Below are 57,671 nucleotides of genomic sequence, written 5' to 3'. Positions count from 1 at the left end.
AAACCTTGCGACCGCGGGAGGAATGAACCTAGCTGACTCCGCATCATTAATGGCCAACTCGCTAAACGGATTTCGCGAGGACGGGTTAAAAGCCGCGCAAGTTGCCGATATTTTAGCGGGTGCGGCCAACGCGTCGGCAGCGGATATGGTCGACTTGAAATACGGACTTGCGGCGGTCGGACCGGTGTCTGCCGGAATAGGAATGTCGCTTAAGGATACAAGCGCAGCAATTGCGTTGTTTTCTAACCATTCGTTGAGCGGATCTGATGCGGGTACTTCGTTTAAGACGATGTTAATGGGGTTACAACCGCAAACTAAGAAACAAGTGGGGCTAATGCGTGACCTCGGTATAATAACAAAGGACGGAACAAACCGCTTTTTTGATGCACAGGGTAAGGTAAAAGGCCTTGCCGGTGTTGCAGATGTCTTAAGGACATCGTTGGATAAATTAAATCCAAAAGAAAGAGCCGCTGCCTTAAGAGAATTATTCGGTAGTGACGCGATCCGGGCTGGCAATATTCTCTTTAAAGCTGGCGCAAAAGGCGTTAAAGAGATGTACGCCGAGATGGGGAAGGTAACGGTACTCGAAGTCGCCCGAGAAAAAATGAACAACGCAAAGGGTGCGGTTGAACAGTTTAAAGGCGCGTTAGAAACGTTACAAATCGCCGTACTAACGCCACTAATGCCGGTTATTAAAGATGCGGCAAATAGAGTTGCGGATTTTATTGCGAAATTATCTCCAAAAGACATTCAATCGTTTGGTGAAAAGGTTAAAACCGCCTTCCAAACCGCTTTAGATTTAGCTACAGGCGTTTTCAATTTCATAACGCAAAACTGGCCGTTAATTCGTGAAACTATAGTTGGCGTAACTACAGCTGTTGTTGCGTTTAAAGCCGGGATGGCCGCGTTGACTATTGTTCAAACGATTACACAATTAATTAACGGATTCCGTGCAGCTATGGCGGCCGCGGCAGTCGGTCAATGGGCGATGAATACAGCGATGTGGGCGTGTCCTGCGACGTGGATTGTAGCTGCCATTGCGGCAGTAATCGCGATTGGCGTTCTTCTATATCGGAATTGGGACACGGTAAAGAGTAAGGCGGTTGCGCTCTGGAACAAAATGGGCTTCCTTAAATCGATTATTCTCGCATTACTCGGTCCTATTGGAGCGTTGATTAAAGCCGGGGTGTACCTCTATAAAAACTGGGATAAAGTAAAAGCTAAAATGGATTCGGTGTGGGAAGGCATTAAACGGGCAGCGGCAAAAGCCGTTAACTTCATAATTGACGGAATCAACGGAATGATCCGTATGATTAATAAGATTCCCGGTGTTAATATTCCGATCGTGCCGAAAGTCGACTGGGGGCAATCCGGTATTAATCCGCCTAGAATTATTCGAGCGGGTGGCGCATTGGACGCTCCCGACAGAATGTCGCACCACGGCGGTATTTCTCGCGTCCCTTACGATGGTTACTCGGCGAATGTGCATAAAGGTGAACGCGTATTAACGAAAGTGGAAGCTGACGCTTACCAGCGAGGAGGTAACGGCGGGGTTACGTTAAACATCAGCAGCATTAATATTAACGGTGGACCTACTGACCGACATACCGCGAGAAAGTTAATCGAGGTAATAGCGGACGAAATCGAGCAGGCCGGCATGGCTGGCGCTTAAAATAACGGGCAGCTCCTTTACGGGGGCTGCTTTTTTATCATACAATGAAAGTCATTGTTTCTACGTTTCAGCATAGAATGTGTTAAATACTAATGAAAAGGGAAGTATACCCATAAAAAGATTAAGAAATACTTGTAATGAGGTGATTAAATAACTTATAATGAGGAGGATAAGCTATGGAAAATCATTGGGAGGAGGATTTTAACATGGCTATTGCTGAAAAAGTGAAAGAAACAATTAGAGATGCAAAATGCGAAGAGTTACATTCTGTTGTTAGCGAATTAAGAGTCATTGGGGAAGACATAGAATGCGAAAAACCAGGTTTTTTTGAGGATGAAAATCTAGACTTTATCATTAAACACGCTAGGAAAATTTCAAAGCTATTATGATAATTGTTGTTGATACTAGTACAATTATCAAAGGCCTTTTTAAAAGACATACGGAACCAACGTATATTGTTGACAAAATTATTGACGGTACTCTTCAACTTGCTATGTCTGAAGAAATGGCCAGGGAATTAACGGTTACAGGTATTATTGTCGCGGAACAAGCTAACAAAAACCCAAAACCAATCTTACGCAAAATCTCATCTTTCATTTTTCACTCTAATAAGGTTAATCCTCAAGTAAGTTTTCCTTCTTGCTCGGATCCGGATGATAAAATGTTCATTGAATGTGCGATCGAAGCGAAAGTTAAATATGTAATTTCAAGTGATCCAAGTATATTTAATGTGAAAACTTATGTTACTAATGAATCGCACTTAGCTTTAATAGAAGATATAGAGTTTTATCATCCACAAGCTTTTTACCAAGCAATTCAACAGGGCTTAACCATTTAAAAATGCTTATATAATTAACCCGAGCTACCAGCATAAGGTAGTTTTTTTAGTTTTTTATAATTGCGTATAAAGAAAATAATCGGTATAATAACGACAAACGCAATTTCGGACAATCGTACGCAATGAATCGACGCTAGGAACATCGAAAACGAACAAGCGTTGATATCTCGTATCTCCGAACGTATAGTAAACGGTAATCTTTTTCGGCACGATTCAAAATCGTGTTCCTTCGGGAGTGTGGGTTCGACTCCCACCACTGGTACCATTTACATAGGACCAAAGACCTTTGACGAGATCGTTGAGGGTCTTTTTTATTTTACCCATGTTTTGCTTCCTTTAATTTAGGGCATTGAATAGTAAGTGCGGATCTTTTAAAAACAAGCAGGTCTAGTAAAAAAGTTTTTACATAGGGTGGAACAATAGCTTTTTGAATATCGTTCGAAAATTGAAGGAGGCATGTTATGACTGTTACAGGGTATCTTGTCATTAGCGTAATTGTCATTTTAGCTCTCGTTATTTTTATTCCAGCTGGATTTATTTTATGGATGTATTACGTAGATTCAAGACAAGAAGAGCATTCCGTGCTAAGAAATTTTCCTGTTCTCGGGAAGATAAGGTACATTGTTGAGAAAATCGGCCCTGAACTACGACAATATTTATATAACAATGATAACGAAGGAAAACCTTTTTCGCGAAATGACTATCAGCATATCGTAAAGGCTGGAAAATACAATGAACGAATGATTGGCTTTGGGTCAATGAGAGATTTTGAAGAAGAAGGCTATTTTATCCGAAATACGTTATTTCCAAAACAGCGGAAAGAGTTGAAAATCGATAACGGCCAAAAAATAAAAACAAAAGTGTACAAAATTGATAATGAAAATTTATTTAAACGAAAAGAGCACCGGATAGATGTAGAGGTAGACCCCTATTATTTGACGGATGACGAGGCGATCATCATCGGCGAACAGACATGTAAGTATCCCTTTAAGCTGAAAGGGTTAGTTGGTCAATCCGCCATGAGCTTTGGCGCCCTCGGGGACAGGGCGATTACCGCTTTATCGAGGGGACTTGGTTTAGCCGGTGGAACATGGATGAATACAGGCGAAGGCGGTTTATCGAAATACCATTTAAAAGGCGGAGTCGATATTATCATGCAAATTGGGCCAGGGCTTTTTGGTGTTCGGACAAAGGACGGCCAGTTTTCGTGGGAAGAATTTAAGCTTAAAAGTGAAATTGAACAGGTGAAGGCGTTTGAGCTGAAATTAGCTCAAGGGGCAAAAACGAGAGGCGGGCATGTTGATGGTGAAAAAGTAACGCCGGAAATTGCTGAAATGCGGAATATTGAACCGTGGAAAACGGTAGACAGTCCAAACCGCTTTAATGAATTTGATAGTCCTGAAACAATGTTTGACTTCATTGAAAGGCTAAGGGATGTCGGAGGAAAGCCTGTAGGAATTAAAATCGTTGTCGGTGATATTGATTCGTTAGAGAACATGATCGCTATTATGGCCAATAGTGGCAAAGGACCCGACTTCATTACAGTGGATGGCGGTGAAGGAGGAACAGGGGCAACCTATCAAGAACTGGCTGATTCCGCTGGTCTTCCCATTAAATCCGCTTTACTTATTGTCGATGAATTATTGAGGAAATATGAAATCCGTGATCGGGTCAAACTTATTGCGTCTGGTAAACTGGTTACCCCTGACCGGATTGCAGTCGCGCTTGCGATGGGAGCTGATTTAGTAAATGTTGCGAGGGGATTTATGATTTCTGTGGGCTGTATTATGTCGCTTCAATGCCATACGAATAACTGCCCGGTTGGGGTGGCGACAACCCATCCGAAATTGCAAAAGGCATTGAGTATTGAAGAAAAGTTATACCGAACATGCAATTATGTTATATCGCTACGATCAGGGTTATTTAATTTGGCAGCCGCTTGCGGGATCGATTCTCCTACCAAATTTGAAAAAAAGCACATCATTTACAAAGATAAAAAAGGAAAAGTGTACTCGGTTGACGATAGTAATCAATTAAGCAAAACGGTGAAAACATAAATAAAAATAATAGTTATATTTATGAAAAATGGGACTATAATAAAAACAAGGTATTGTAGGTTTTAGTGCAGGGCTTCGTTTGACATGAAGCCCTGCACTTTTTTATTTGACAATATACGATTCAGAATGGCCGCCATGAATTTGAATAAACATTTTTTCGATGGCTTGAACCAATTTTTTCGCTTCATCTTCATTCATCGAAGGGCGAACATAAACAAGATGAACCGCGGACGATGTCAAATCATTGATCATTGTCCGTTTCGAGTCAACTATTGGGCTGCCAAAAGCACCGCAGCTGTCCGAAGAAAGTAGTTTTCCATTCATATTCATTAAACGGCCGTTTAACCCTTCGTATTCATCATTAGCCTTTCCCAACCGTATTTCAATATCGCCGAAAATGTTCCCGGCGTTATATATGCCTAAAGGGATCCCATATTCTAAAGAAAAGAAGTTGTTGATATCGACAGCAGAATTCACAAAGCCGATCCCTTTGCCACCATATGCTCTTCTCAGGAGGGCTTCGGAAGAGGGACGATATCGGGAAGGATCGATGCCTAACGTTTTAAATATGGCTCTCCATTCTCTAACTGAATCATGGTCTTGCACCGATTGGCTTTCTAGTTTTAAAGATTCTAGGAATAATTGGAATCTCCCTTTAAACATTTGCGGGGAGTCTCCAATCACGATATCATTATACTGAATCACTCCCAATTTGAAATCAGGTATACGTGCTTTTATTTCATCAGAAATTACGACCATTACTAATTCACCTCAAATGTGAAATGTTAGTATATATTTTAACATAAATCTATAGTTTATTTACTTTTATATGAAAGGAGGATCTTAAGATGACAGGAGCCCAGTTGAAAGAAGAAATTATTGCATATAGTAAAGAAATTGGCATCGACAAAATTGGTTTTGCTTCTGCCGATGTTTTTCATGAGTTGAAAGAGCGGCTTAAAATTCAGCAAGACCTTGGATACCAATCAGGATTTGAAGAAAGCGATATTGAAAAGCGAACGAATCCACAGCTGCTTTTAGACGGTGCCGCCTCGATTATTTCAATTGCGCTAGCGTACCCTTCAAAAATAAAAAATCCTCCTAAAAGTATAAAAGGTGCGAGAAGAGGAGTCTTTTGCAAGGCTTCCTGGGGAAAGGATTATCATTATATTTTAAGGGAAAAGCTCAGTCTCTTAGAGGCTTTTATCATTCAAAAATACCCGGAAGCGAAAGTGAAATCGATGGTTGATACGGGCGAATTATCTGATCGGGCAGTAGCTGAACGCGCCGGTATTGGATGGAGCGGGAAGAATTGTGCCATTATTACACCTGAGTTTGGTTCCTACGTTTATCTAGGAGAATTGCTCACGAATCTTTCCCTTCCTCCGGATGTTCCTGCCGTTGATCAGTGCGGAACGTGCAATAAATGTGTGGAAGCCTGTCCGACAGGTGCGCTTGTTCAAGGCGGGCAGCTTGACTCGAATAAATGTATTGCATTTTTAACACAAACAAAGGATTTTCTCCCGGATGAATATCGAAACAAAATCGGAAACCGCCTATATGGTTGTGATACATGCCAAACAGTCTGTCCAAAGAATAAAGGCAAGGATTTTCACCTTCACCCGGAAATGGAACCTGATCCTGAATTGGCAAAGCCGCTATTAAAACCTCTTCTTCGGATGAGCAATAAGGAGTTCAAAGAAAAGTTCGGACAGATCTCCGGTTCCTGGCGAGGAAAAAAACCGATTCAGCGTAATGCGATTATTGCTCTGGCACATTTCAAAGAGGGCTCTGCAAATGAAGATCTAATTTACTTGATGAAAGAAGACCCTCGTCCTGTCATCCGGGGAACAGCAGCATGGGCTCTAGGTAAAATTGGGGGGGAAGGAATCAAAGAACAATTAATTGAAGCGAAAAAGAAAGAAATGGACACAAATGTACAGAAAGAAATCGAAAAAGGTTTAATAATGTTGAAAAAAGGCGAAATATAATCATCGCATTGACGGTGTAAGTTCGTTACTATAGAGATTAAGGAAAAAAATTAAAGGTGACTTTAAGCAAAAGAAATTTTAACCTGAGCTAAAGAAGGGATTTTTATGTGTAATATTAAGACATTACTCTATTATGAGGAAATGGAAAGCTTAATTGGTCCTTTAACGATTGTGGCCACGGAAAACGGCGTTTGCTGCATTGAGTTTGGAACATTAGACGAAAACTTGCCTTCGCTTGAATCATGGATGGCTAAACATTATTTAAAAGGAGAACTAATTCATGATGGCAATCGTTTACGCTCCGTCATCGAGCAGATTGAGGGCTATTTTTCAGGAGCATTAGAAACTTTCGATATTCCATTAGATTTGTTTGGAACCCCGTTTCAGTTAAAGGTTTGGGACCAATTAAGGAAAATTCCTTATGGTACAACATGTTCTTATAAAGAAATTGCTCAGGCCATCGGTGCGCCAAAAGCGGTAAGAGCGGTAGGAAGCGCAAATAACCAGAATCCTGTCCCAATTGTCATCCCATGCCATCGCGTTATCGGAAGCAATGGCGCACTCGTTGGGTATGGCGGTGGACTTGATAAAAAAGAAATTTTATTAAATATTGAACGAAAATCAAATCAAAAAACATCGTAAGAGCCGTAATCGACGGTTCTTTTTTTATTGCCCGTTTACATATGTTTGTATTATGACCAATGATAGACGGGGGAATTTACTATGTGGTTTGATGATTTGAAAGAGTACATCCAAAGACAAACGGAATGGATGGTTCATACCGATACACCGCATGAAGGCTATTTACAAGAAGGAGAGCGGGAAAGTTTTTTGCGGAAAAAGCTAATGCTTGAAGAACGGAAAGCGAATATTGTAAACAATAACGTTCAGGCAAGGGTATTAAGGGAACAAACAATCGAAAAAACGAAACAGATCGATTATTTAGTCCATTACAGTTATTTAATTCGGCAAGGTTTTGATTTTTATATTGAAGAGCAATTGCAAGAGAGAAGGGCAACTTTTATAGATGATGTAATGGTGTCAGATGAGATGATAACGCCTGAAGGAAAGCCGTCAGAAACGGTTAAAATTGATCGGGAAATAGATCCTGCCTTTAACCGGAAATTCGAATATAATCGGCTGGAGGCTGTTAAGTATGCTGAGCGATGGTGGAATACATTTAATCCTGCATATAAAGCATTTGATGTCGATTGTACGAATTATATTTCCCAATGCTTGTATGCTGGAGGAATTCCCATGACCGATCATACGATTCGAACAAAAGGATGGTGGTTTCGGCAAAACAACTGGAGTTTTAGCTGGACGGTCGCTAATGCGTTTCGCTGGCATTTAAGCGGATCCAGGTCAGGCTTAAGGGCGCAAGAAGTTTCTTCAGCCCATCAATTAATGCCCGGAGATGTGATTTGTTATGATTTTGAAGGGGATGGCCGCTGGGACCATACGACGATTGTAGTAGGAAAAGACAGTGTCGGTGAGCCGCTTGTCAACGCCCATACGACAAACAGCCGGATGAGATATTGGGGATATGAGGATTCAACGGCTTATACGGAAAATATTAAATATAAGTTTTTCCGCATTGTTTCATCTTCTTAAGAAGACAAACATTCTTCCAGGCTATATCTTTTAAAAAAGTGTTATAATGTTTGGTAAGAAGAGAAATAAGGAAACATTAGAGGTGAGCTTTTTTGGCTTTACATGTTGTACTTTACCAACCACAAATTCCAGCTAATACAGGAAATATTGCGAGAACTTGTGCCGGAACTGGAACATCATTACATTTAATCAGGCCGCTCGGCTTTTCAACGGATGATAAACAATTAAAGCGGGCAGGCTTAGATTATTGGGAGCACGTAGATATCCATTACTATGACTCATTGGAGGACTTTTTCACTGCCTATCCAGAAGGCCAATTTTTTTATATAACAAAATTTGGTACAAACACGTACAGTGATTTTAATTATTCTGATCTTGAGCTTGACTATTTTTTTGTTTTTGGAAAAGAGACGACGGGGTTGCCTGAAGAACTGCGTCTTGCAAATGAAGAGCGATGTTTGCGCATACCAATGAACGAAAATATTCGCTCATTAAATTTATCCAATACGGCTGCGATTTTAATTTATGAAGCACTAAGGCAGCAAAATTTTCCTAAATTAATCTAAAAGTTAAAAACCGAAGTGGATCTTTCGAGATCAACTTCGGTTTTTGTATGTAGCGTGTATTATTTTGTTCCAGGGCGGTCGTTGTACCCCGCGGTAAAAATAGCCGTTAAAAACGCTAACATGACAATTAAAATGAGGATAAAGCTCATCGTTACTCCTCCTTTAAAAATAGTATGGCCATCTCTAGCTTAATTATAGTCGAAAAAAAGGACGCTGTGAATGGAGGATTAACAATTCTCTATTTTTTGAATTTATTCCAAGGAAAAATCGTAAAGACATCGAATGATTAAGGACATCCTCGCATAAAGTAGATTAACACATTGGTGAACCACCAATATTACGCAAGGGGGTACTTATGGATATTTTACGCAAAATCCAAATGCACCGTGAAGAGGAAAGACGTCTTGCCTGGGAAGGTACCTTCGCAGAATACCTTGAGATTTTAAAAGAACGTCCTTATGTTGCCCAATCCGCTCATTCCAGAGTCTATAATATGTTAAAAGATGCCGGAATTGAGGAAGAAAATGGCCAGAAAGTGTATAAATTTTTCAGCAATGAGATTTTTGGGCTAGAGGACGCCATTGAGCGTCTCGTTGAGGAATATTTTCATCCTGCTGCGAAAAGGCTTGATGTCAGGAAACGTATTTTATTGCTAATGGGTCCAGTATCCGGGGGAAAATCAACGATTGTCACGCTTTTGAAAAGAGGGTTGGAACAATATACGAAAACGGAAAAGGGCGCCGTTTATGCCATTAAAGGCTGCCCGATGCATGAAGATCCGCTTCATTTAATTCCTCATCATTTGCGGGAAGATTTTTATAAAGAATACGGAATTCGAATCGAAGGAAGCCTATCGCCATTAAATACAATGCGATTAGAGCAAGAATATGATAATCGGATCGAAGACGTGTTAGTCGAACGAATTTTCTTTTCCGAAGATAAGCGGACAGGGATCGGTACATTTAGCCCATCTGATCCGAAATCGCAAGATATTGCCGATTTAACAGGCAGTATTGACTTTTCGACAATCGCGGAGTACGGGTCAGAATCGGATCCGCGGGCGTATCGGTTTGATGGCGAATTAAACAAGGCGAACCGCGGAATGATGGAATTCCAGGAGATGTTGAAATGCGACGAGAAATTTTTATGGCATTTATTATCCCTTACGCAAGAAGGTAACTTTAAGGCGGGACGTTTTGCGCTCATTAGCGCGGATGAATTAATCGTTGCCCATACCAATGAAGCAGAGTATCGTTCGTTCATTGCTAATAAGAAAAATGAAGCTCTTCATTCAAGAATTATCGTCATGGCCATTCCGTATAATTTACGTGTTTCAGAAGAAGAACGCATTTACGAAAAAATGATTAAAGCCAGTGATATGGCCCACGTTCATATCGCTCCGCATGCTTTAAGAGTGGCGGCTATATTTTCGGTTATGACCCGTTTGAAAGACTCAAAGAAGCAAGGCATGGACCTTGTGAAGAAAATGCGCTTATATGATGGCGAAATTGTTGAAGGATACAATCATGCCGATCTTGAAGAATTAAAGAAAGAATTCCCGGATGAAGGAATGAGCGGAATTGATCCCCGCTACGTCATCAATCGAATTTCGTCCGCTATTATTCGTAAAGAAATACCATCGATCAACGCACTCGATGTTCTTCGCTCATTAAAAGACGGTTTAGACCATCATGCATCGATTACAAAGGAAGATAAAGAACGATATATTAATTTTATTTCTATTGCCCGCAAGGAATACGATGAAATTGCGAAAAAAGAAGTTCAAAAAGCATTTGTGTATTCGTATGAAGAGTCTGCAAAAACATTGATGGATAACTATCTGGACAATGTGGAAGCATATTGCAATAAAAACAAGCTGCGCGACCCGTTAACAGGAGAAGAAATGAGCCCGGATGAAAAACTTATGCGCTCCATAGAAGAGCAAATCGGTATTTCGGAAAATGCGAAAAAAGCGTTCAGGGAAGAAATTCTCATCCGCATTTCCGCCTATGCGAGAAAAGGGAAGAAGTTCGATTATAATTCGCATGAACGGCTCCGCGAAGCAATTCAAAAAAAATTGTTTGCTGATTTAAAAGACGTTGTAAAAATCACAACATCAACGAAAACACCGGATGAAGCCCAATTGAAAAAAGTAAACGAAGTTATCGCGAGGCTTGTGGATGAGCATGGCTACACGACGACCTCAGCTAATGAGCTGTTACGTTATGTAGGAAGCTTGCTTAATCGATAAATTAGAAAAGCGCAACCTTTTAGGTTGCGCTTTTCACATGATAGAGGGATATTTCCAGGTCATGTGATAATGTTAGAAGCCTTTTTGAAAGTGCCCAAACTTGTATTTTTTCTTTAAATAATGGTACAGTGATAGTATATTTGCGTGTTTAAAAATGTATAAAACCTACAATAATGAAAATGAACAAAACAATTGGGTTTCCTGTTTGAAAGGAAAGTGAGCTATGGGAGAGAAGAAAAAAAGCAGCAGTTTATGGGATTGGATCAAAGCGATCGCTGTTGCCCTTGTGATTGCGTTTTTAATTAAAAGTTTTTTATTTCAGCAATATATCGTTTATGGGGAGTCCATGATGCCAACGATTCAGGACGGCAATCGGTTAATTATAAACAAAATCAGTTACGATATTAGTAAGCCTGAACGGTTTGACGTCATCGTTTTCCATGCCACCCCGAAGGAAGATTATATTAAGCGGATCATCGGCCTCCCCGGTGACCATATTGCATATAAAAATGACCAGCTTTATGTAAACGGCAAAAAAATAGCTGAACCTTATCTCGATAAATATAAGAAAGAAGCGGCTCCAGGAAAACTTACTGAAGATTTTACGCTGGAAGAAGTCACAGGACAGAAAGTCGTTCCACAAGGAAAATTGTTCGTAATGGGTGATAATCGCCAAAAAAGTGAAGACAGCCGGATTATCGGTTTTGTCGATATGAAACAAGTTGTTGGAGAAGTTAACTTACGGTTTTGGCCATTTCACGAAATGCAAGTCATGAAATAAGGTTTCAACTCGCCAATTATAGGGTATTCTTTTTTCAAAAGAGGTGATGCTCTTATGGCAAAGAAAGATCAATATGTAGAAAAACCGGAAAACAGTTCTATGACGCCTGATTTTGAAGAGATGAAAGAACATGGAAAAGTGATGGACCATATGTCAACAAATAAAGAACTGGAAAAACAGGGGAAAACACCGGATCCAGTTCAACATGACAAAGAGAAATAAGCGAAATATGAAGAAGCCCTTTTTCTTAAGAAAAAGGGCTTTTTACTTTTAAAATATTACTAAATTTAATTAGCAATTCTCCTCATATCTAGCATAGGATAAAGTAACCAACCCTTTTGCTAAACGGTTAAAGGGGTTGAGAAATGACATAACGAAAAAACTTTCAAATAGAGTAACATACACGACTAAATTAGAGGGGGGAAAACGATGAGTGAGCAAGCAAAAAATAACTTTGTAGTCTCCCAAGAAAACTGGTCCCTCCACCGAAAAGGTTACCAGGATCATCAAAGGCATATGGAAAAAGTACAGGAAGCCATCAAAAATAACTTACCGGATCTTATTAGTGAAGAAAATATTATTTTATCCAATGGACGCGACGTCATTAAAATTCCTATCCGTTCATTAGACGAATACAAAATTCGCTATAACTATGACAAAAACAAACATGTAGGCCAGGGTGATGGTGACAGCCAAGTGGGAGATGTCGTTGCACGTGATTCAAGTTCATCTCAAGCAGGTTCAGGTAAAGGGAAAGGCCAGCCGGGCGATAAACCGGGAACCGATTATACTGAAGCGGAAGTTTCCATTGCGGAGCTGGAGGAATTCCTCTTTAAAGAGCTGGAGTTGCCCAACTTAAAACAAAAAGAACCGGATGATAATTTCATTGAAAAAATTGAATTTAACGATATTCGAAAAACAGGATTAATGGGAAATGTTGATAAAAAGCGTACCATTTTAACTGCGTTCAAACGAAATGCACTTGAAGGAAGGCCAGGAATCAGCCCTATTTATAATGATGACCTTCGCTTTAAAACATGGAATGAAGTGATTAAACCAGAATCCAAAGCTGTTGTGCTTGCGATGATGGATACTTCCGGATCAATGGGCATTTGGGAAAAGTATATGGCCAGAAGCTTCTTTTTCTGGATGACGCGCTTTTTACGATCGAAATATGAAACAGTTGAAATTGAATTTATTGCCCACCATACGGAAGCGAAAGTTGTATCAGAGGAAGACTTCTTTTCAAAAGGGGAAAGTGGGGGAACAATTTGTTCATCCGCATATCGAAAGGCTTTAGAACTGATTGAAACCAAATATAATCCCGTCCGTTATAATATTTATCCTTTCCATTTTTCAGATGGCGATAATTTAACAAGCGATAACGCCAGATGTGTAAAGCTCGTGAAAGAAATAATGGAGTACTCCAATATGTTTGGTTACGGAGAAGTTAATGCCTACAATCGCCATTCCACATTAATGAGCGTTTATAAAAACATCAATGATCCGAAGTTTTATTATTATATTTTAAAAGAAAAAGCCGATGTTTATCATTCCTTGAAAAGCTTTTTTAAAAAAGAAGAAGCGGTTGTCTAGCGTTCATCAAATCCGATATCCAGTACTGGATATCGGATTTAATTTTTGCAAAATGACATACACTAATAGCCTAATCGAAGAGAGGAGTATCGTGTTGAAACGTCCTATCATTTTTTTCATCATTTCATTTTATTTGTTAATCATTTTACCGCAACCGGTTCACGGCGCATGGTTTGAACCGTTGAAAATTCATGTGATCGATGTCGGTCAGGCTGATTGCATTCTTGTCCAAAGCCCAAATGGGAAAACGATGCTCGTTGATTCTGGGGATGAAAAAGATGGGGAGGAAATCATTCGTTATTTGCAAAAAGAAGGGGTAAAAAAAATCGATGTACTTGTCGCCACACATCCCCATCATGATCATATTGGATCGATGGCGGCCGTCATTCGCGCCTTTCCTGTAACCGAAATTTATATGCCAAACCTTCCGTATGATACCGACTATTACCATGAACTTTTTAGAGCGATTAATGAAAAAAACATTCCCGTTGAACGAGCAAAGGCGGGAGTGAATTTTCGATTAGGCTTTTCCGTTAAAGTGGACATGCTCGGGCCAAAATCATCTTATTACCGCTACATTAACGATTATTCGGCCGTCATAAAAATCACTCACGGAAAAAATTCATTTTTATTAATGGCAGATGCGGGAATAGATGCGGAAAAAGAACTCATTCAATCGAAGAAGAAGCTCCGTGCTGATGTAATAAAAATCGGGCATCATGGCGCAAATACGGGAACGACGGAAGCGTTTTTAAAGTCCGTCCATGCCAAAACAGCCATTATTTCAGTTGGCAAAAACAATCCTTATCATTTTCCTTCCAAAAGAGTCCTTCACCGGCTAATGAATCAAGGAATGACGGTCTATCGTACAGATCAGCTGGGTGCCGTAATCGCCATTAGCGACGGAAAAACGATTACGTTTAAAACAAACGGGTTTCGATAAAGGCCTTCGTATCGACAAAGTCACCGCTTGATAATTTCTACTCCTCATTGCAAAATAGAGGAAATGATAAAGGGGTGGAAAAGATGATCAAAGCACTTGTTTTTGATTTTGACGGTTTAATCGTAGATACTGAAACAAAAATTTTTCAAGCCATTGAAGAAATTTTCGAACAGCATAATTGCAAGCTTCCGCTCGAATTGTGGCAAACTTGCATTGGAACGAAAGATTCTTTTGATCCATTTGACTATTTAGAAGGGCAAATCATGCGATCCGTTGATCGGGATGATCTTCGCATAAAGCATCGGACGAGGGCTCTTGAGTTATTGGAAAATGAACAACCTCTTCCAGGGGTTGAGGATTATTTAAAGGCGGCAAAAGAACTTGGGTTAAAAATTGCACTTGCATCAAGCTCTACGAGGAAATGGGTTACCGAACACTTAACGAAGCTAAATTTAATTTCGTATTTCGAGTGTATCAAAACGGCGGATGATGTCGAGAACGTTAAGCCTGATCCGGCCCTTTATCTTGAAGCGGTAAAATGTCTCGGCGTCAAGCCGCAAGAGGCAATTGCCTTTGAAGATTCTGCTAATGGCTCTCTGGCCGCAAAACGTGCAGGGCTTTATTGTGTAGTTATCCCAAATGAAATAACGAAAGGATTAGCATTTGGCGATGTGGATCACCAAATGGAATCGATGGCGGAAATGCAGCTCAATGAGTTGATCGAAAAGTTTTCCTGATGCTTTGCTAACGGTTTAATCCTACTGCTATTAGGGTAAAAAACATTAATCAGTAAAGTAGGAAGTGAAATAAATGAGTGAACTAGACGTATCAAAATTTGAAAAAAAAGTGGAGTTGCGAAACATTAAACGAGAAGACATTGATGAAATATTAGAGCTGCAAAAGCTTTGTTTTCCGAATATGGATCCATGGAAGAGGGAGCAGCTAGAAAGTCATCTCCGCATATTCCCTGAAGGGCAATTTTGCGTCACATTTGAAGGAAAAATCATCGGCAGCTGTTCAAGTTTAATTGTCAATTTTGATGAATATGATGATCAGCATACATGGGATGAAATTACGGATGAAGGCTATATTACGAATCACAATCCTGAAGGGTACAATTTATACGGAATTGAAGTGATGGTCCACCCGGATTTCCGCCGAATGAAAATTGGGAAACGGCTGTATGAAGCACGGAAAGAATTGGCCGAAGAACTTAATTTAAAAAGCATCATTATCGGGGGCCGGATTCCAAATTACCATAAATACGCGAAAGAAATGACACCGAGAGAATATGTAAAAGAAGTGGTCAGGCACAATATTTATGATCCGGTCTTAACGTTTCAATTAATGAATGGCTTTACAGTGATGCGTATCAATCGGCATTACTTACCTGATGACAAACAATCTAATACGTATGCAACCTTGATGGAATGGAACAATATCGATTATCATCCGAGCAACACAAAACGCCATTTTAAAACGAGCGAACCGGTACGAATTACAACTATTCAATACATGATGAAGACGATCGAATCATTTGAAGATTTCGCAACCCAGGTGGAATATTATGCAGACGTCGCCTCCGATCAAGGCTCTGATTTCGCCGTGTTTCCGGAACTATTAACGACCCAGCTAATGTCTTTCGTTGAAGAAAAGAGTCCGAGTCAGGCGATTCGAAAACTGGCGGAATTTACAGAGCAATACATTGAATTGTTTACGACACTTGCGGTCCGTTATAATGTCAATATTATCGGAGGTTCCCATTTCGTTGAAGAAGAAGGCAATATTTACAATGTAGCTTATCTTTTCCGCCGTGACGGTACAATTGAAAAACAATATAAACTTCACATTACACCAAATGAAAGGAAATGGTGGGGGATTACACCTGGAAATGAAGTAAATGTGTTTGACACGGATTGCGGAAAAATCGCCATTCTCATTTGTTATGATATTGAGTTCCCTGAGCTTGCCCGAATTGTCACCAATCAAGGGGCAAATATTATTTTCACTCCGTTCTGTACAGAGGATCGCCAGGGCTATTTACGAGTGAGGTATTGTTCTCAAGCCCGTGCGGTAGAAAATGAGGTTTATACTGTTATTTCAGGTACAGTAGGGAACTTGACCCAGGTAGAAAATATGGATATTCAATATGCTCAATCCGGCATTTTCACGCCATCTGATTTTGCATTTCCGCGCGATGGCATTGTCGGCGAATGCCATCCGAACATCGAAACAGTTGTTGTCGGTGATGTTGATCTCGAAATACTTCGTCGGCAACGAAAAACAGGAAGTGTGAGACCCCTTCGAGATCGCCGAACGGACCTTTATGAAGTTATTCAAAAAAAGAAAAGCATGCCTTAAAGACGACAGGATAAAGGTCCTGTCGTTTTGATTTCGATATTTTCCGGGAAATAGCGACATGGATTGTTACATTTTATTAGTAATTGTCGACTTAATCTTTTCATAAAAAGGGAACATAGGCAGGGAATAATCGCTAACTGACAGAATAAATAAAAATAGGCCATCATGAATTGTGAAAGCGAGGTATGTAAATGGATTGGAAAACAACATATGAAAAATGGATCAATGACCCTCAATTGGAGCCGAAACTACGTTTAGAGTTAGAACAAATAGAAGGAAATTCTGCTATATTAGAAGATTGTTTTTATAAAAATTTAGAATTTGGAACAGGCGGCATGAGAGGGGAAATTGGACCGGGAACAAACCGCATGAATATTTATACGATCCGAAAAGCGTCCGCAGGATTTGCCGAGTACATAAAAGAACAGGGAGAAAAGGCCGCAAATCGAGGGATCGTCATTGCTTATGACTCGCGGCACTATTCACCCGAATTTGCAATGGAGGCAGCGAAAACGCTCGCCTCAAAAGGTGTTCATACATATGTATTTGATGGATTACGTCCCACACCGGAGCTTTCATTTGCGGTCCGGTATTTAAAAGCTTTTGGCGGCATTGTGATTACAGCAAGCCACAACCCTCCGGAATATAATGGTTACAAAGTTTACGGCCCGGATGGGGGACAACTCCCTCCAAAAGAAGCCAATCATGTAATTCAAAAGGTAAATGAAATTGAAAATGAACTGGCGATTGTTGTTCAATCTGAAGAAGAATATAAAAATGCAGGTCTCATTCAAATGGTTGGTGAAGAAATTGACAAAGCTTATATAGACCAGTTAAAGACGATCACTGTAAATCCAAGTGTCATTAACGAGATGAATGATTTGAAAATTGTATTTACGCCATTGCACGGGACGGCTAAAGCGCCAGTAGAGGAAGGATTAAAGGCTATCGGTTTTACGAATGTTACGATAGTTAAAGAACAGGCGGAGCCGGATCCAGATTTCTCAACTGTAAAATATCCAAATCCGGAAGAACACGCTGCATTTGAATGGGCTATTCGTTATGGAAAAAAGGCAGATGCAGACATTCTTCTCGCGACAGACCCCGATGCTGACAGGGTAGGAGTGGCTGTGAAAAATTTGCAAGGAGAATATGTTGTTTTAACTGGAAATCAAACTGGAGCGCTGATGCTGGAGTATCTATTGTCTCAAAAAGCAAAGCAAGGAAAACTTAACAAAAAAGGGGTCGTCTTAAAAACGATTGTAACCTCGGAATTTGGCCGGGCAATTGCTGATCATTATGGTTTGACAACAATAGATACATTAACAGGCTTTAAATTTATTGGTGAAAAAATAAAAGAATTTGAAAAAACAGGAGAGCATATTTTTCAATTCGGCTACGAAGAAAGCTATGGCTATTTAGTTGGTGATTTTGTCCGTGATAAAGATGCTGTTCAAGCATGTCTTCTCGCTGCAGAAATGGCCGCTTATTATAAATTGCAAGGGAAAAATCTATATGAGGGCCTCCTTGAGCTTTATGGAAAATACGGATGTTATTTGGAAGGGCTAGAGTCGATGACCTTAAAAGGAAAAGCAGGAGCAGAACAAATCGATCAAATTATGTCAAGTTTCCGTTCTGAACCACCGCTTAAAGTGGCCGGGAAAACTGTTCTTTATGTTGAAGATTACAAAGAAAGGATCAAGACATTGCTTCAGACGAAAAAAGAAGAAGAAATTCAGCTGCCGGCGTCTAATGTACTGAAATATATGCTGGACGACCAATCATGGTTCTGTTTACGTCCATCAGGTACTGAGCCAAAAGTAAAATTTTATTTTGGAGTTTGCACTTCTTCCCTTAAGGAAAGCGAAAAGTCATTAGAATCCTTAAAAGCTGAAGTGATGGAAATGGTTGAAGAACGAATAAATTCAACTGCAAAATAATCGAAAATGCAGCCATCCAACCCGGAGGCTGCGTTTTTAGTTCTAAAAAATTGACGATGTGTTCATTTATTCTGTAAAATTAATATAATGTGTTTCATTCATTATAAGACATTACAGGAGGTGTCAACTTTATTCCTTTAACGAAGACCTTAAAGGAGTAAAGCAGTCTATTTGGACATATTTAGTTTATTCTTAGTCGCATTTCTGATTCTTTTAACCGCTTTTTTCGTAGCGGCGGAATTTGCCATTGTAAAGGTAAGGAGAACGAGAATTGATCAACTTATAGAGGAGGGAAACGGGAAAGCCCTATCCGTCCGGAAAGTTCTTTCTAACTTAGATGGTTATTTATCAGCAATTCAACTAGGAATTACGATGACTTCGTTAGTTCTTGGCTGGTTAGGTGAAGACACGGTTGATCATTTGCTTCACCCATTATTTAACTATTTGAACTTGAACGAAACAGTTTCTTCAACTCTTTCGTTTATACTTGCATTCTCAACAATTACATTTTTACATGTTGTGTTAGGAGAGCTAGCGCCGAAAACCATTGCGATCCACAAAGCGGAACAAATAAGCCTCATGCTCGCTAAGCCGCTTATTTTCTTCAATAAAGTAATGTATCCTTTTATTTGGTTGTTAAACGGGAGCGCCCGTTTAGTGACCAGGGTTTTTGGCTTAAAAGCGGCACCTGAGCACGAAATGGCTCATACGGAAGAAGAACTCAGACTGATCTTGTCCGAAAGCTTTAAAAGCGGAGAAATCAATCAATCTGAATACCGTTATGTAAACAAAGTGTTTGAATTTGATGACCGCATCGCGAAAGAAATTATGGTGCCAAGAACGGAAATGACATGTCTATATTTAAATAAATCGTTTGAAGAAAATCTTGAAATTATTACGTCCGAGAAATATACCCGCTATCCAGTTGTTGAGGAAGATAAAGACCATATTATCGGGATGGTCAATGTCAAAGAAATCTTTTATGACTTGATGGCAGGGGTGAAAAAGCCATTTAAAAGCTATCTGCGCCCGTTGCTTAGTGTCATTGAAACTATGCCGATTCAGGAAATGCTTGTTAAATTGCAAAAAGAACAAGCCCATATGGCTGTCTTGATGGACGAATATGGCGGGACGGCAGGAATTGTCACGGTAGAGGATATATTAGAGGAAATCGTCGGCGAGATCCGCGATGAGTTTGACACTGATGAAACACCTATGATTTTAAAAGTAGGGCCAAAACAAACCATTCTTGATGGAAAAGTTCTAATTTCCGAAGTCAATGATCTATACGGAATTGAAATTGATGATTCGGATTTAGATACGATCGGTGGATGGATTTTATCTCAAAATCCTGAGGTAAAAGAAGGAGAAATTATTTCGTTTGCCGGCCTCCAATTCGAAGTGCTTGAAATCGATGGGCATCAGGTGAAAAGAATTCAAGTTCATAAAGAAGAGCAAAGTAAGGAGAGTTCGGACATTTATACTCCGGAAGTCAAAGGCGATTCTCTTGTCAGAATGGAAAAAGAGCAGACGTTTTAGGTTTAAGAAGCTAGTAAGTCTAGCTTCTTTTTTTGATTTAATAAAAATATCAGCGTTTGAACCAGACTGTTTGTCCCTTTCAAAGTACTGTGAACATGCATTAACTATTAGTACCATCGGTTTGGTGAAAATCGATGAAGAAAGGAGCAAATAGTATGGGTTTTTTTGGCGGAGGCTGCGGATGCGGCGGAGTAGGCGGCAACGCGTTTGGCCATTGCGATACATTTAGACGCGAAGCCAGAAGATTAATTAACGAGCGTGTCCAGGTCGATACAGAGAGACAAGTATTTCGTGGAAGATTAGTGATGGTCGGCAGGGACATTATCATTGTTCAAATTCGGGTAAACGGTTGTAATGAACGTGCGATCATTCGTATTTGTGAAATCATTGCTCTTTTCCCGATTTAAAGAACGTAGACAGTGAAAAGCCCTTCCATTTCGTTGGAGGGCTGTTTTTTCTCTATAGCATAAATAAATCTTTAGCCAACGATAAAGGCCGCATCATGTAACAAACAAAGTGGGAATGGTTAATATCACCCCGATTTTGCAGCAATAGTTCCAAGTTTTTCAAACGGCTTCGGTCTATTAAGGCTAATTTATCGTACCATGTTATCATCAAGCTTTTTATATAAATTTTAAAAAAACTCATTTTAAATTCTGTATTATCAGAAAATAACAAATTTATTTTGATGAAAATGAAGAAAATTGTCGATTTTTATTGTAATTTAGGGGAAAATAAGCATTTTATTTTGCTTTTAAAAGTGGTAATATGAAATTTTTGTCTTTGACAACCTTTTTACTAAAATACTAAAATAATAGTATAGTTCAACTAGAATAGCAATTTTTGTGAGAGGTGATTGAATGAAAAGAATAGGACTTGCTTGGCAAATCTTAATCGGGCTTATATTGGGGATTATCGTTGGGGCAATATTCTTCGAAAATCCTAAAGTGGCTACTTACTTACAACCGATTGGCGATATATTTCTCCGTTTAATTAAAATGATCGTAATTCCGATCGTTATTTCAAGTATCATTGTCGGTGTTGCCGGTGTCGGTGATATAAAGAAGTTGGGTAAATTAGGCGGAAAAACAATTATTTATTTTGAAATTATCACAACGTTTGCAATTATAATCGGATTGTTATTGGCAAATATATTCCATCCAGGAACTGGCGTGGATATGAAAACGCTTCAGAAGACGGATATTTCGTCCTATGTTGAAACAGAAAAAAGCGTTCAGCACCATAGCATGATTGATACGTTTGTCAATATCGTCCCTAGCAATCTGTTTGATTCACTTGCAAAAGGTGATATGCTTCCTATCATTTTCTTCTCCGTTATTTTCGGTTTAGGTGTAGCAGCGGTCGGAGAAAGAGGGAAGCCGGTATTGAAGTTCTTCCAGGGTACGGCTGACGCGATGTTTTATGTAACTAACCTGGTGATGAAGTTCGCTCCATTTGGCGTATTTGCGTTAATAGGCGTAACGGTTTCTAAGTTCGGGTTATCATCGCTCGTTCCATTAAGTAAACTGGTGATATTAGTATATGCTGCAATGATTTTCTTTATTGTTATTGTTCTCGGTTTCGTAGCAAAACTTGCCGGGGTAAACATTTTCCATTTCTTGCGTGTTTTAAAGGACGAGCTTATTTTAGCGTATTCAACGTCAAGTTCAGAAACAGTTCTTCCGAAAATTATGGAGAAAATGGAGAAGTTCGGATGTCCGAAAGCGATTACTTCGTTCGTTATCCCGACAGGATATTCGTTCAACCTTGATGGTTCAACACTTTATCAAGCAATCGCCGCGTTATTTATCGCGCAAATGTATGGCATCCATTTATCGATTCCTACACAAATCACGTTAGTGCTCGTTCTTATGGTTACGTCAAAAGGGATTGCAGGTGTGCCGGGCGTATCGTTCGTCGTGCTTCTTGCAACGCTTGGATCAGTAGGAATACCTGCTGAAGGCCTGGCATTTATTGCCGGGATCGATCGTATATTGGATATGATGAGAACAGTCGTTAACGTGGTCGGCAACTCTTTGGCAGCCGTCGTTATGTCGAAATGGGAAAAACAATACGATGCAGCTAAAGGTGAGCAATACCTTCAAGAAATTAAACAAGCCTCTTAATATGAAAAAAGCTCGCGCATAAAGCGTTGAGCTTTTTTTATTATTTTAGCAACAGCTGATAAAAAGAAACATCTTGCCACTGGCCAAATTTATATCCGACTTCTTTAAAACGGCCGACGAATTCGAATCCCATTCGTTGATGCAGGCCGGCGCTTCTTCCCGTGTCATCCGAAATCCCGGCAATGATTGTATGGTGGCCGATTTCACGGGCCCGTTTAATAATATCTGATAAGAGCAGTTTTCCCACACCTTTTCCTTGTTGGTTATTCGCGATATAAATCGAAACTTCGACGGAATTCGAATAGGCCGGTTTTGAACGAAATGGTGATAAACAGCAATAACCAATGACCTCTCCATTGTTTTCTGCGACGATTAACGGATATTTGCCCCCATAATGGGAAAACCATTCCTTCCGTTCTTTTAAGCTCTTAGGATCCAGGTCAAATGTCGCATTGGAATGGACGATGAAGTAATTATAGATCTTTAAAATTGCGGGAACATCTTCTTCTTTGCCTTCTCTTAAAGTAATCATATGCATCTTTCTCCTTATAAAAGTGATATAGTTGCATTTTACAAAAAATTTTGTTTTTTGGGGAGAAGTAAATCTCATTAATTCTACACCTTGTTCATAAATTGAATAAAGGGAGGGGAAATGAATGGATTGGGATCTACAAAATAAAGAACTGGAAAAGGCGATTGCCGAAATTACTGAAATCGCAGTAGGGTTTGGGCTTGATTTTTACCCGATGCGTTATGAAATATGCCCTGCCGATATCATTTATACTTTTGGGGCCTATGGAATGCCGACACGGTTTTCTCATTGGAGCTTTGGAAAACAATTTCATAAAATGAAGCTTCAATATGACCTCGGATTAAGCAAAATATACGAACTCGTCATTAACTCCAACCCATGCTATGCGTTTTTGCTTGATACCAATTCGCTGATTCAAAACAAGCTGATTATTGCGCACGTTTTGGCTCACTGTGACTTTTTTAAGAACAACGTACGCTTCTCCAATACGAGACGGGATATGGTTGAAAGCATGACGGCAACGGCAGAACGGATTTCCCACTATGAATTGATTCACGGAAAAAAAGAAGTTGAGAAGTTCCTTGATGCGGTTTTAGCGATCCAGGAGCATATTGATCCATCGATTTTAAGGAAAAAATTGAATTATGTTCTAGAGGAAGAAGAAGAGGAAGTTTCGGTAAAAAAAGAAACGCCTTATGATGATCTCTGGGACATTGATAAACCGCTGAAAGAAGAAAAGCCTAAGAAAAAGAAAAAGTCGTTTCCTCCTCATCCTGAAAAAGATTTATTACTGTTTATCGAGGAGTACAGCCGTGAATTGGAAGAATGGCAGCGCGATATTCTGTCGATGATGAGAGAAGAAATGCTTTATTTTTGGCCGCAGCTTGAAACGAAAATCATGAATGAAGGCTGGGCATCTTACTGGCATGCGCGCATTCTGCGGGAAATGGATTTAACGGCGGATGAAACGATTGAATTTGCGAAACTAAACGCGGGCGTCGTCCAACCTTCGCGTACGGGTATTAATCCTTATTATCTCGGGCTTAAAATTTTTGAAGACATAGAGGAGCGCTACAACAATCCTGATGAAGAATTAAAAAAACAAGGGGTTAATCCGGGAAGTGGTAGGGAGAAAATATTTGAGGTCAGGGAAATTGAGTCCGATACTTCCTTTATTCGTAATTATTTAACGAAAGACTTGTGCAAGAGAGAAGATATGTATGTTTTCCAAAAGCAGGGCAAGGATTATAAAATTACGGATAAAGATTGGGAGGAAGTTCGCGACCAGCTGATAAATATGCGAATTAACGGCGGCTTTCCGTATATTACCGTAAATGATGGAGACTATTTAAAAAACGGAGAACTTTATCTTAAACATTGGTATGAAGGAATCGAGCTTGATATCAAATATTTGGAAAAAGTACTGCCGTATATTTGCCAGCTCTGGGGCAGACCGGTTCATTTGGAGACGATCATTGAGGAAAAAGGCGTTCTCTTTACGTATGACGGAAAGAGCGTGCATCGGAAATATTTGTAGGTTCAGAGGGTGTTCCAAAACACGTTGGAACACCCTTGATATTTTTTGTGCATTTTTTATCCATTTGTTATATTATATATATAACAGTTATAACTAAGTGAAGAAGGGAAAAACAATGATCATCGATCTCGATTTACAGTCGGAGATACCGATTTATACTCAGCTCGTCCAAACGATTAAGAAAGGGATTGCCTTGAAAGAACTTGTCCCCGGGGAAGCATTGCCCTCCGTCCGGTCCCTTGCTGCCGACCTGGGGATTAACCTCCATACGGTGAATAAAGCTTACCAATTATTAAAGCAGGAAGGATACGTTTTTATTCACCGGCAAAAAGGGGTGGTCATTAATCCAGAAGGAGTGCCGAAAGCGGATGAGGTTTATGTAGAGAAGTTAAAAGGCGACCTTGAGCCGCTTATCGTCGATGCCATTTGCCGGGATATGGATGAGGAACGATTTATCCAGTTATGCAGGGAACAATTTAAGAAATTTAGATAAAAAAGGTGGGAAGAGGAAGATGGAAGCTTTGGGGTGGATGATTTTTTTTATTACATTTTTGCCCATTGCAGTGTTGATTATTTTTATACCGTATTTGACAAGGAAGACGGAAAGCTTTGGAGTGTCCATACCGGAGGAAGTCTACCAACTCCGTGAACTTGCGGGACTGAGAAAGAAGTACGCCTATGTTACGGGGCTGTTCGCGCTCGTTATAAGCATTGTTCTTTTATTAATAGGTGCACGAAAACAAGAGCTGCTTTTTCCCGGCATGATTACTCTTTTTTTAATCGGTTCTTTCCTCATTTATTATGTCTTTCATCTTCATATGAAAAAAATGAAGGCGGAGAAAAAGTGGGATCAATCACGACCGCAAAAATTGGTCATTGATTCGAAATTTCGAAGTCAAAAATTAGCTGTTTCAAATGCATGGTTTCTAGTACCTTTCATGATTTCACTTGCAACTTTGTTTATGAGCATGACCTTTTATAAGCAAATACCGGAAAAAATGCCGCTTAAATATGACTTTAGCGGGCATGTGACAAGCTGGGGACATAAATCTTATCGATCGGTCTTAATGCTGCCAGCCATTCAATTTTATTTAACCATTTTATTTACTTACTTGAATTCGACCATTGTAAAAGCAAAGCAACAAATTAATCCGGCTGACCCAGAGACCTCCATCAAGCAAAACTTGATATTTCGCTGGAGATGGTCCTTCTTTAATTTTGTAACAGGAACGGTTATCGTCCTTCTATTTTTCTTGATACAATTATCGTTTATTGTAACAATCAATCCTATCGTATTGATCATTGTACCAATCGTTGCTGTCTGCGGAATTTTACTCGCTGCTATTATTCTTTCGTTCACCACGGGACAAGGAGGCAGTCGCGTGAAAATTTCGAAAGGACAGGAAAATAGGAGTATAAACCGGGAAGATGATCGCCATTGGAAGTTAGGAATATTTTATTTTAACCCGGATGACCCGGCCGTTTGGATGGAGAAACGGTTCGGAATCGGATGGACATTAAATTTTGCGAGACCGCTAAGCTGGCTGATTCTTTTTATGATTCTCGTTCCCGCTATTATCATCCCGTTATTTTTATCATCATAAAGGAGGAAACTTACGTATGATACCAAACAGTGTAATGAGCGGTATCGTTTTTCAAATGGCGATCGCTCTCTTACTACCCATTATTTTAATCATTGTTTTCAAAAAGAAAAAGATGCTATCCTGGAAGTCGTTCGGTGTGGGGGTGCTTGTCTTTATCCTTTTCTCACAAATTCTCGAAAAAATTCTTCATTACATAGTGCTTGCCCCGAGTGGAACGGAGTTAAAATGGACGGCAAATCCGTATTGTTTTGCTCTTTACGGAGGGCTTGCTGCTGGTGTTTTTGAAGAAATGGGGCGGTTTCTCGCCTTTAAATGGCTATTAAAGAAAAACCGGGAATATAAAGACGGATTGTCACTCGGTTTAGGTCATGGCGGAATCGAAGCGATACTGATCGGCGTGCTTGGCGGTGTCAACTCATTAATTATGGCATCGCTTATTAATTCAGGGAAGCTGGATAAATTGTTAGGTGGCGGGTATTCACAGGAACACATTAACCTTATAAAGGATCAATTTATCCACCAGGGATTTTCGATGTTTGCGGCAGGAGGAATTGAACGAATGTTTGCGATTGCCCTGCAATTGGCGTTTTCCCTGCTTGTTTTGTACGGGATTAGAAAGAGTCAGTTCAAGTTTGTCATCTATGCCATTCTCGTTCATGCCGGAATTGATTTCCTGGCCGCATTTTATCAAGCGGGATTAATCAAAAGTATTTGGCCGATCGAAGGATTTCTGGCGGTTATCGCCGTGTTTGCTATCCTATTTATTGTTAAAATGAAGCCTGAATTCGAAAAAATTAAATGAATTAAAAAGATGGTGCTTCACCATCTTTTTTTTATGACAAATTCTATGTGACATTTGTCATGTTCAGTTTAGCGGAAATTCACTATTAGAAAGAAAAGGAAATTGGTAAGATAAAACCAGAAACTAGAGGGAGGAAATAGAAATGATAATTGAGGTTTCAAACCTGGTAAAACGGTACAAAGACTTTTTGGCACTTGATCATATGACGCTGGCGGTTAAAGAGGGCGAAGTATTCGGTTTACTCGGGCCGAATGGGGCAGGGAAATCGACACTCGTTCATACGATGCTCGGCTTAACGAAGTATGACAGTGGGGAAATCAAACTTCTAGGGAAATCAATAAAACAACATGAATTAGAGATTAAGGAAGATATAGGACTCGTTCCACAGGACATCGCACTTTATGAAGAGTTAACGGCTGATGAAAATGTTACATTATTTGGGAGGCTTTACGGATTAAAAGGCGAAGATCTAAAAAATGGCGTGAAAGAGGCATTGGAGTTTGTCGGTTTGTATGATATGAAAGATAAGCAGCCAGGCAAATTTTCTGGAGGAATGAAGCGACGCCTTAACATTGCCTGTGCAATTGTTCATAAGCCGAAATTAATCATTATGGATGAGCCGACAGTCGGGATTGATCCGCAATCGAGAAATTACATTTTAGAATCGGTTAAAAAGCTAAATGAAATGGGCAGCACGATTATTTATATCTCCCATTACATGGAAGAGGTTGCAGCTATTTGTACAAATATCGCAATTGTCGATAAAGGGCGGATTATCGCACAAGGCACTAAGAATGAGCTTGCCAAACTAATTATTAATGAGCATGTTGTCGTCATTACAATGGAAGCGCCGAACTATGCGGTGATTGAGAAATTAAAAAAGCTTCCAGTTGTTAAAGAAGTTACGGCAGAAAATGAGACATTGCGGATTGTGACAGAGTCGCCGCAAATGAATGAGATATTGGAACTTTTTATTCAAGAAGGGGTAAAAGTCACTAACGTTGCAACTACGACTCCAACGCTTGAAGATGTCTTCTTGACATTAACGGGCAGAGCCTTGAGGGAGGAAGCGTAGATGAAAAATATTTTAACTGTTGCGCATTATGAACTGCTCCGAATTATTCGTGATCGAAAGAGCTTTATTCTGTTGCTCGCCTTTCCGCTTCTCTTAACCCTCATTTTAGGAACGGCATTAGGGAAAGTGGGAGCAGGACAGGACCGGACGACGGAAAAACTTCATATTAAAGCGGCCATTATAGACAAAGACCGTGGACCGATGGCCAAACAGCTCGTTTCCTTTTTTGAAAGCAAAGAGTTGAAAAAGATCGTGAAAATCCGTGCGTTTTCTTCTGAAGATAAAGCGAGAAAAGCGCTAAGAGAAGAGGAAATCGGTGCGGTTGTCATCATCACAAAAGGATTTTCTCAGGATGTGCAGACAAATCAAAAGCACTCTCTTGAAATCATTGACAACCATGCGTTTGACGGGACGGTTGTGCATGAAATCGTCAATAGTTATGTGAGTGGCGTAAATAGCTATCAGGCGGCAAGAACAATATCGGCTAAATTTGCCCCTTCTTATCCTGAAAGTATGATTGATAACCATACGCTTAGCATTCAGGGCAAGAAACCGACTTCGATGGACTATTATGCGATAACGATGATGATCATGATTTTGATGTACAGCACGGTTTTTGGAAGAGAAACGGTTCGCCAGGAAATTTATTCAACGATCGGAATGAGAATGAAATCATTGCCGATTAAGCCCTTTGACCATTTCATCGGTAAAGCGGTGGCGGGGGTAGTTACAGTTTTCTTGCAAATTGCCGTACTTCTTATCGTTTTCCGTTATGTATATCATGTCAACCTGGGATCCCATCTTCCGTTTATTTTAGGAGTCAGTTTCCTTTTTGCCTTTACGATGATTCTGATTGCGATGGCGTTATCACTCATTCTTAATCCGGATGCGGCGGATCATATACTTGACTTAGCCATTCCTGTCGTCACATTTATCGCCGGTGGCTTTTTCAGGATTCCATTTTTTGAAACGAATCCGATAATGATGAAAATACAAATGTTGCTTCCAAATGTATTGACACAGAAAATGATTTTCCAAAAAATTTACGGCGGACAAACGGATATCCAAACGAATTTTATATTTCTGATTGGAATACTTATTTTTGCGTTTATTCTCGTCTTAGTAGGTTTAAGGAGGTATCAACATGGTCATCTTTCAAAATAATATAAAGCGGCTATTACGGAATAAAGGAGCGCTTTTGGCGATTACGATCATTCCACTTATCTTTATGGCGCTGATTCTGGCTTCAACAGACACGCAAAAACTGAAAGTCGGCTTGATTGATCAAGACAAATCCCCTTTTACGAAACAGTTCGCGGAAAATTTAAAGAAAAAGGCTGATTTTGTCAGCGTTAATGAGAAAAACTATCGAAACCAGCTGATTTCAGGATATGCTGAATATGTGATCATTCTTCCAAAAGGATTCACAGACAGCCTTATCAAGGGGAAGCCGATCAGTGTGAAAAGTTATCAGGTTAAGGAAAGCAATGTTTCCGCCGGGGTTAAAGCATATGTTGATTCGTATTTTCGTAATAGCGAGCTGATAAGTAAAGCTGCTGATGGGGATTCCGATAAATTTTATAAAGGTATGAAGGAATACGAAAAAGGAAATCTTCAAGTGAAAGAGAAAAGTATAGGGAAGGATAACCGCCAAAATGTCGTCAGCGCCCTGGGCTTTGTCGTCTATAGCTTGTTTTTGATGATTAATGTTTCATCCCGGTTAATCTTGCAAGATAAAGACAAGAAATTGTATCATCGTTTCTTTACAACACCACTCAAACTAAGAAGCTACAATATCCAGCATATTCTAAGTTATATCTTTATTTCTCTTATGCAAATTATATGTTTACTTGCAATAATGATCTTTATCTTTCACGCAGATCTGGGACCTTCCATCTTTAATGTGTTTATCGTATTATTTGTGTTTTCTATCGTTTCGATTTCTATTGGCATTTTAATCAGTTCGCAGGCGAAAAATTCAAAACAGGCACAGGCAATTGCGATCTTAATCAGTACTCCGTTTGCGATGCTTGGCGGCTGTTTTTGGCCGATTGACATTATGCCCGATGTGTTGCAAAAGATTGCGGAGTTTATCCCCATCTCATGGGGACTAAAGGCACTGAAAAAATTAGTGTACGGAAACAGCTTAAGCCATGTCATGTTAGAATTAAGTATACTGGCAGGATTTGCGATAATCTTTTTCTTGCTTTCCTCGTGGAAAAAGGAGGATATTGCGAAATAAAAAGGTGCCTGTAAAAGGTGATTGGAATGGAAATTATCATTTATCGCGCTTTATTGCTTGCGTTAGTCGCTTTTTGTTTGATCTTTAAAGGAATACCGACATCTATTGAGATGGGATTCTACCTCCTTCTATTTATTTTAGAAGTTCTGAAAGCAAAATATATAAAAGGCAAAATGATTATATTTGCTGAAATTGTAGCGATTGCAGGGGCTGTCTATATCGAGCCGTTATTTACGGCAGCCCTTGGCTTTTTTGTGTTCGAAATTGTAGAGAGCAAACGATACGCACTGTTAATCGGGACTGTCGTTCCCGCTTTTTTTCTCTTAAAAAATGAAGGGCTCCTTTTTTACTTTTTTTATATTATTGTATGTGTGTTTGTTTCTTATTTAATTGTAACATTGAAGGAAAAAGATGCTCATTTCAAAGTCATATCCGATAAGGAACGAAGGTATATTTATGAATTAGAAAGCACGAAGCAGCAGCTGCTCCGCTCCAGCCAGGAACTTGTCCATATGACGGAGCTACGGGAGCGCAACCGGATCGCAAGCGAAATTCACGATTCGATAGGGCATAAGATCGCAGGAATCTACATGCAGCTTCAAGCCGCCTATAAGGTAAAAGAGAAAAATGAAGAAAAGGCGAATGCCTTGTTTGAAAAAACGATTGGCGATTTATCGACAACGCTAGAGGTGATCAGGGAGACGGTGCATAATATTAAACCGAAAGAAGCTGTCGGTATTGAACAAATTGAACGCATCATCCAATCGTTTACGTTTTGTGACGTATCATTTACCCATAAAGGGGATATGACGATACTTTCTCCAACACATTGGGAAGTCATTACAACGAACATTAAAGAAGCACTTACCAATGCCTTTAAGTATTCGAATGCTTCCTTAATCGAGATCGACCTTACGACAAACGATCACTTTGCCCGGCTTTATATTAAAGACAACGGCGTTGGTGCAGCTCAAATCGTAGATGGCTTAGGAATGCGGGGAATGAAAGAACGTGTGAAGATGCTAGGAGGAAGTTTGTCCGCCAGCGGCGAAAATGGGTTTATGATGGTCTGCATTCTTCCAATTGAAAAGAAAGAGGGTGATATATTTGCGCATTCTAATCGTTGATGATGATGCGTTAATCAGGGACAGCTTACGGCTCATTTTAGATTTGGAAGAGGGGATGGACGTTGTCGGTACGGCTGCGGACGGAGAAGAAGCCCTGGCGTTTTGCAAAAACGAGCAGCCTGACATTGTATTAATGGATATTCGCATGCCGAATATGGACGGCGTCGTTTGCACGAAAAAAATAAAGGAATCGTGGCCCGCGACGAAGGTAATTATATTAACGACATTTAAAGATGACGACTATATTAAAGAAGCGCTCAAAAATGGGGCCGCAGGCTATATTTTAAAAAACCAGTCGAGTGAGGCGATTGTCGAAACCATCAAAACGGTCTACAAGGGAAGCATGGTATTGCATCCTGAAGTCGCTTCGAAATTGTCATGCATGCTGACAGATACAAAACCGAAGAAGAATGTTCATGTCGAGTTAACAAGCAGAGAACTGGATGTGTTAAAGCTTGTCGCAGAGGGACTGTCCAACAAGGAAATTGCAAAAGAGCTTTATCTTAGCGAGGGCACGGTAAGGAACTACATTACGAGGATGCTTGAAAAGCTAGAGTTGCGCGGCAGAACACAGCTTGCCATTTATTATTTGAATTATGGAGCAGAAAAAGGGTGAAAAGGTTTGGAACTTTTCACTCTTTTTCTATTGCCATTTTATTGTTTTTAATTTAGTATTTAAGTAAATAACTAAATACTAAATTACCCATATGGGGGAAGTTAAATTGAATGAAACATTTAAAGCATTATCTGATCCGACAAGACGAAAAATTTTAGATTTATTAAAAGAACGAGACTTAACAGCAGGGGAAATCTCAGAACACTTTAACATGACGAAACCCAGTATTTCGCAGCACTTGAAGATTTTAAAAAATGCTGAACTTGTCCATGACGTAAAAAAGGGGCAATTCGTCATCTATTCACTCAACACGACTATTTTCCAAGAGTTGATTAGTTGGGCAATACATTTCACACAAAAAACGAATGGAAAGGAAGAATAGAAATGAAAAAACACATCTTTCCGCTTGTTCTGATTGGAGTAACGATCCTCATTTGGCAGTTAGCACTTCCGCATCTTCCAGAAAAAGTGCCGGTTCATTGGGCGATCAAAGGGGAGGCCAATGGATATGAAACAAAAATAGGGGCTATGCTGTCTATGGTCGCCATTCAAATCGTTTTGTACTTGGGGCTCACTTACCTGCCGAAAATGGATCCGAAAAAGGAAAACTATAAATATTTTTTAAGAGGATATCATTTTATCATCTATTCTTTATTCTTCATCTTTTTTATTTTGAACGTCTTGATTATATTGACTGGATTAGGATACAACATTCCAATGTCAAGTCTCGGAACCTATATTGTTGGCTTCATATTTATCATTATAGGTAATTTTATGCCTACGGTAAGAACAAATTTTTTTATGGGCATACGAACACCGTGGACATTAAGTAATGAAGTCGTCTGGAAAAAGACGCATCGCTTTGGCGGAAAAATCTTTTTTCTGATGGGTATCATCTTTATCGCTGCCGGATTTTTACCAGCTAATTGGATTAATGGAATTATTCCAATTATCGTGATTATTGGAGCAGGATCAACTATTTTATATTCGTACTGGATTTTTAAAAGGGAAATAAACGATCAAAAGCATTTATAAAATGAGAGAGTATGCCAATGTAAAAAGCCAGAGGTCTTTTGATGGTACCTCTGGCCTATAGGTTTTTAGGAAATCGCATCTGTTAATACAGGAACAATTTGCTTCTTGCGTGAAACAACGCCTTTTAATAGAGCGGAATTATCTTCTAATTGAACATTGAACGCTTTCTCAACCGCATCCTGGGCACTACCGAGAGCAATAGCTGTGGAGTCGCTGTTTAAAATGTCTGTGACAACGAATAAAAATAGATCAAGGTTTTTCTTTTCAATGACATCGGAAAGGGCTTTTTCCACTTCAGCCTTGCGTGAAAGAACATCGTTCAAATCAACGGCGTTTACTTGAGCGATTTCAACTTTATGCTCGCCCATTTGAAACTCTTTTGCATCAAGTGAGATCAGCTCATTAACGGATTTGTCAGCCAGATTCGCTCCGGCTTTTAACATCTCTAAACCATAGCTTTCGATTTCCACTCCGGCAATCGCCGCTAATTCACGTGCTGCAGCAACATCTTGCTCCGTACAAGTTGGCGATTTGAAAAGGAGAGAATCCGAAATAATCGCGGATAACATTAAGCCGGCAATATTTTTTTCGATTGCGACACCATGTTCTTTATATAATTTATTTAAAATTGTTGCCGTACATCCGACAGGTTCAGCACGGTAATATAGAGGATCGCTTGTTTCAAAGTTTGCGATTCGGTGGTGGTCGATGACTTCGAGAACACGGACTTGGTCGATATCATCCGCACTTTGTTGGCGCTCGTTATGATCCACTAAAATAACTTCTTTCGCTTCATTAGAAACGGATTCTACTAAACGTGGCGCTTCCGCTTGGAAATAGTCTAAAGCGTATTGCGTTTCGCCGTTTACCGCGCCTAAACGTACAGGTTCGGCTTCCATCCCTAATTTGTTTTTTAGATCTGCATAAGCGATAGCAGAACAAATCGTATCTGTATCCGGATTTTTATGTCCAAAAATAAGTACTTTGCTCATTCTTTTCTCTTATCCTTTCTATTCAATAATAATCAACATTCTTCATTCTTATTTTAAATGACAAGGCGATAGATAGCAAAGCATAATAAAAGTGATCTGGTTGAAAATAAGACTTTTTTGCCCTGTTATTGCTTCGTTTCTGAGATTTGAAATTTCCGTAGGCGGTATTGCAAACTTTGCCGGCTAATCCCAAGCGCTTTCGCTGTCCGCGAAATGTTGTAATGATGAACTTTCAAGGCTTGTTGAATATAGTATTTTTCAACTTCCTCCATTTTCTCTTTTAATTGTTTAATCGATTGTTCCTCATCTTCATGAACGATATCGGACAAGGAGGAATGGAGGGGTGCTTCCCCTTTGTGAAGCCACCTGTGACGGAGGTGGACAGGGAGATGGGCGTACTGAATATATTCTTCATTCACTACCAGGTTCATTGCACCTTCGATAATATGCTGGAGTTCCCGTACATTCCCGGGCCAATTGTACTCAAGAAAAGCGTCGTATACTTCACTGTCCAGTCCCTTTACATCCATTTGAAACAGGTGATTGTACTTATCAATGAAGTGTTGGATAAGAACAGGTATATCTTCTTTTCTTTCACGCAATGGCGGAATGAACAGCGACACAACACTGAGCCGATAATAAAGATCTTTCCGCAATCGGTCATTTGCGATCGCATCGACCGGATCTTCGTTCATCGTTGCAATAATCCGGACATCAATTGCACGGTCGACGGTATCACCGACACGGCGAATCGTTTTTTCTTGGAGAGCCCGGAGCAATTTCGCCTGTAAATAAGGGCTAAGTGAATTGATCTCATCCAATAGTAGTGTGCCGCCTTCCGCCTGCTCAAATAGGCCGGGACGATCGGTGCTACCTGTGAATGCCCCTTTTTTCGTGCCGAACAATAAGCTCTCGATTAATGTTTCCGGCAAAGCGGCGCAGTTTTGCGAAATAAAAGGTTTTAACGCGCGGTCGCTGCCGTTGTGAATACTCTGGGCAAATAATTCTTTCCCTGTTCCTGTTTCACCAATGATAAGGACCGAAGAAAAGGTTCGTGTCGCCCGTCTAGCCCGTTCAATCACTTCAGAAAACGTTTCGCTTTTTCCAATGATATTATCAAACGTAAAACGGGTTCCGTCTTTATGAAGCGCTTTGTCGTGAATAAGGCGGGCAAGCTTTGTGATATCTTTCGCGATTTCCATTGCCCCGATGACTTGTCCGTTAGTAATGATCGGGAACGTATTGTTCACCGTTGTAATTTCCTGTCCTTTATTATTAAAATAGGATTGTTTTTCGTTCCGTTTGCTTTCACCTGTTTGCAATGCTTTTACGAGCGTACTGTATTGGTTTTCCTGAAACATGAAAACATCAAGCACATTTTTGCCGAGGACATCCTCACGTTCCATATCCTCGATTTCCGTCATTTTTTTATTGTAAATGATCGTTTTTCCATAGGCGTCGATCACGTGAACTCCGGCGTCAATTTCTTCAATGATTTTTTCATAAATCAAATTTAGCTTGCGTAAAGCATCTAATTCTTCCTGGTTACTCATTTCGTTAGTCCTTTCTAAAAGCGACTTTAAAAAAATTTTACGTCATATTAAACAATAGTGCAAACAAAATTTGCGTTAGTTTGTGCAAAATTAGAAAACAATATGCCAAAAATATTTGCACAGAAAATTAATAATCTGTTGAAATCACGCATCGTTAATAGTTGGCATGGAACTTGCATTATATCTTTAGTGGAATGAAAATTTTTGACGGGAGGAATTTATGATGTCAACGATAGAGAAACAACATACCCAATCGATTATCGAACAAACAGAAAAATATGGTGCAAAAAACTATCATCCACTTCCAATAGTTATTTCAAAAGCAGAAGGAGTCTGGGTAGAAGACCCTGAAGGCAATAAATATATGGATATGCTGAGCGCTTATTCAGCTGTGAACCAGGGGCATAGACATCCAAAAATTATTCAAGCATTAAAAGACCAGGCGGATAAAGTAACCTTAACGTCTCGTGCGTTCCACAGCGATAACTTAGGTGATTTTTATGAAAAAGTATCAAAATTAACGAAGAAAGATATGATTCTTCCAATGAACACGGGGGCTGAAGCGGTTGAAACAGCGCTTAAAGCCGCTCGCCGTTGGGGTTATGATGTCAAAGGTATCCAAGAGAATCAAGCTGAAATTATTGCATGTGAAGGGAACTTTCACGGACGTACATTAGGAGCTGTATCACTATCATCTGATCCGGAATACAAACGTGGTTTTGGTCCTTTAGTTCCTGGCATTAAACTTGTGCCATATGGTGATCTTGAAGCACTGAAAAACGCTATTACTCCGAATACGGCAGCTTTCTTAATCGAGCCGATTCAAGGTGAAGCTGGAATTAATATTCCGCCTGCAGGCTTCTTGAAGGATGCCTTTGAAGTATGTAAAGAAAATAACGTATTGTTTATCGCAGACGAAATTCAAGCAGGACTCGGGCGTTCTGGAAAAACATTTGCCTGCGATTGGGATAACGTTCATCCGGATATGTACATTTTAGGAAAAGCACTTGGCGGTGGCGTATTCCCGATTTCTTGTGTAGCGGCAAATAAAGAAGTGTTAGGCGTATTTAACCCTGGTTCACACGGTTCTACTTTCGGAGGCAATCCGCTTGCTTGTGCGGTTTCCGTTGCGGCTTTGGAAGTATTAGAAGAAGAAAAATTAGCTGAACGTTCATTGGAGTTAGGCGAGTATTTCAAGGAGAAATTAAAAGAATTGACTCACCCGGCAATTAAAGAAGTTCGTGGAAAAGGCTTATTTATCGGTGTTGAATTAAATGAAGACGCCCGTCCTTACTGTGAGCAATTAAAAGAAAAAGGCCTATTATGTAAAGAAACACATGATACAGTCATTCGTTTCGCTCCACCGCTCATCATTTCAAAAGAAGAGCTTGATTGGGCCATTGAAAAAATTCAAAGCGTTTTGTCATAAATGGTTTAGGCGGAAGTCCTGATACGGGCTTCCGCTTGATTTTTATTTGCTTTTCTCCACTTTTGTTCCGCTAGCCCCGTGGGCATTTCCGCTTATGTTTAAGGTGACCACTCCAATAAGAATAGGAAGAATCGCGAAGATTTTAACGAAACTGATGCTTTCTTGAAAGTACAAAAACCCGAATGCCGTAATGAGAACGATGCCCATTCCCGACCAGATGGCATAAGCGACGGATATTTCAATCGTTTTCAATGCGAGTGTTAACACACTTAAGCTTGAAAGATAAAAAATGATCATGGAAGCACTCGGTATGGGCTTCGTTAATCCGTTTGAGAGTTTCATACTAATCGTTCCCGCCACTTCAAAAAGAATGGCTAAACATAGATAGATCCAATGCATTCTTATCTCCTCCCTAAATTTGAAAAGCCCTATACAACCATATGACGTTAATCGAACAAAGTAAATACTTATGCTGAAAAAATTGGCAAATATGACATGTAAATTGGCATAATGAAATAAAAGGTGAAAAGGAGGAGAGGTAAATGGAGACACATATTGTCCATGGGAAAACATTGAATGAATGGAAAAATGATCATCCGGAACTAAATCATATCATGTCAACAAAGGAGGTTTTCTGGCTAAATCCGAAGTATGGCTATCCTGATGGAGGGCCCGCCGTTAATGAAGGGGAAATGAAAGAAGCGGAGGAACGGTTAAAACGGTTCGCTCCATACATAGCAGAGGCTTTTCCGGAAACGAGAGAAACGGATGGGATCATTGAGTCTCCTCTTCAGCCAATCCCTAAAATGAAACGGCAAATCGAGCAAATGTATGAGGTCAAAATAGAAGGGGATTTATGGTTGAAATGTGACAGCCATCTGCCGATATCCGGTTCGATTAAAGCGAGGGGCGGTATTTATGAGGTTTTAAAACATGCGGAACAGTTAGCGATTGAACACGGTCTTCTAAGGGCGGATGATAATTACTCGGCCATAGCGACCGATCGATTCCGGCGCTTCTTTTCCAATTATTCGATCGCCGTTGGATCAACAGGTAACTTGGGGTTAAGCATCGGAATCATTAGTGCCAAATTAGGCTTTCATGTGACCGTCCATATGTCGGCTGATGCGAAACAGTGGAAAAAAGATTTATTGCGAAGTAAAGGCGTAAGGGTAGTGGAATATGAAGAGGATTACAGCAAGGCGGTCGCGGAAGGAAGAAAGCAGGCGGAAAAAGATCCGAACTGTTACTTTATCGATGATGAAAACTCAAAAGACCTTTTCCTCGGTTATTCCGTGGCGGCGCCCCGACTAAAACGGCAGCTTAACGAATTAAAAGTGACGGTAGATAAAGATCATCCATTGTTTGTCTATCTTCCTTGCGGAGTAGGGGGAGGACCCGGCGGAATTGCTTACGGTTTAAAACAAATGTATGGCGGGCATGTTCACTGTTTTTTTGCTGAGCCAACCCACTCTCCTTGTATGCTGCTCGGGCTAATGACAGGGCTTTATGACCATGTTTCTGTGCAAGATTTCGGGATAGATAACCGAACAGATGCGGATGGTCTTGCGGTAGGGAGACCATCAGGATTTGTTTGCCGGACTGTCCGACATTTATTGAGAGGCATTTATACAGTAAATGATAATCAATTGTATAAGTTGTTAAGCACATTAATCGATGCAGAACAAATTCCATTAGAGCCTTCCGCATTGGCAGGAGCCTACGGGCCGATTCAGCTATTTAAGAACAGCGAAGGGCAACGATATGTTGCAGAAAATGATTTGCAAACGAAAATGAGGAATGCAACCCATATCGTTTGGGCAACCGGCGGAAGCATGGTACCGCCAGAGGTTATGGAGGAGTACGCCAGAATAGGAAGAAGCCTATAAAATCAGGTGAAAATGAAAACAAAAATAGTGAGTATAAAAAAGCTGAAATTGAAGATGATATATAGTGAAGAGGGACACCACCTTCTTCACATGAGAAAAAAGGAATACTGGATATGCACTTTTAAGGAGATGGTTCTCTTGCGCTATCTAAAGATGTTAGCCTAAATGAACTACTTTGAAAGAGGTGTTTATCAAAGACAATATCCGAAATACCCCAGACATATTGTTTTTGTAACAGTATCTCCCTTTCTTCTCACTTAAGAAGGGTTCTATTTTCGAATAGAGCCCTTCTTTTTTTGCTTGGGCCAATCACTGCTTGGCTGCCTGGTTATAAAAGAAGGAAGCCGAAATTAAGCTTCCTTCTTTCGATATATTTTTTTAAAGCTATACGAAAAGAAAACAATAAGCAAGAAAAGAGAGACAATAAAATAAACAGATAAAATAGCAGCCTGTTGCCACATCGCAGAAAAGTCACTGGTGAACATGACATCCCGAAATCCGGCCACCGCATAGCTCATTGGCAAAAAGCGATGAAGCGGTTGAAGGGCTGGAGCAATCAACTCAACGGGATATGAACCGCCGCTAGTCGTTAATTGCAAAATGAGCACGATGAGTGCAATAAACCTTCCGGGATTTCCGAGAGCTGTTGCAAGAAACATAATCAAGCTTGAAAAAGAAATGCTCGCGATAAAGCTAAACAATAAAAATAATGGCGTGCTTGCCACCTTCATATGAAAAGCGAGCAATAAAAATGAAGCGGATATTAATGATTGGCCTAATAAAACGACAAACAAGACAGAATACTTGCCTAAAAACCATTGAAGCCCGGAGGCAGGGCGGGAAGCCGGATCTTTTAATGAATAAACGGTCGTTAACATTAAAGGGCCGACAAAAAGCCCGAGGGATAGAAAATAAGGGGTAAAGCCCGCACCGTAAGTAATCCCTTTCGTTAATTCCTGACGTTTAATTTTAACCGGTGCCGCAAACATGGCGTTGCGGGCATTATTAGCACCCTTTACTTTTCCGACTGCATTCGATAAATCCCCTAATCCTTTTGATAGGTTTTTTGAACCGTCCAACAGCTTCTTTTCTCCAGTAGCCAACAATGTGACCGATTGAATTAACGTTTGCCATCCTTTTGCTGCTTGTGACGTCCCTTCCGAAATTTTCTTCGCGCCTCTTTTTAAGGCAATACTTCCACTTGCTGCTTTTCTAAACTGATTTAAATAAGTATTGAATTGGGCAGATACAGTCGGCTGAACGGAAGAAAATAACGTTTCGTGTTTTGTTTTAAATGTTTGGAGCCTTGACGCCATGGTTGAAAGCTCGTTTTCGATAGATGTGAACTCGGCAGCAGTCATAGAATTGGCAAGATCTTGGCTAAGAGTAAGCAAGGCTTGGAAATTTGGGTCATTTGTAGCTTCCGGATGCATGGCAGCATATTGTTTTAAATCTGATTGCAGCCGAGCGGTTGTATATTTCATTTGATTCATTTGATTTCTTGATTGATTTACTATAGAGGTAACTCGATCCATTCGATTCGTAATCTCTGTAAGACCAGCCCGCAATTTTGGATAATTTTGATCGATAAATAGGGCTAAATTCCTTGCATCAGCTGATATTGTATCGAGTTTCCGTTCAAATTGAACCAGTCCATTACTCAGTTCAGACGTTTTTTGATAAAGCAAAGATGCACCCGAAGCTAATTCGTTGATTGAAGATTGCTGTCTTATTAACCCGCTTAACAGTTGATTGGACTTGGTATAGAGATTGTCCAATCCGCTACTAAGATGATTTGCCCCTTTGCTTGCCTTATCAATAGCGTTAGAAATGTTGCCAAATTGTTTAAATAAAACATCCGTATAATGTTTTGTAATATTTTCTGAAATGGTTTCTCTTAATTTTTCAGAAGCGGTGTCCGTTATTTTTGTTGAGACAAAGTTATAGCCCGTATTCGGGATATATTCAATCGTTGCTCGCTTTGGCTTGTTTTGGATGACACTGATGACATCCTTTGAAAAATCTTTCGGTATTTGAATCATCGCGTAATAGCGATTTTTTCTTAGACCATAAGTTCCATTTTGCTTAGAGACAAACTTCCATTTTACGTTTTTGTCTTTCCGTAATTCACCAACAATATCATCCCCCGCTGAAATCGTCTCTCCTTTATAGCGAATCGGCTGATCAAGATTGACTACTGCTACAGGGAGCTGTTTAATCTTTCCATAAGGGTCCCAAAAGGCCCAGACAAACAAACCGGAATAAAGAGTAGGGATAAGGATCACGGCAATGATTGAGAGCAAAAGCATTTTATTTCGAACAATGGCAAGCCATTCAGCGTGTATCATCGTTTCATCTCCTGACAAAAAACATCGTTATTAATATCACCTTGAAGGATAAAAATATGAATTCGTTTGTTTTATTGAAAAAATAAGGCTATAATGAAAACGTGGTGTATAACTAAATATTGTATTTTCCTTCGGGGTCGGGTGAAATTCCCAACCGGCGGTGATGAAGCAACGCTTCTTAGCCCGTGACCCATTCTAGAAGCTAGATGTGAGAAGTGAGACGTTAGATTTTTCCAGCTTCCAATCTCTAATCTCCAATCTCTAGAATGGTGGATTCGGTGAAATTCCGGAGCCGACAGTATAGTCTGGATGGGAGAAGGAACGAGAGAGCTTTTAACTTTTAAAAAATTGAAATGTTAAAGGTTTATTTTGTTATTGTTAAGTAACCCCGGGAGTAGTTGTTCTTCCGGGGTTGTTATTTTTATTTAGTGAAAGAAGGTGAGTAAATGAGAGATGAAACGTTTATGGAGCTAGCGCTCAAGCTGGCGGAAAGTGCGAAGGGACAAACAAGTCCGAATCCGTTGGTTGGGGCAATTGTTGTGAAAGATGGCCAGGTTGTCGGTATGGGGGCCCATTTAAAGGCGGGAGAACCTCATGCTGAAGTCCATGCTTTAACTATGGCAGGAGACAAGGCGAAAGGAGCAACAATCTATGTAACACTGGAACCGTGCAGTCATTTCGGGAAAACCCCTCCATGTGCCGATTTAGTCATTGAACGAGGAATAAAACGCGCAGTCATTGCAACGACCGACCCAAACCCGCTCGTTAGCGGCAAAGGCATTCAAAGACTGAAAGAAGCTGGCATCCAGGTTGACTTCGGTTTAATGAAGGACCGTGCGGACGAATTAAATGCAGTATTTTACCACTTTATAAAAACGAAAAAACCGTTTGTCACATTAAAAACAGCTACAAGCCTTGATGGAAAAACAGCCACGTCAACGGGGGAAAGCCAATGGATTACGTCAGAAGCGGCCCGGCTGGATGTCCATCGCTATAGGCATGAGCATGATGCGATATTAGTTGGCATTGGAACGGTTTTAAAAGACAATCCCTCTCTCACCACTCGACTCCCAAACGGCGGAAAAAACCCAATCCGCATTATTTTAGATACCCATTTACTTACCCCGATTGAAAGCAATATGATTTGCGACGGGAAGGCACCAACCTGGATTGTAACAGGAAATGAGGTCAAGCCCGAAGCGAAACACCCATACGAAGAAAAAGGCATTACAATTTTGTCAATGAATAAAAAAACGATCGACATTTCGGATGTATTGAAAATGCTTGGGAAGCGAGGAATCACTTCCATATTTGTTGAAGGAGGCGCAACGGTAAACGGAAGCTTTCTTCAGTCCGGCGAAGTGGATCAAGTGATCACATATGTCGCTCCTCTTTTAATTGGCGGGCAAAATGCGCCTACTTCTTTTTCAGGTGAAGGCTTTCGCGAATTAGAAAAAGCGCTCCATTTAAAAATTAAGTCGGTTGAACAAATCGGTCCTGATATTAAAATTATATCGGTTCCGGAAAGGGAGTAACGCCATGTTTACAGGAATAGTTGAAGAAATCGGGTCCATTCGTTCCATTCAAAAAGGACATGAAACCATCGTTCTTACAATTGAAGCAAAAGCCATTTTAACAGATGTCAGGCTTGGAGACAGCATTGCTGTAAATGGTGTTTGTTTAACCGTTACCTCTTTTACCGACAATCAATTTACAGTTGACGTTATGCCTGAAACGTATCGGCATACGGGTTTAAAAGAATTAACGAGCCGCTCAAAGGTAAATTTGGAACGGGCGATGGCAGCGGGCGGAAGGTTTGGCGGACATTTTGTAACCGGGCATGTTGATGGTGTCGGTGAGATTGTCTCGAAAAAGCCTGAACAAAATGCGATCTATTATCAAATTAAATTGCCGGAAGAGTTGGCAAAATATTGTATGATAAAAGGTTCCATCGCTATCGATGGGACAAGTTTAACGATTTTTGAAGTGAATGACGATACGGTTACGGTCTCGCTTATTCCCCATACCGTTTCACATACGATTCTTGGCGAAAAAGGAAAAGGAGATCGTGTCAATATAGAATGTGACATGCTTGGTAAATATGTCGAAAACTTTTTAACAGCAAGGCAATCGAAAAAAGAAACGAAAAGCCTTCTTACTGAAGCGTTTTTACAAGAACATGGGTTTTAAGGGTCGCACTACTCGATAAGATAGGAGGGATTGTTGATGTTTAACACAATTGAAGAAGCAATAGCCGATTTAAAAGCCGGAAAAATGGTCATTGTTGTCGATGATGAGGATCGGGAAAATGAAGGGGATTTCGTTGCGATTGCTGAAAAAGCGACACCTGAAGTCATCAATTTTATGGTGACCCATGGGCGGGGGCTTGTTTGTAGCCCGGTGTCAGCAGAAATCGCCGGGAAGCTTGATCTTACGCCAATGGTTGCGCAAAACACTGATACACTCGGAACGGCATTTACCATTAGTATTGATCATATCACGACAACAACCGGAATTTCCGCTCATGAACGGGCAAAGACGGTACAGGCAATTGTTGATGAACGTTCGAAAGGAAGCGATTTTAAACGGCCGGGACATATTTTTCCGCTTATTGCTAAAGACGGAGGAGTGCTTCGCAGGGCTGGCCATACTGAAGCGGCAGTTGATCTGGCACTTCTTGCAGGGGCGAAACCGGCAGGAGTCATTTGTGAAATTATGAAAGAGGACGGAACAATGGCCCGTGTCCCTGAACTGGAAAAATTAGCAAAAGAGCACGAATTAAAGCTGATTACCATTAAAGATTTAATCGAATATCGGCGCCATCGCGAAAAATTGGTAAAAAAAGAAGTGGAAATTACATTGCCAACAGAATTCGGAGAGTTTCGGGCGGTTGGCTTTTCAAATAGTCTTGATCAAAAAGAGCATGTCGCTCTTGTAAAGGGTGAAATCGATCCGGAAAAACCGATCCTCGTTCGAGTTCATTCAGAATGTCTGACAGGAGACGTATTTGGTTCGAATCGTTGCGATTGTGGGCCTCAGCTTCACGCTGCACTCTCGCAAATTGAAAAAGAAGGAAATGGGGTTCTTCTTTATATGCGCCAGGAAGGAAGGGGGATTGGCCTCCTCAATAAAATGAAGGCTTACAAGCTACAAGAGCAAGGCTATGACACGGTCGAAGCAAACGAACAGCTTGGCTTTGCGCCTGATTTAAGAGATTATGGCATCGGGGCGCAAATTTTAAAAGAGCTGGGCATTAAAAAAATGCGCTTACTAACAAACAACCCTCGAAAAATAACGGGTTTAAGCGGATATGATTTGGAAGTCGTTGAACGTGTTCCAATACAAATGCCAACGAAGAAAGAAAATGAGAATTACTTAAAAACGAAAAAAAGCAAACTTGGACATATGTTGCACATTTAATCGAGAGTATATTGGAGGGAAATGAGATGAAAAACGTATTTGAAGGAAATTTAGTTGGAACAGGGTTGAAAATTGGCATTGTCGTTGGACGGTTTAACGAGTTTATTACCGGAAAACTATTAAGCGGAGCAGAAGATGCATTGAAACGACATGGAGTAGCTGAAGAAGATGTTGATGTCGCCTGGGTACCGGGAGCTTTTGAAATTCCTCTTATTGCTAAGAAAATGGCGGAATCTAAGAAATATGATGCAGTCATCGCACTTGGCACTGTCATCCGCGGGTCTACTCCGCATTTTGATTATGTATGCAACGAAGCGGCCAAAGGCATAGCATCGATTTCGTTAAATACAGGCATTCCAGTCATGTTCGGCGTCCTTACGACAGAATCAATCGAACAAGCAATTGAACGAGCCGGAACAAAAGCCGGTAACAAAGGATGGGAAGCAGCTGCAGCCGCGATCGAAATGGCGAACTTAAGCCGTCAATTCCAATAAGACAAAAAAGAGTGATCGATTCATCGATCACTCTTTTTACGTCTATCTATCCGCCAAATCAGGCACTCTATCCGCCAAATCAGGCACTCTATCCGCCAAATCAGGCACTCTATCCGCCAAATCAGGCACTCTATCCGCCAAATCAGGCAGGCAATCTTTTTAGCTCATTTTCTTTTCTTCAATCGGAGCAGGTAAGCCAAGTGGTGTTTCTTTTTTCACAAGTTTCCGGTGTTCTCCTGCTGCCGTTTTAACGATAGAAGCTAGCAACATAATCATCCCCAATATAAGCAATATTGTAAAGATTTCATGATAAGCACCGAGAACAGCCGATTTTTTTGCGTTCGCGATAACGGTATAAAGCGCAAGACCTTTTGCCTCCGTCAACGTATGCCCGCTGTTCATGAAATGATGAACCAAGTTCGAGAGCTCCAGGTTCACTTCAGGGTCTGCCTTACTTACATGACCTCTAATTAGTTCGTAATGGATGGCATTTTCTCTGTAGATAAACCAGCCGAGAATGGATGCGCCGATTGCCCCGACATAGTTGCGAATCCCGTGAAGAGAAACGGAGCGGTGAGAGGCGTGATGAAGATCACCTGCAAGCGCCGTTCCGAGCGCCCCTGAGACAAGGGTCATACTAATTCCTATCCCTAAACCGGCCATTTGCACATTGAGCCACATTAAAGAAGCTTCCGGCTCAACATGTCTCCATTTCATGCTTACAAATATAATAAGCAGTGACCCGATCATACCAAGCACCCCGGGCCCGATGACATCGTATAAAAAAGTACAAAGAATCGCGGAAACAACAACTCCTAAAAAGAAACAGAAATAAAAGTATGAAAAATCATGGAAAGTAATGTTTTTAATGCTGCGTAAAAATCCGTTGATTCCGGCGAGCGTTACAACTAGAGAAACGTGGCCAGCGACAGCCATGATCGTACCCGAAAGCGTTTTTGGGCTTTTTAACGCGCGAAATGGGACTAACGGATTTTTCGCCTGCCAGTCGTTATAAATAAATAATACCATCACAATCGTAGCTGCCAGGAAGAACGGCCAGACGAATATAGAATCAAAGCCTTTGTTTTGTAAATTGACGACCGGAAAGGCAAGAACAACTGTGAGAAGAACTAATAAAAATACTCCCGTTTTGTCAATGGCGCTCTCCTGTTGTTTTTCGTCCGGCTTTTGTTTCGGCAATATAATAGATCCGACAATCAAACAAAGAACCGAAGCAAAAATATTAATCATGTACGGCCAGCGCCAATCGTCCGTGCTTAATGATAGCGTTCCAAAAAATGCACCTACGGCGGAAGCCCCGAATAAACCGGTAATGACGAAAAATAAAAATAAATGCCGCACCCGGTTTGGGAATGAAACTAATTTTACAGGAAGAATAGTTAAAAACAACATCCCTGCGGCCAATCCTTGAATCGTCCTGCCGAAAATAAGCGGCATTAATCCTGAAGATAAACAGTCAATAATCGTTCCACACATAAAAATAAAGACGAGCGGAAGATACGTTTTCCTAACGCCATATTTTCGCGACAGGGCTCTTCCAAGCGGAACACCAAGGGCGAATGCAAGATTAGAAAGACCCGAAGGAATCAACATATCATTCGTGCTTAACTGAAACCTATTTTGAATGATCATTTGATTAACCGTATACGTTAAATTTAAAAAGTATTGAGGCCCGATAGAAAAAATCGTTAAAATCGAAATGATAAAGTATTTAGGAATACTTTTTTTGCTTTGATTAGATAGCGTTTGAGCGCTCATTTGAAAACCTCCTTTATTGCATCTAACAACTTGTATAATACAAGTTGTTTGGCAACAAAGAACATTATACAACTTTTTGTAAATAAAGCAATAAAAAATGAGATTGCTGCCGATCAATTAATGGCAACAACCCTTGTTTATCTGCTCCATTTTTTAAAATCCTGATTTAAACGAATCAAATTAGCTTCCAAAATCTCTAATTCTTCATTTGACCAGTCTTGAAGGACTTCTTTATATACGGCGTAGCGCGCTTTTTGGACTTTACGCAAAATGGCCTGTCCTTCTGCAGTTATCTCAACAAGACTGATGCGCCCATTTTGTGGATCGGGGAATCGATGGATAAACTGTTTAGCTTCAAGGCTGGCGACTTGTCTGCTTGCAGTAGAAAGATTAAGCATTAATTTATCGGCAAGGACATTAATGGCTAAAGGGCTATGGTTGTCTAGTTCACTTAAAAGAAGGTATTCAGAACGATCCAATTCCCCAAGCCGGGGGCTATACGCAGTTGTAAGCCTTACTAACAATGCAATTTCGTGCTCAATGATATGGAGTGACTCCTCTTTCATTTGCACACCTCCATTTTAGATGTAATGTTGCCATAATGATTAATATACCGTATTCATGAACCTTAACCAAGTATATTAGAGGTTAATGTTAAAAAAAGAAAATTGACCTATTGACACAATTGTTAGAACAGTGGTAGTATTAACACTACTGATATACTACAAATTTATGGAAAGGATGGTAGTCATGGTATTATTAGCATATTTGTCCAATATGGATATGACCGTTCATTTTAAACTTCATACTGTGACTTGCCATTCGTCGGTTTAGAGGGATTTTTACGCCTTTTTTTACATAGTAACTTGCGCAGGTCACCTTTTCCCATTCGTGACCGCGCTTTTTTTGTGTTTTTTAAAAGCATGCCCGGCGAGTGGTATGCTTTTTTATTTTTTTCATACCGGGAGGAGAGGGAATATGTTTACTGTTTTAGTTAAGTTAGGCTGGTTTTTTAAACAACATTGGAAGCGATATACGATTGCCATTCTATTATTGCTTATCGTTAATGTCCTTGAAGTGATTCCGCCAAAGCTTATCGGGATTGCGATTGATGATATAAATCTAGGGCGTCTGACAGCAGAGAAGCTTATGCAAACGCTAGCTGTTTTTCTTACCGTTCTTATTAGCAATTATGTGCTTACGTATATTTGGTCTTATCAGTTGTTTGGCGGGGCATTTGTCGTCGAGCGAATCTTGCGTTCCAGGTTTATGCGCCACTTAATCAAAATGACACCAACGTTTTTTGAAAAAAATCGTACCGGGGACTTAATGGCAAGGGCTACGAATGATTTAAAAGCCGTATCGGTTACAGCAGGGTTTGGCATTTTGACACTCGTTGACTCAAGCATGTATATGTTAACGATTCTAGTGACCATGGGCTTTCTTATTAGCTGGAAACTGACGGCGGCCGCCATTCTGCCACTTCCAGTGATCGCTTTCGTTATCCAAAAGTATGGGAAAAAGGTGCATCAACGGTTTACAATTGCCCAGGATGCTTTTGGCCATTTAAATGACCAGGTGTTAGAAAGTATTTCCGGCGTTCGTGTCATCAGGGCATATGTACAGGAAGAAGCGGACGTAAAACGGTTCGATGCACTGACTGAAGATGTTTATGAAAAAAATATTGCGGTATCGAAAATCGATGCTCTATTTGAGCCGACCATTAAAATTCTTGTCGGGATCAGTTACATTATCGGTCTCGGTTATGGTGCCTATCTTGTCTTTCATAAAACGATTACGCTAGGAGAACTCGTATCATTTAACGTTTATCTTGGAATGCTGATTTGGCCAATGATTGCGGTTGGCGAACTGATCAATGTGATGCAAAGAGGAAACGCTTCCCTTGACCGCGTGAACGAGACACTTTCCTACGAGCCGGATGTAAAAAATGGCGAAGAGCTCATTTCGGTTGAAGTACCGGAAACGATTTGCTTTGATCACGTCCATTTCCGTTATCCATCATCAAAAACGGACAATTTAAGCGATGTGTCGGTTACGGTGAAACGCGGAGAAACACTTGGCATCGTCGGCCGGACGGGGAGCGGAAAAACAACCTTTATAAAACAACTTCTGAGGGAGTACCCGTTAGGCAAAGGTGAAATCACGATTTCAGGCGTATCGCTTGAATCCATTGCGATAGAAGATATTCAAGGTTGGATCGGCTACGTTCCACAAGATACCATTTTGTTTTCAAAAACGGTTCGCGAAAATATTTTATTTGGTAAAAGTGAAGGATCTATTGAGGCGTTCAATCACGTTCTTGAGATGGCTTCTTTTAGTAAAGATGTTCACACGCTTCCGGAAGGGCTGAATACGCTTGTCGGCGAAAAAGGAGTCGCGCTTTCCGGCGGGCAAAAGCAGCGTGTTTCGATCGCCCGTGCTTTGTTTATCGATCCTGAAATTTTACTTTTGGATGATGCTTTATCTGCTGTAGATGCGAAAACCGAAGCGGCCATTATTAACAATATCCGCACAGAGCGTGCAGGAAAAACAACATTCATCACCACTCACCGACTATCTGCGGTAGAACATGCTGATTGGATCATTGTCCTCGAAGAAGGTCGGATTATTGAAGAAGGAACCCATGAGCAATTGCTCAAAAAAGACGGCTGGTATAAAGAACAATATGACCGTCAGCAAATTGAAGGAAATTTAAACGAAACGGCGGTGTGAAAATGAGTGTAGGAAAACGATTATTTCAATATGCGCTTCTTTTTAAGAAAAACATTTTTATCGGGCTATTGATGCTCGCTCTTGCAGTCGCCGCCGATTTGGCCGGCCCATTTGTCGCAAAACGAATGATTGATTCCAACATTCTCGGAATTGAAAAACCGTGGTTTGAAACAATGAATCATGGGGGCGATACTGTCGAATATCACAATAAATGGTATAAAAGGAAAGACCATTTTGCAGCCGGGGAGAAACGTGGAAGCGAAGCGCGCATCTTGCAAATTAATCGTGATTATTACTTTATTGCAGGACCAATTTCTTTTGATGGAGAACGAAAAGTAAAAGACGGAAACGTTGTTATTACAAATAAAGGCAAGTCCGAAACGTATAATGCAAGTAAACTTTCGCGTAAAGAATTGTTCGCTTTTTATGAACCGGAAATTTTCGGTGTGCTAAAACTTTTAGGCATTTACTTTGGATTGCTCGTTCTAGCCTGTTTCTTTCAATACGGACAACGTTACATGCTGCAAGTTTCCGCGAATTTGGTCATTAAAAAAATTCGCCAGGATGTGTTCAGGCAAATTCAGCGTGTGCCGATTACGTATTTCGACAATCAGCCTGCGGGAAAAATCGTTTCACGAGTGACAAACGATACAGAAGCGATCAAAGAATTATTCGTTAATGTTTTGGCGAATTTTTTTACAGGAATGATTACGATTGCAGGTATTTTGATTGCGTTATTTATATTGGATGTCCGATTGGCAACTGTCTGCCTTGTCATCATTCCAATTTTAATCATCTGGGTGAAAGTGTACCGGAAATTCGCTTCCAAATATAATCATATGATTCGTTCACGTTTAAGTGACATAAACGGTATGATCAATGAATCGATTCAAGGGATGACGATCATTCAGGCATTCAGACGGCAAAAGGAAACGACAGAAGAGTTTGAGAAGCTTAACAACGAATATTGCACATACCAGAACAAAATGTTAAGTCTTAATTCTTTAACGAATCATAATCTAGTCAATGTCCTGCGAAATCTTTCGTTTGTTGCTGTTATCTGGTATTTTGGCGGCGCATCGCTTGGCGTGGGCACAGCCATTTCTCTCGGTGTTTTATATGCATTCGTTGATTATTTAAACCGGCTTTTTCAACCGATTAGCGGGATTGCTAACCAATTGGCCCAACTTGAACAATCACTCGTATCAGCGGAGCGGGTATTCGTCCTTTTAGATGAACCGGGAGTGGATGTTGCGAAAGAGCCCATTCAAAGGTACAGAGGAAATGTTGTTTTCGAGAATGTTTCTTTTAGCTATGTCGAAGGAGAAAACGTGTTAAAAAATATTTCAATTGAAGCAAAGCAAGGGGAAACAGTGGCGTTAGTCGGTCATACCGGATCTGGAAAAAGCTCGATAATGAATCTCCTTTTCCGTTTTTACGATGTGAAAGAAGGGAGAATATTGATTGATGGTGTTGATATAATGAAAATGTCCAAACAAACGCTTCGCCAGCATATGGGCATCGTCCTCCAGGATCCGTTTTTATTTACAGGAACGATCTACTCTAATGTCAGCCTTGACGACCCATCTATTTCAAGAGAAAGAGCAGAGAAAGCACTCAAAGATGTAGGGGCATGGGACTTTATTAATAGCTTGCCTAACGGATTGGATGAGGCGGTCATTGAAAAAGGCAGCACCTTATCTTCCGGACAGAGGCAGCTCATTTCCTTTGCAAGGGCGCTGGCGTTTGATCCGGCAATCCTTATTCTTGACGAAGCAACCGCGAACATTGATACGGAGACCGAAGCGATCATTCAAGAAGCCCTCAATGTGGTAAAACGCGGACGAACAACTTTCATCATTGCCCATCGTCTGTCAACGATAAAAAATGCCGATCAAATTCTTGTCCTTGACCATGGAGAAATTGTTGAACAAGGCAACCATGATACGTTAATGGAAAAAGAAGGACGATATTATCAAATGTACCAACTTCAACAAGGAAAAACAAAAAAAGCTGTTGGTTAAATTGTAAATGGGCTGATGATTTCATCAGCCCATTTTATTAATGGCATATGTTCCTCGCTGCGTTTTAAAAGTCACTAAGTCTGAATCAAGTTGAATGCCTTCAATGCCGTCAATTGGAATTTCGTATAAAACCGTTGGCAACTTAACCGGCTTTTCGCTTTCCATGCTGTATGCCTTGCCGTGTATGAAAAGAATATGATCTCCTAAATAATCATCTTGCGCATCACGCTGTTCAAATGTAGCTTTATCAAGTTGAATGTTGATTTGATCCAAATCTCCATTTTCCTCTTTTTGAATCGAAATTTGGCTTCCTGCCCACTCATTTAGTTGATCCTTTAATTCAATGATTTCCGTTTGACTCATTGCGATCACCTCTCTACCAATTTTCCCTTAAAACTAAAGAATAAACGCAAATCCATTGAATTTTCTTTGCTTTTATTAAACATGACTTGTTCTTATCAAAAATTGGTAAAAAGTACGCGTATATAGTTGCTTAAATGATGCAAAATATGTTTCAAGAGGAGGTGAACAACATGCCAAACAACAACCAACTTTTAGTACCTGGAGTAGAACAAGCTCTTGATCAAATGAAAAACGAAATCGCAAGTGAATTTGGTGTTCAATTAGGTGCTGACACGACTTCTCGCGCTAACGGATCTGTTGGAGGAGAAATCACAAAACGTCTTGTAGCTATGGCTCAACAACAACTTGGTGGTGGAGCAGCTCGATAACTCTATATTCATGGCTGTAAGGGGTGGAGAAATCCATCCCTTTAAAGGTAAAAGAGGTGGTATACAAATGAGCCTATGTCCCGTATGCAACCAATTACATACTATTCCCTTTTATTGTCCCGATTGCGGTAATGAAGCCGAAGATCAGGGAAAACTAAGCGATTATTACGATGACTACAGTCCCTATATTGATATTGATGGTTTAAAGTTAGAGAACGGATTTCCGGCAGATCACGAAAATCATCAGTGCCCTCACCTTTATTATTGCTCTACCTGCAGACAAGAACTCGTCAACTTTATTTCAGAATGGCCACAGCAGTTAACATAGGAAAGCTCCATTTCATGAAACATAGAAATGGAGCTTTTATTTTTTTAATTGAAGCTTTCGTTCTAGCCAATATCGCGTCCAGTCGAGTAAAGTTGTAAGTGCCCAATAAATGAGTGCAGCTTCCAGTAAAATAGGCAATACAATTAAGCTAGATGCACTGCGCTGATCGGCCACTAACGTCAATTCTGGTACGGTAATGGCTGAAGCAAGTGAAGATGATTTTACAATATCGATTAATGAATTCCAAATGGACGGAATCGCAACCCGCCAGGCCTGTGGCAATATAATTTCTTTTAACGTTTGGACATAATTCATGCCGAGAGAATAGGAAGCTTCCCATTGCCCTTTTGATATCGATTGGATAGCCCCACGATACGATTCTGCAATATAAGCGCTAAAATGTAAAATAAGTCCGATTAAAGCCGCCTGCCATCCTTCCAAACGAACAATAAATGTAAAGCCATTATAAAAAATTAGCAGTTGAATAAGGAGCGGTGTTCCCCGAAAAAAAGAAATATAAAGTTTAGCGATACCGGAAAGTATTTTGCTTTTGGACATGCGGAATAAGGCAATAACAAGCCCAAAAAGAAGGGAACCGAAAATGGAAACAAGGCTTAAAATAATCGTAAGTTTGGCTCCCTCCAGCAAGAACGGGAGGGAACTAGTCATTTCTGTCCACGTATTATTCACTTACGTCTGCTCCAAAATATTTTTTGGAAATTTTCGCAAGCGTGCCGTCTTTTTTCATGTCGGCAAGTGCCTTGTTCACTTTCTTCACCAATTGCTCATTTCCTTTTCGAAAGGCAAATCCCATCACTTGTTTGTTGAACGGCTTTCCAACTGCTTTTACTTTATAATCGGTTTTCTTTAATTCAGATAAAATGAACAGTTTATCATTCATTGCCGCATCAATGCGGTTCACGTTAAGGTCGGATAGCACCTGCGCAATTCCTTTGTAATATTTAACGTTGGCGCCGGCCTTCTCTGCAGCCTGGGCATAATTGCTTCCTTGAGTCGTTCCAACCGTTTTTCCTTTTAAATCATTAAAGCTTTTAATGTCGTTATTGTTTTGATTGACAATCACCCTTCCGCCAGAAACGGTATAAGGAGTAGAAAAGTCGTACTTTTGCTTTCGTTTTTCATCAATTGATACCTGGTTGGCTACCATGTCAAAACGTTTGCTGTCTAATGAAGAAAACATGTTAGCCCATGGTGTTGGAACAAATTTTGCTTTCATATGAAGCCGTTTAGCAACTTCTTTCGCCACATCGACATCATACCCGACAATATCATTTGTTTTTTTGTCTCGATACGAGAATGGGGGATATGTAGCTTCAGTTCCAATCGTTAATTCTTTAGCTGAACCGCCTTTATTTGTGTCCGTTCCACACGCAGATAATATTCCAACAATGAGAACGGATATGAAAAGAAAAGAGAATATACGTTTCATGATGTTTAGCCTCCTGTAGTTTGAATAAAATCCCATCAATCTTATCGGAATTCTTAAGTAATTGTAATCAGCGAATTCCAGATTGTCAATCATAAAAACATTTTTCCCTAAATGGATAAACAATACAAAAAAACTCGTCATTTTTTTGACGAGTTTTTTGAAACCAATTATTTAATCCTTTCTTCCGTATCTACATCAAAGAAATGGGCTTTATTCATGTCAAAGGCGAGGGTGAGGCTTTGGCCATTTTGAATGTCGCTTCTAGAATCAACGCGGGCGATAAACTCTTGTCCGCCCAGGGTAGAATAAAGATATGTTTCTGCCCCCATTAATTCGGCAACGTCGATCGTCGCATTTACTTTTGTACCTGGCGACGATTCAATAAATAATGGTTCATCATGAACGTCTTCCGGACGAATGCCAAGAATGACTTCCTTATTTAAATAGCCCTGGTCACGCAGTACTTTCATTTTTCCTTCAGGAACGGCAATTTTCACTTGATCGATAACGATGAATCCATCGGCCAGTTTCCCGTGCAAGAAGTTCATCGCCGGGCTGCCGATAAATCCGGCGACAAATACGTTTTCAGGTGTATCATATACTTCTTTTGGCGTTCCAACTTGCTGTATCCGCCCGTCTTTCATAACAACGATGCGGGTAGCCATCGTCATTGCTTCGGTTTGGTCATGGGTGACGTAAATGGTTGTCGTTTGTAATCGTTGGTGAAGCTTTGCAATTTCCGTACGCATTTGTCCGCGAAGTTTCGCATCGAGGTTGGATAAAGGCTCGTCCATTAAGAACACCTTTGCATCACGAACGATCGCACGGCCTAAAGCAACGCGTTGGCGCTGCCCGCCAGAGAGAGCCTTCGGTTTGCGGTCTAAATATTGTTCAAGGCCAAGAATGCGGGCGGCTTCTTTTACACGGCGATCAATTTCATCTTTTTTAAATTTGCGTAATTTTAACCCGAATGCCATATTGTCATACACGTTCATATGCGGATAGAGGGCATAGTTTTGGAAAACCATTGCAATATCGCGGTCTTTCGGGGCAACATCGTTAACGACACGATCCCCAATGATAAGGTCTCCTTCTGTAATATCCTCAAGGCCCGCTATCATGCGCAATGTGGTCGACTTCCCGCAGCCTGACGGTCCAACGAATACGATAAATTCCTTATCTTCAATATCAAGATTGAAATCATGAACTGCGGTTACTTTATTGTCATATCGTTTAACAATATTTTTCAATTTAATTTCCGCCATTTGTCACGCCTCCTCGAATTTTCTGAACATTCATATTGTTAGTGTATAGGTTGAAATGGCTTTCGTAAATTGGAAACGTGACCAAACTTTCTCCAGCCTTTTGTGCAATGTGCAAAAAAACTTAAGGTTTAGTTGTATTTTCAATTTCTAAAAAAAGAATCGCATGGTAAACTGCAAGCGCATTGACAAACTGTTTGACGTCGATGCCGGTTTTTTCTATGAATTTGTCCACACGGTATTGAAGGCTGTTGCGATGAATGTACAATTTTTTCGCCGCAAGACTACTATTCATATTACACTCCAGGAAAACTTTAATGCTATGAAGCAACTCGCTGTCTTCTTTTAAAGTAGGATCAAGTAAATCACGAATAAACCGTTTTATCTCTTTCGTTGCTGTGCTTAAAAGCAAGTAAGGAAGAAGATCGGCTTCCCTGTAAAACATCTGCGGAGGCAAAAAAGGCTGGACGGTAAGAAACATATTCCGTTCAACTTTATACGTTTCGCCTGCTAATGAATAATTGTCCTGCCATTTGCCGAAAAAAAGATCGAGATCGGTGTAAAAATCGCTCGTAATGACATCTTTAATTTGTTCATACGGTATTTCTTCTTTGGATGTATAAAAAGATTCGATAATGACTCCGTTTTTGTTCGTTTCAAATAAAACGACAACATTGGAAGGAAATAGACCGGAAATCGCTTCGAGAAAGGCATCCCGGTCATTTAAAGGCGTTTTGCAAAAAAAATGGAGGAAACGAAATGGTTCCACTTTATGGCGAATGGAAACACAGCCAGACAAAATTTCTTTCCATTGAAGCTGCTCTGGCGTCAATGTTGATATCGATGCATCGGCGATAAATAACGTTTCAAGCAATGCTTTCTCCTGCCTGGAAAGCTTCGATTTATGAATGCCAAAACGTTTGCCGTCGTTATGAATAAACCATTGATAGTTTTCCGGTTCATTTGAAGAAAATACGAAAGAAGAGCCGTAATGCTTTTTCAGTTTTTCTAGCATTCTTTCAAACTCCTTTACAATCGATACAACTATTATAACATCTAATATTCATTGAATTTTGACAAATAGAAGAAGGTTGCAACTAAATTGCAAAGCATCTTTTGATCAATGTCTCTTTCATCAAATTTCATCGGCTTGCTATTCGCTTCAAAGATCCATAAACGGCCATTTACATCACGGCCGATGTCCATCGAAAATTCACGAAGGGCGGGGTAGGATTGTTCTAACGTTTTGGCAGCCTCCATAGAAAGTGAGGTAAGTTTTTTTTCATCAATCGGCTTATCAAGAGTAGCTTTTGAGAGAATGCTTCCGCCTTTAGGGACATGAGTTGTAATGCCTGAGACAGGAGCGCAGCGAACACCGAATCCCGTCATAAGCCACTCGGTCGAGACACGCTGCATAAGCACGCGGAAATCATACATTCTGCTGTTTTGTTTATTTAGGTTGATTTTGTTTTGTGCAATATAGCGCTGTTTTTTTAAAAGCGGGGAAAGATATGACGACAGTAGATGTTCGCTTGAAAAGGTTAAACGTCTAATTGAAGACTGGAATTGAAAGGCGTTATTTTTCTTTTCAACAGTGAAAATATCGTCGCCTTTATGCCCGTCAACCGGTTTTACATAAACTGCATTGTACTCCTTTAGCATTTCGGAAATCGTTTCGACAGAGTTTGCGGAACGCGTATCAGGAAGAAATTCACGCAATTTCTTGTTTTGGTAGAGAATTCGAAACACATCATTTTTATTAAAAAAGTGGGGATTAAATAGTGGAATATTTTTTTGTGCAATTGCTTGAAGGGCATATTGACTACTCGTTAACTGTTCATCTTCACGGATTGGAATTCGGTTATAGACAACGTCCGGGTACGGAAATTGAGATTTGATCCATTTTTTTTGTGCGATTGAATAAAAGAAACCATGAATTTCTTCGTTCTTCATGCTTTCAGGTGTAAAAACATACAGAAATCCACCTTGTTCTTGAAGCAAGCGGCTTATTTTGCGATAGCGGGTCGGATTACCGATAAACGGATAGCCTGTTCGTTTTGTCGTTAATAACCCGATGATTGGTCCTACTTTATTTTCTTTTGTCCGTAGTAGAAATGATTGTACGGAAGAAGAGGGTAGAAAAAGGGGAAGCGGTCTTTCGTTGCCTCCCCATAAAAGTCCGTCTCGGCTTGCCCCAAATGTTCTCATTTTTTCATCAAAGAAAATGTTCACGAACGTACCACATCTTTTCTTTTTGCGATCGATTGTTTCATAAGATAGATGGCGAACTTAAGGGGAAGCGTTCGTGAAAGCAGATCATGCGAACGCAAGCTCGGATGAGAGAAAATAGAGCGCCCTGGTTTAGAATTGGCTTCAAAAAGCCAGACCCTTCCT

Annotated in this window: 54 protein-coding genes, 1 tRNA gene, 1 pseudogene and 1 riboswitch (2 of these 57 cut by a window edge); of the genes and pseudogenes, 41 read left to right on the top strand and 15 right to left on the bottom strand. The window is 40.3% G+C overall.

All coding sequences use genetic code 11. The features are described from left to right. The 5 genes from H538_RS25055 to H538_RS0108215 all read left to right on the top strand — a co-directional run. Positions 1-1,672, top strand: partial view of a phage tail tape measure protein gene (locus tag H538_RS25055; protein WP_026677214.1) — the 3' portion only. Its footprint begins 386 nt before the window's first position; 1,672 of the gene's 2,058 nt are visible here — the last part of the coding sequence; its start codon lies beyond the left edge, outside the window; it ends in the stop codon at positions 1,670-1,672. A gap of 206 nt (positions 1,673-1,878) precedes the next feature. Continuing rightward, positions 1,879-2,061: a hypothetical protein gene (locus H538_RS0108225; protein WP_154657928.1), complete on the top strand. Its 183-nt coding sequence runs from the start codon at positions 1,879-1,881 to the stop codon at positions 2,059-2,061. Further along, positions 2,058-2,510 carry a putative toxin-antitoxin system toxin component, PIN family gene (locus H538_RS0108220; protein WP_026677212.1) on the top strand — a complete coding sequence of 151 codons (453 nt, stop codon included), beginning with the start codon at positions 2,058-2,060 and terminating at the stop codon, positions 2,508-2,510. Before H538_RS0108225 ends, H538_RS0108220 begins: the two co-directional genes overlap by 4 nt. A gap of 175 nt (positions 2,511-2,685) precedes the next feature. Continuing rightward, a tRNA-OTHER gene (locus tag H538_RS26045) sits at positions 2,686-2,775 on the top strand. A 196-nt stretch (positions 2,776-2,971) separates the two neighbouring features. Continuing rightward, entirely contained in the window at positions 2,972-4,567 is a 1,596-nt protein-coding gene (locus tag H538_RS0108215; RefSeq protein ID WP_026677211.1) for an FMN-binding glutamate synthase family protein, read from the top strand. Positions 4,568-4,669: 102 nt separating this feature from the next. Here H538_RS0108215 and H538_RS0108210 read toward each other — a convergent pair whose 3' ends face one another. After that, entirely contained in the window at positions 4,670-5,326 is a 657-nt protein-coding gene (locus H538_RS0108210) for a B3/B4 domain-containing protein (protein WP_026677210.1), read from the bottom strand. 89 nt (positions 5,327-5,415) lie between these two features. On the opposite strand from H538_RS0108210, the gene queG reads away from it, so the two are divergent. The 15 genes from queG (at position 5,416) to gltP (ending at position 22,275) form a co-directional block, all read left to right on the top strand. Continuing rightward, positions 5,416-6,558, top strand: a complete 1,143-nt coding sequence (queG, locus tag H538_RS0108205) for a tRNA epoxyqueuosine(34) reductase QueG (RefSeq protein ID WP_026677209.1) — start codon at positions 5,416-5,418, stop codon at positions 6,556-6,558. 105 nt (positions 6,559-6,663) lie between these two features. Continuing rightward, on the top strand, positions 6,664-7,200 hold the full coding sequence (locus H538_RS0108200) for a methylated-DNA--[protein]-cysteine S-methyltransferase (RefSeq protein WP_026677208.1): 537 nt from the start codon (positions 6,664-6,666) through the stop codon (positions 7,198-7,200). 81 nt (positions 7,201-7,281) lie between these two features. Then, the gene (locus H538_RS23395) at positions 7,282-8,172 is read left to right on the top strand and encodes an amidase domain-containing protein (protein ID WP_245595207.1); all 891 of its coding nucleotides are present in this window, start codon (positions 7,282-7,284) and stop codon (positions 8,170-8,172) included. 92 nt (positions 8,173-8,264) lie between these two features. Beyond that, positions 8,265-8,738 carry a tRNA (uridine(34)/cytosine(34)/5-carboxymethylaminomethyluridine(34)-2'-O)-methyltransferase TrmL gene (gene trmL, locus H538_RS0108190; protein WP_026677207.1) on the top strand — a complete coding sequence of 158 codons (474 nt, stop codon included), beginning with the start codon at positions 8,265-8,267 and terminating at the stop codon, positions 8,736-8,738. Positions 8,739-9,093: 355 nt separating this feature from the next. Further along, a complete protein-coding gene (locus H538_RS0108180; RefSeq protein ID WP_026677206.1) occupies positions 9,094-10,989 on the top strand; it encodes a PrkA family serine protein kinase in 1,896 nt (631 codons plus the stop codon). 223 nt (positions 10,990-11,212) lie between these two features. After that, positions 11,213-11,770, top strand: coding sequence for a signal peptidase I (gene lepB / locus H538_RS0108175; RefSeq protein WP_026677205.1), 558 nt, complete (start codon positions 11,213-11,215; stop codon positions 11,768-11,770). A 54-nt stretch (positions 11,771-11,824) separates the two neighbouring features. After that, positions 11,825-11,992 carry a hypothetical protein gene (locus H538_RS26445; protein ID WP_169729201.1) on the top strand — a complete coding sequence of 56 codons (168 nt, stop codon included), beginning with the start codon at positions 11,825-11,827 and terminating at the stop codon, positions 11,990-11,992. 207 nt (positions 11,993-12,199) lie between these two features. Next, a complete protein-coding gene (gene yhbH, locus H538_RS0108165; RefSeq protein ID WP_026677204.1) occupies positions 12,200-13,366 on the top strand; it encodes a sporulation protein YhbH in 1,167 nt (388 codons plus the stop codon). A gap of 94 nt (positions 13,367-13,460) precedes the next feature. Continuing rightward, positions 13,461-14,309 (top strand): ComEC/Rec2 family competence protein, encoded by an 849-nt coding sequence (locus H538_RS23390; protein ID WP_051291392.1) that lies wholly within the window; start codon positions 13,461-13,463, stop codon positions 14,307-14,309. An 83-nt stretch (positions 14,310-14,392) separates the two neighbouring features. Further along, positions 14,393-15,046 carry an HAD family hydrolase gene (locus H538_RS0108155; protein WP_026677203.1) on the top strand — a complete coding sequence of 218 codons (654 nt, stop codon included), beginning with the start codon at positions 14,393-14,395 and terminating at the stop codon, positions 15,044-15,046. A 73-nt stretch (positions 15,047-15,119) separates the two neighbouring features. Next, positions 15,120-16,670, top strand: coding sequence for a bifunctional GNAT family N-acetyltransferase/carbon-nitrogen hydrolase family protein (locus H538_RS0108150; protein ID WP_026677202.1), 1,551 nt, complete (start codon positions 15,120-15,122; stop codon positions 16,668-16,670). Between the two features lie 191 nt (positions 16,671-16,861). Then, a complete protein-coding gene (locus H538_RS0108145) occupies positions 16,862-18,610 on the top strand; it encodes a phospho-sugar mutase (protein ID WP_026677201.1) in 1,749 nt (582 codons plus the stop codon). 171 nt (positions 18,611-18,781) lie between these two features. Further along, positions 18,782-20,149, top strand: coding sequence for a hemolysin family protein (locus H538_RS23385; protein WP_081412607.1), 1,368 nt, complete (start codon positions 18,782-18,784; stop codon positions 20,147-20,149). Between the two features lie 155 nt (positions 20,150-20,304). Then, positions 20,305-20,556, top strand: coding sequence for a DUF2642 domain-containing protein (locus H538_RS0108135; RefSeq protein WP_026677200.1), 252 nt, complete (start codon positions 20,305-20,307; stop codon positions 20,554-20,556). 453 nt (positions 20,557-21,009) lie between these two features. Next, entirely contained in the window at positions 21,010-22,275 is a 1,266-nt protein-coding gene (gltP, locus tag H538_RS0108130) for a glutamate/aspartate:proton symporter GltP (protein ID WP_026677199.1), read from the top strand. A 40-nt stretch (positions 22,276-22,315) separates the two neighbouring features. On the opposite strand, the gene H538_RS0108125 is transcribed toward gltP, so the two are convergent. Beyond that, positions 22,316-22,807, bottom strand: a complete 492-nt coding sequence (locus H538_RS0108125; protein WP_026677198.1) for a GNAT family N-acetyltransferase — start codon at positions 22,805-22,807, stop codon at positions 22,316-22,318. Positions 22,808-22,931: 124 nt separating this feature from the next. On the opposite strand from H538_RS0108125, the gene H538_RS0108120 reads away from it, so the two are divergent. From H538_RS0108120 to H538_RS0108070, 11 genes are all read left to right on the top strand, one after another. Continuing rightward, positions 22,932-24,344, top strand: a complete 1,413-nt coding sequence (locus tag H538_RS0108120) for a SpoVR family protein (RefSeq protein WP_026677197.1) — start codon at positions 22,932-22,934, stop codon at positions 24,342-24,344. 115 nt (positions 24,345-24,459) lie between these two features. Next, positions 24,460-24,837: a GntR family transcriptional regulator gene (locus H538_RS0108115; RefSeq protein WP_026677196.1), complete on the top strand. Its 378-nt coding sequence runs from the start codon at positions 24,460-24,462 to the stop codon at positions 24,835-24,837. A gap of 19 nt (positions 24,838-24,856) precedes the next feature. Then, positions 24,857-25,948, top strand: a complete 1,092-nt coding sequence (locus H538_RS0108110; RefSeq protein ID WP_026677195.1) for a DUF1648 domain-containing protein — start codon at positions 24,857-24,859, stop codon at positions 25,946-25,948. A gap of 16 nt (positions 25,949-25,964) precedes the next feature. After that, the gene (locus H538_RS0108105) at positions 25,965-26,750 is read left to right on the top strand and encodes a YhfC family intramembrane metalloprotease (RefSeq protein WP_026677194.1); all 786 of its coding nucleotides are present in this window, start codon (positions 25,965-25,967) and stop codon (positions 26,748-26,750) included. 142 nt (positions 26,751-26,892) lie between these two features. After that, positions 26,893-27,825 (top strand): ABC transporter ATP-binding protein, encoded by a 933-nt coding sequence (locus H538_RS0108100; RefSeq protein ID WP_026677193.1) that lies wholly within the window; start codon positions 26,893-26,895, stop codon positions 27,823-27,825. Continuing rightward, entirely contained in the window at positions 27,826-28,989 is a 1,164-nt protein-coding gene (locus H538_RS0108095) for an ABC transporter permease (protein WP_026677192.1), read from the top strand. It abuts the gene before it with no gap. Then, a complete protein-coding gene (locus tag H538_RS0108090; protein WP_026677191.1) occupies positions 28,970-30,067 on the top strand; it encodes an ABC transporter permease in 1,098 nt (365 codons plus the stop codon). Before H538_RS0108095 ends, H538_RS0108090 begins: the two co-directional genes overlap by 20 nt. Positions 30,068-30,093: 26 nt before the next feature. Then, positions 30,094-31,194: a sensor histidine kinase gene (locus tag H538_RS0108085; protein ID WP_035350421.1), complete on the top strand. Its 1,101-nt coding sequence runs from the start codon at positions 30,094-30,096 to the stop codon at positions 31,192-31,194. After that, a complete protein-coding gene (locus H538_RS0108080) occupies positions 31,166-31,810 on the top strand; it encodes a response regulator transcription factor (RefSeq protein ID WP_407636382.1) in 645 nt (214 codons plus the stop codon). Before H538_RS0108085 ends, H538_RS0108080 begins: the two co-directional genes overlap by 29 nt. A gap of 106 nt (positions 31,811-31,916) precedes the next feature. Beyond that, positions 31,917-32,192 (top strand): autorepressor SdpR family transcription factor, encoded by a 276-nt coding sequence (locus H538_RS0108075; protein ID WP_026677188.1) that lies wholly within the window; start codon positions 31,917-31,919, stop codon positions 32,190-32,192. Between the two features lie 2 nt (positions 32,193-32,194). Next, the gene (locus tag H538_RS0108070; RefSeq protein WP_026677187.1) at positions 32,195-32,845 is read left to right on the top strand and encodes an SdpI family protein; all 651 of its coding nucleotides are present in this window, start codon (positions 32,195-32,197) and stop codon (positions 32,843-32,845) included. 65 nt (positions 32,846-32,910) lie between these two features. Here H538_RS0108070 and H538_RS0108065 read toward each other — a convergent pair whose 3' ends face one another. After that, positions 32,911-33,837 (bottom strand): manganese-dependent inorganic pyrophosphatase, encoded by a 927-nt coding sequence (locus H538_RS0108065; RefSeq protein WP_026677186.1) that lies wholly within the window; start codon positions 33,835-33,837, stop codon positions 32,911-32,913. Positions 33,838-33,962: 125 nt separating this feature from the next. Then, positions 33,963-35,390 (bottom strand): sigma-54 interaction domain-containing protein, encoded by a 1,428-nt coding sequence (locus H538_RS0108060; protein WP_051291389.1) that lies wholly within the window; start codon positions 35,388-35,390, stop codon positions 33,963-33,965. 220 nt (positions 35,391-35,610) lie between these two features. On the opposite strand from H538_RS0108060, the gene H538_RS0108055 reads away from it, so the two are divergent. Continuing rightward, a complete protein-coding gene (locus H538_RS0108055) occupies positions 35,611-36,819 on the top strand; it encodes an ornithine--oxo-acid transaminase (RefSeq protein ID WP_407636381.1) in 1,209 nt (402 codons plus the stop codon). A 42-nt stretch (positions 36,820-36,861) separates the two neighbouring features. Here the strand turns inward: H538_RS0108055 and H538_RS0108050 are convergent, their stop codons facing one another. Continuing rightward, on the bottom strand, positions 36,862-37,218 hold the full coding sequence (locus H538_RS0108050) for a DMT family transporter (RefSeq protein ID WP_026677183.1): 357 nt from the start codon (positions 37,216-37,218) through the stop codon (positions 36,862-36,864). 143 nt (positions 37,219-37,361) lie between these two features. On the opposite strand from H538_RS0108050, the gene dsdA reads away from it, so the two are divergent. Next, positions 37,362-38,708 carry a D-serine ammonia-lyase gene (gene dsdA / locus H538_RS0108045; RefSeq protein ID WP_026677182.1) on the top strand — a complete coding sequence of 449 codons (1,347 nt, stop codon included), beginning with the start codon at positions 37,362-37,364 and terminating at the stop codon, positions 38,706-38,708. Positions 38,709-39,058: 350 nt separating this feature from the next. Here the strand turns inward: dsdA and H538_RS0108035 are convergent, their stop codons facing one another. Next, positions 39,059-41,056 (bottom strand): YhgE/Pip family protein, encoded by a 1,998-nt coding sequence (locus H538_RS0108035; RefSeq protein ID WP_026677181.1) that lies wholly within the window; start codon positions 41,054-41,056, stop codon positions 39,059-39,061. Between the two features lie 123 nt (positions 41,057-41,179). Further along, a riboswitch (FMN riboswitch) is annotated at positions 41,180-41,381 on the top strand. A 121-nt stretch (positions 41,382-41,502) separates the two neighbouring features. Here H538_RS0108035 and ribD point away from each other — a divergent pair. From ribD to ribH, 4 genes and pseudogenes are all read left to right on the top strand, one after another. Next, a pseudogene (ribD, locus tag H538_RS0108030) lies at positions 41,503-42,611 on the top strand (bifunctional diaminohydroxyphosphoribosylaminopyrimidine deaminase/5-amino-6-(5-phosphoribosylamino)uracil reductase RibD). Continuing rightward, entirely contained in the window at positions 42,596-43,246 is a 651-nt protein-coding gene (ribE, locus tag H538_RS0108025; protein ID WP_026677179.1) for a riboflavin synthase, read from the top strand. Before ribD ends, ribE begins: the two are co-directional and overlap by 16 nt. Positions 43,247-43,282: 36 nt before the next feature. After that, on the top strand, positions 43,283-44,476 hold the full coding sequence (locus H538_RS0108020) for a bifunctional 3,4-dihydroxy-2-butanone-4-phosphate synthase/GTP cyclohydrolase II (RefSeq protein WP_026677178.1): 1,194 nt from the start codon (positions 43,283-43,285) through the stop codon (positions 44,474-44,476). A gap of 26 nt (positions 44,477-44,502) precedes the next feature. Further along, on the top strand, positions 44,503-44,970 hold the full coding sequence (gene ribH / locus H538_RS0108015; RefSeq protein ID WP_026677177.1) for a 6,7-dimethyl-8-ribityllumazine synthase: 468 nt from the start codon (positions 44,503-44,505) through the stop codon (positions 44,968-44,970). Positions 44,971-45,129: 159 nt separating this feature from the next. Here the strand turns inward: ribH and H538_RS0108010 are convergent, their stop codons facing one another. Both H538_RS0108010 and H538_RS0108005 read right to left on the bottom strand, forming a co-directional pair. Beyond that, positions 45,130-46,749 (bottom strand): MFS transporter, encoded by a 1,620-nt coding sequence (locus tag H538_RS0108010; protein WP_026677176.1) that lies wholly within the window; start codon positions 46,747-46,749, stop codon positions 45,130-45,132. A gap of 137 nt (positions 46,750-46,886) precedes the next feature. Beyond that, positions 46,887-47,315, bottom strand: coding sequence for a MarR family winged helix-turn-helix transcriptional regulator (locus H538_RS0108005; RefSeq protein WP_026677175.1), 429 nt, complete (start codon positions 47,313-47,315; stop codon positions 46,887-46,889). A 412-nt stretch (positions 47,316-47,727) separates the two neighbouring features. On the opposite strand from H538_RS0108005, the gene H538_RS0108000 reads away from it, so the two are divergent. Continuing rightward, entirely contained in the window at positions 47,728-49,482 is a 1,755-nt protein-coding gene (locus H538_RS0108000) for an ABC transporter ATP-binding protein (RefSeq protein WP_026677174.1), read from the top strand. Positions 49,483-49,484: 2 nt separating this feature from the next. Continuing rightward, the gene (locus tag H538_RS0107995; RefSeq protein ID WP_026677173.1) at positions 49,485-51,506 is read left to right on the top strand and encodes an ABC transporter ATP-binding protein; all 2,022 of its coding nucleotides are present in this window, start codon (positions 49,485-49,487) and stop codon (positions 51,504-51,506) included. 24 nt (positions 51,507-51,530) lie between these two features. Here H538_RS0107995 and ymzB read toward each other — a convergent pair whose 3' ends face one another. Continuing rightward, a complete protein-coding gene (ymzB, locus tag H538_RS0107990) occupies positions 51,531-51,869 on the bottom strand; it encodes a protein YmzB (RefSeq protein WP_026677172.1) in 339 nt (112 codons plus the stop codon). 170 nt (positions 51,870-52,039) lie between these two features. Here ymzB and H538_RS0107985 point away from each other — a divergent pair, with 170 nt between their 5' ends. Then, positions 52,040-52,237: an alpha/beta-type small acid-soluble spore protein gene (locus H538_RS0107985; RefSeq protein ID WP_035350398.1), complete on the top strand. Its 198-nt coding sequence runs from the start codon at positions 52,040-52,042 to the stop codon at positions 52,235-52,237. 67 nt (positions 52,238-52,304) lie between these two features. Continuing rightward, a complete protein-coding gene (locus H538_RS0107980; protein WP_026677170.1) occupies positions 52,305-52,565 on the top strand; it encodes a hypothetical protein in 261 nt (86 codons plus the stop codon). 36 nt (positions 52,566-52,601) lie between these two features. Here the strand turns inward: H538_RS0107980 and H538_RS0107975 are convergent, their stop codons facing one another. The 6 genes from H538_RS0107975 to H538_RS0107950 form a co-directional block, all read right to left on the bottom strand. Continuing rightward, on the bottom strand, positions 52,602-53,255 hold the full coding sequence (locus H538_RS0107975; RefSeq protein WP_026677169.1) for an amino acid ABC transporter permease: 654 nt from the start codon (positions 53,253-53,255) through the stop codon (positions 52,602-52,604). Further along, entirely contained in the window at positions 53,248-54,015 is a 768-nt protein-coding gene (locus H538_RS0107970) for a transporter substrate-binding domain-containing protein (RefSeq protein ID WP_026677168.1), read from the bottom strand. Before H538_RS0107970 ends, H538_RS0107975 begins: the two co-directional genes overlap by 8 nt. A 167-nt stretch (positions 54,016-54,182) precedes the next feature. Then, positions 54,183-55,280: an ABC transporter ATP-binding protein gene (locus tag H538_RS0107965; RefSeq protein WP_026677167.1), complete on the bottom strand. Its 1,098-nt coding sequence runs from the start codon at positions 55,278-55,280 to the stop codon at positions 54,183-54,185. A 121-nt stretch (positions 55,281-55,401) separates the two neighbouring features. Then, entirely contained in the window at positions 55,402-56,292 is an 891-nt protein-coding gene (locus tag H538_RS23380) for a PucR family transcriptional regulator (protein WP_051291387.1), read from the bottom strand. 41 nt (positions 56,293-56,333) lie between these two features. Then, positions 56,334-57,509, bottom strand: coding sequence for a YheC/YheD family endospore coat-associated protein (locus tag H538_RS0107955; protein WP_026677166.1), 1,176 nt, complete (start codon positions 57,507-57,509; stop codon positions 56,334-56,336). Further along, on the bottom strand, positions 57,506-57,671 hold the 3' end of the coding sequence (locus tag H538_RS0107950) for a YheC/YheD family endospore coat-associated protein (protein ID WP_026677165.1). Its footprint extends 1,208 nt past the window's final position; 166 of the gene's 1,374 nt are visible here — the last part of the coding sequence; its start codon lies beyond the right edge, outside the window; it ends in the stop codon at positions 57,506-57,508. The genes H538_RS0107955 and H538_RS0107950 overlap by 4 nt, the downstream gene beginning before the upstream one ends.

Origin of the sequence: Fictibacillus gelatini DSM 15865 (assembly GCF_000430745.1) — a bacterium.
Classification (GTDB): Bacteria; Bacillota; Bacilli; order Bacillales; family Fictibacillaceae; genus Fictibacillus_A; species Fictibacillus_A gelatini.
This window is presented reverse-complemented; position numbering and strand designations above follow the sequence as displayed.

Coding starts and splice junctions, on each gene's coding strand:
- H538_RS0108225 (WP_154657928.1), top strand. CDS start 1,879: ATGGCTATTGCTGAAAAAGTGAAAGAAACAATTAGAGATGCAAAATGC.
- H538_RS0108220 (WP_026677212.1), top strand. CDS start 2,058: ATGATAATTGTTGTTGATACTAGTACAATTATCAAAGGCCTTTTTAAA.
- H538_RS0108215 (WP_026677211.1), top strand. CDS start 2,972: ATGACTGTTACAGGGTATCTTGTCATTAGCGTAATTGTCATTTTAGCT.
- H538_RS0108210 (WP_026677210.1), bottom strand. CDS start 5,326: ATGGTCGTAATTTCTGATGAAATAAAAGCACGTATACCTGATTTCAAA.
- queG (WP_026677209.1), top strand. CDS start 5,416: ATGACAGGAGCCCAGTTGAAAGAAGAAATTATTGCATATAGTAAAGAA.
- H538_RS0108200 (WP_026677208.1), top strand. CDS start 6,664: ATGTGTAATATTAAGACATTACTCTATTATGAGGAAATGGAAAGCTTA.
- H538_RS23395 (WP_245595207.1), top strand. CDS start 7,282: ATGTGGTTTGATGATTTGAAAGAGTACATCCAAAGACAAACGGAATGG.
- H538_RS0108180 (WP_026677206.1), top strand. CDS start 9,094: ATGGATATTTTACGCAAAATCCAAATGCACCGTGAAGAGGAAAGACGT.
- lepB (WP_026677205.1), top strand. CDS start 11,213: ATGGGAGAGAAGAAAAAAAGCAGCAGTTTATGGGATTGGATCAAAGCG.
- H538_RS26445 (WP_169729201.1), top strand. CDS start 11,825: ATGGCAAAGAAAGATCAATATGTAGAAAAACCGGAAAACAGTTCTATG.
- yhbH (WP_026677204.1), top strand. CDS start 12,200: ATGAGTGAGCAAGCAAAAAATAACTTTGTAGTCTCCCAAGAAAACTGG.
- H538_RS0108155 (WP_026677203.1), top strand. CDS start 14,393: ATGATCAAAGCACTTGTTTTTGATTTTGACGGTTTAATCGTAGATACT.
- H538_RS0108150 (WP_026677202.1), top strand. CDS start 15,120: ATGAGTGAACTAGACGTATCAAAATTTGAAAAAAAAGTGGAGTTGCGA.
- H538_RS0108145 (WP_026677201.1), top strand. CDS start 16,862: ATGGATTGGAAAACAACATATGAAAAATGGATCAATGACCCTCAATTG.
- H538_RS0108135 (WP_026677200.1), top strand. CDS start 20,305: ATGGGTTTTTTTGGCGGAGGCTGCGGATGCGGCGGAGTAGGCGGCAAC.
- gltP (WP_026677199.1), top strand. CDS start 21,010: ATGAAAAGAATAGGACTTGCTTGGCAAATCTTAATCGGGCTTATATTG.
- H538_RS0108125 (WP_026677198.1), bottom strand. CDS start 22,807: ATGATTACTTTAAGAGAAGGCAAAGAAGAAGATGTTCCCGCAATTTTA.
- H538_RS0108120 (WP_026677197.1), top strand. CDS start 22,932: ATGGATTGGGATCTACAAAATAAAGAACTGGAAAAGGCGATTGCCGAA.
- H538_RS0108115 (WP_026677196.1), top strand. CDS start 24,460: ATGATCATCGATCTCGATTTACAGTCGGAGATACCGATTTATACTCAG.
- H538_RS0108110 (WP_026677195.1), top strand. CDS start 24,857: ATGGAAGCTTTGGGGTGGATGATTTTTTTTATTACATTTTTGCCCATT.
- H538_RS0108105 (WP_026677194.1), top strand. CDS start 25,965: ATGATACCAAACAGTGTAATGAGCGGTATCGTTTTTCAAATGGCGATC.
- H538_RS0108100 (WP_026677193.1), top strand. CDS start 26,893: ATGATAATTGAGGTTTCAAACCTGGTAAAACGGTACAAAGACTTTTTG.
- H538_RS0108095 (WP_026677192.1), top strand. CDS start 27,826: ATGAAAAATATTTTAACTGTTGCGCATTATGAACTGCTCCGAATTATT.
- H538_RS0108090 (WP_026677191.1), top strand. CDS start 28,970: ATGGTCATCTTTCAAAATAATATAAAGCGGCTATTACGGAATAAAGGA.
- H538_RS0108085 (WP_035350421.1), top strand. CDS start 30,094: ATGGAAATTATCATTTATCGCGCTTTATTGCTTGCGTTAGTCGCTTTT.
- H538_RS0108070 (WP_026677187.1), top strand. CDS start 32,195: ATGAAAAAACACATCTTTCCGCTTGTTCTGATTGGAGTAACGATCCTC.
- H538_RS0108065 (WP_026677186.1), bottom strand. CDS start 33,837: ATGAGCAAAGTACTTATTTTTGGACATAAAAATCCGGATACAGATACG.
- H538_RS0108060 (WP_051291389.1), bottom strand. CDS start 35,390: ATGAGTAACCAGGAAGAATTAGATGCTTTACGCAAGCTAAATTTGATT.
- H538_RS0108055 (WP_407636381.1), top strand. CDS start 35,611: ATGATGTCAACGATAGAGAAACAACATACCCAATCGATTATCGAACAA.
- H538_RS0108050 (WP_026677183.1), bottom strand. CDS start 37,218: ATGCATTGGATCTATCTATGTTTAGCCATTCTTTTTGAAGTGGCGGGA.
- dsdA (WP_026677182.1), top strand. CDS start 37,362: ATGGAGACACATATTGTCCATGGGAAAACATTGAATGAATGGAAAAAT.
- H538_RS0108035 (WP_026677181.1), bottom strand. CDS start 41,056: ATGATACACGCTGAATGGCTTGCCATTGTTCGAAATAAAATGCTTTTG.
- ribE (WP_026677179.1), top strand. CDS start 42,596: ATGTTTACAGGAATAGTTGAAGAAATCGGGTCCATTCGTTCCATTCAA.
- H538_RS0108020 (WP_026677178.1), top strand. CDS start 43,283: ATGTTTAACACAATTGAAGAAGCAATAGCCGATTTAAAAGCCGGAAAA.
- ribH (WP_026677177.1), top strand. CDS start 44,503: ATGAAAAACGTATTTGAAGGAAATTTAGTTGGAACAGGGTTGAAAATT.
- H538_RS0108010 (WP_026677176.1), bottom strand. CDS start 46,749: ATGAGCGCTCAAACGCTATCTAATCAAAGCAAAAAAAGTATTCCTAAA.
- H538_RS0108005 (WP_026677175.1), bottom strand. CDS start 47,315: ATGAAAGAGGAGTCACTCCATATCATTGAGCACGAAATTGCATTGTTA.
- H538_RS0108000 (WP_026677174.1), top strand. CDS start 47,728: ATGTTTACTGTTTTAGTTAAGTTAGGCTGGTTTTTTAAACAACATTGG.
- H538_RS0107995 (WP_026677173.1), top strand. CDS start 49,485: ATGAGTGTAGGAAAACGATTATTTCAATATGCGCTTCTTTTTAAGAAA.
- ymzB (WP_026677172.1), bottom strand. CDS start 51,869: ATGAGTCAAACGGAAATCATTGAATTAAAGGATCAACTAAATGAGTGG.
- H538_RS0107985 (WP_035350398.1), top strand. CDS start 52,040: ATGCCAAACAACAACCAACTTTTAGTACCTGGAGTAGAACAAGCTCTT.
- H538_RS0107980 (WP_026677170.1), top strand. CDS start 52,305: ATGAGCCTATGTCCCGTATGCAACCAATTACATACTATTCCCTTTTAT.
- H538_RS0107970 (WP_026677168.1), bottom strand. CDS start 54,015: ATGAAACGTATATTCTCTTTTCTTTTCATATCCGTTCTCATTGTTGGA.
- H538_RS0107965 (WP_026677167.1), bottom strand. CDS start 55,280: ATGGCGGAAATTAAATTGAAAAATATTGTTAAACGATATGACAATAAA.
- H538_RS23380 (WP_051291387.1), bottom strand. CDS start 56,292: ATGCTAGAAAAACTGAAAAAGCATTACGGCTCTTCTTTCGTATTTTCT.